Consider the following 57,671-nt stretch of genomic DNA (forward strand, 5'->3'; position numbering starts at 1 on the left):
TAGTAGGTATTCGTAAAGGACTAGATGAGTTTGAGCAGGGTGAAGGAATTCCTGCCGAGGAAGCCTTGGCAACCCTACAACACAAACTTGGCATTCCGCCTCGCCCATGAGCTACCAAGTTCTCATTCAACCCACCGCTTTTCAAGAAATCGAAATGTCCTATCGTTGGATGTGCGACAATCTGAGTGCTGAAGTAGCCAAAAACTGGTATTACGAACTTCAAGACGCTATCGCTTCGCTTCAAGAATTTCCTAATCGCTGTAGCATAGCACCAGAAGTAGCAGTGATTGGTCGTGAAATTCGGCAACTTTGGGTTGGAAAACGAAGAAAATATCGAGTTTTGTTTGTTGTTGAAGAAGATATTGTCGCAATTCTTCATGTTCACCACAGTCGCCAATCTTATTTAGGTGAAGAATCTGAGTAAATTTTGTCAGCGTTAACGTAGCTTACCGTCAGTATCGCACTGTTTCTTCTAGTTTAGCTTTGAGGTGCGATCGCATTACTTGCCACCAATGGCATTTTTATGAGCGTAGTTAAGATTTTTCTGATATTCTATGATTTTTTGCTGGGCTATTGGATAATTTTGGCTGGAAGATGGCACAGCTTTCATAAGTGCGATCGCAGCTTCCCATTCACTCGTAACTATCTTCCAATCATCTGGAGATTTTGCTGATTGGGTCAGGTTAGCCGCATTGATTGCTTTACTTACTGCCTCTCGGAATGTATCAGTTTGGAGTAACACAGTCGGCGATTCTGAAGCTACTGGTGAGGGTGTAACTAATACAGGCTTTGATGGTATTTGTGTTGAACTTTTAGAAGTTAGGGGGAGTCTTTCTGAAAATCTTGAAGAAAAGTATATTCCTAGAGGAATTGAAAATATTATAAAAACGATCAATAACTTTTTATTTAAACTACGATCCTTCCGTCGAGTCTCGATAATTCTATTTTGTTCATTATCCGATAAAATATTCGATTTTATTTTGTACAAACCCATTTTGTTGTGCAATACATCGACTTGTTTATCTGGATTTAAATTAATATTTGATTCACTTATATCTTTTTATTTATTGCCAGAATAAGCAGATATTATTCGATGTCTTACCAAATATTCAATTTGATAAATCAGTGCGCTAGCAGAAATATAGAATAGCCCAAATACTACTATTATATTATTATTAATATTTTGCATCTGTCTGTAGTATTCAATCGGTTCGACGTAGCTCAGATCAAATAATGATAGGACTATTGTAGAGAAAAAAGCTGCTATCAGTGTAGAAATTGTAATTACAAGCCAAGCGTACAATCCTTCCCACCAACTCATTATTCCTGGTAATAATCCTTGTGTTTTACCTATTTCGGGTGCTTGAATTTCTGACATAAACCGACTAATAAGCAAATGTAAGCAGTGATGAGTCAAAGAAATTATAGGAATTGGAGATAAGATTAACAGTATTGTAAATATAGCCAATAATTCTGGACTGCGTACAAAATATGCGATACGGTAGCCTAACTTACCAGGATTCTTGAGTACAAATATAATAGCGCTCAAAAATAGATTCAAAATCAATGCTTTTAACCAAGAACTAGGATAAGGAAACCATAAAGGCCAGTAAAACTTTTGTAGCTTTTGCTTAGTAACTTCCTTAATATTCGGCTGTGTCATGACCTTAACGTTCCTTTGTAATTACAGAGCTACCATTGCTAATACTTACTTTTTGAATAAAAACATCGGTACAAGATGATAAAATATCAGTACTGATTTGATTAGCAATAAACTCAAAATCTTGGTTTGTTAATCCCTGTGCTGTATCGCCACTTAAGTTAATACAAATAGTTAGAATTTGAGGATTGTTAGAAGAATGTTCATTATCTACTGGTTCTAAATCAGCTTCTATCATGCCCAAATCAAACTCTTTACTCCAAGCCGGAAACTCCTTACCTGTTTGTTGTCCATAAACTTTGACTCTTTCAACAGATGCAGCCCCTAAAGCTGTTAACCCTTTGCGGATAAATGCAACTAAAATTTGCTGATTTGGTACTTGGGCAGATTCTAGTATTACCTCTAAGCAAGCATCTTGGAAGGCAACATTTGCGTTGATCCCTTTGGGGTGTAGGTGGCGGTTCATCAGAGATGCGATCGCTTCTACATTTCCCTGTTTTGCAAGTTTTAGAATATTTGGCTGTGTCATAACCAGTAAAAGAGAAAATTTAGGAAAATAAACTTATATTCTCAGGATTCCCTCTTGACAGCCTTAAGTAACATTATGATGCAAAGTATCAGCTAACTTGGGCTAAAAGATTTACTATAAAGATAGTCATTTACAGACTTTTACAAAAAATATATTTCCCTTGTCTCAATATCAAAAAATCTTGTTTTTGTGCTTGCCAAATTAACAGGATTAATATTAATCAGTTAATTCCAATTTTCAATATGAAGTTTTATCAAAATCATGCTTGGCCTTCGACACTAGAAGAAGCCATAGTTATCCAAGAAAAGCTGCGCCATCAAGTAATTACTGAGGATCGACTGCAAGAACCTATCCAGTATGTTGCTGGCGTAGATATGGGTTTTGAAGCTGATGGAACAATTAGCCGTGCAGCTGTCGCAGTCCTGAGTTTTCCTGATTTGCAAGTAATCGAGACAAGCCTAGCACATCGTCCTACAACCTTTCCTTATGTTCCTGGGTTCCTCTCGTTTCGGGAAATTCCAGCTGTCCTCGATGCCCTGGAAAAGATTAAAACAATACCAGATATCATCCTGTGCGATGGTAATGGAATTGCTCATCCCCGCAGATTAGGTATAGCCAGCCATTTAGGGTTACTTATAGATATGCCGACAATTGGTGTAGCTAAGTCGAGGTTGATAGGTAAGCATGAGGAATTGGCAGAAACCAAAGGTAGCACGCAACCCTTGATACATGACGGTGAAACCATTGGGGTCGTTTTGCGATCGCGCACAGGAGTAAAACCTCTATACATCTCCAGTGGTCATCGAATCAGTTTACCGACAGCGATTGACTATGTATTACGCTGTACGCCCAAATATCGGCTACCAGAAACTACACGTATTGCCGATAGATTAGCGTCGGCAAAATAAAGCTTGTTGAATTTTTTTCTAAATACTTGCTTGCACCGACTCAATCGTGTTAGGAATCGCACAGAAAGAAGTTGAAATAGCTAACCAAATACTAGTTCCGAAGTTAGAACAATGAACGCACTAACTTTACAGTGGCATGATGCAGGTCAAGATAAAACTCAGAATATTTACGAACAACAGCCAAGTCAAAATCATGGAACTGTCCGCATTGGTCGTGACCCCCTCCGGTGCGATATTGTTCTGAGTCACCCTACTGTATCTGGACTGCACGTTGAAATATTTTTTCATCACCAGCAACAGCACTTTTATATCAGGAATTTGCGATCGCAAAATCCCCCCCTTATCGATGGACGGCAATTAGTCCAAGGTGAAATGCCTTTAACTCAAGGCACTAGCATCACTTTAGGACAAGTAAAACTCAATGTTAGTAACGTTTCTACGGGTAGCATTCCAGCCACAATTTTGCTACCACCCAATCCACCAGCACATATTGGACATCATCACCATCCACCAACACCCCCAGCACCACCAGGAGTTTATGGCTTAGAATGCCCCAAATGTCATAAAGTTTCCCCAGGAGAGAATTTGCAAATTGGCTGTCATTGGTGTGGGACATCTTTAGCTGCGGCTGTGAGTGTGTTGGTAACAAGGAGTTAGGGGGCAATCAATTCAAAATTCAAAATTCAAAATTCAAAATTAAAGAACTTCTGGCTCCTGCCTTCTCTTTCCCAATGCCCAATGACCAATGACAAATGACAAATGACAAATGACAAATGAACAAATCCAATTGAGTTGGGAAGAACCGGCGACAGGTGAACGGCGAGAACCAAGGTTGAATATGCCGATCGCTTTTGGTCGAGAATTCGCTCGCTTACCTGCTGAACTCAGGGGAGTACGGGTTTCTCGAATGCTACTTAACAGTAATGAAGTTTCTCGTTACCATGCCCTAATTGACTGGGAACAAGACCATTTAGTAGTGATTGACCAAGGTAGCGTTAACGGTGTGTATGTCAATGGTCAACCACAAACGCGCAGTGTTCTAGTTAATGGCGATACGTTACAAATTGGCCCGTATCTGATCGCGGTGACATTTGCTGCTAACGCCTCTGCACCAGATACCAGCCCTCCTTCAACGATTCACTTCAACGCAAATACTAATCGTCCAGACCCCAGCTTGCCTGTAGTACAGCCGCAAGCGCCCTTGGCAAATTTCCCACCATTGGCGTTTCAGGCGGAGAAAGTCTCTGTGCAAGCACTTCATGCGACGGGATTACCAGTAGATGAATCTGATTATCTAGCGATCGGGGCGGGATTGGGTAGCTTTTTATGGGCTGATTTGCTGCGAATTAGTGGTGTACGTGCTGACAAAATTGTGGCTTTGGGATTAGAGGCGGAACCTTATGCTCGTTACAAGCGCCTCTGTCTGAATTCGCAAATTCCCTTATATGAAAGACTGCGTTCTAATTCTGATTCTTGTCCTGATAATATTTGGGGCTGGCCTAGTTATGCCTTGCGTGAAGCTTGGGGAGACTTAGCTAAGGGAGAGATAAAGTCAGCATTCAAATATTTGTGGCAAGTGTTTGCTGAACCAACATTTGCAGAAACCTATACTCCTCGTGCGGGTAATGTCTTTGATTCTATAGATAGGGAGACGAAGCGCATTGGCTGGAATCAAATTTATCGCTATGGACGAGTTAGAGTAATTCGCAAAACTGATGATGGCAGATATTGCCTAGCCTATTCTCGCGGCCCAGGAAATTATGCTTTTTTAATTAGTCGTTATTTACATTTAGCTACTGGGTATCCAGCAATTCAGTTTCTCCCAGATTTGCAAGCTTATAGGGAAAAATATCAAGACTTTAAATCTGTTGTCAATGCCTATGAAGCCCACGATCATGTATATGAGCAACTAGAGCAACATGGTGGTACCGTATTGATTCGGGGGCGGGGAATTGTGGCTTCGCGGATTGTGCAGCGAATTTATGAAGCCAGAAAACGAAATCGGAATATTGCAGTTTTGCATTTAATGCGATCGCCTAAACCCCAAGGTAACAAATTTCAAAGAGCCACGCGCCTAGTCAAAAATCATTACGAATTTCAACCATTTAATTGGCCTAAAGCCTGTTGGGGCGGCGAACTCCGGGCAATGTTAGAAAAAGCCACCCCCGACGAACGCAAGCGTTTACTAGCAGACTGGGGTGGAACTACCACCGCCGACCGCCAAGACTGGCAGCAAATTACTGCCCAAGGGTTAAGCGAAGGCTGGTATCAAATTACCTTCGGAGAGGTATTGGATGTAGAACGAGATGCCCAAAACCGGACTATTACTCGTATCCGAGAGCAAAGCTTTGGCGAAATGAAATTGCTAGCTGATTTTATTGTTGATGCTACTGGATTAGATGCCAAAGTAGATGCTAATCCCCTACTGGCAGATTTGGTGAAACATTACAATCTCCCAGTGAATCACTTGGGGCGATTGACTGTAGCGAACAATTTTGAATTGGTAGAAATGCGTAGTGATAAAGGTCAAATGTATGCTGCTGGAGCGATTACTTTAGGTGGCCCTTATGCCGCAGTTGATAGTTTTTTGGGCTTGCAATACGCCGCATTGGTCGCCGTTGATGGACTCGCCGCCGCCCGTGCTACTGGAGTTCAAAGGTTGAATACTATAAGTTCTTTTAGGCAGTGGTTGAAGTGGGTGTTAAATCAGTCACCTTAGTATTAGGGGGCAGGGAGCAGGGAGCAGGAGAGATAGAGTATTTATCTGGCTGTTTTGAGTAGCAAATCGCAACTTCGGGGATAAAAGGTGCAACGTTGAGGATAAAAGGCGCAACGTTGAGGATAAAAAGCGCAACTTCGAGGATAAAAAGCGCAACTTCGAGGATAAAAGGCGCAACTTCGAGGATAAAAGGTGCAACTTCGAGGATAAAAGGTGCAACTTTGAAGATAAAAGGTGCAACGTTGAGGATAAAAGGTGCAACTTCGAGGATAAAAGGCGCAACTTCGAGGATAAAAGGCGCAACTTCGAGCTTTAAAGGCTCAACGTTGAGGATAAAAGGTGCAACTTCGAGCTTTAAAGGCTCAATAATTAGACAATTACGACGCTAGCAGCAGCAATATTTCTTATCATCACGCTTTCTTATACCAGTTCTCTAAAATTCAGTAACAGATTCAAACCCTAAAACCTAGACTCTGTAAGACTCTTGTAACTACGAATTACGAATTACGAATTACGAATTATGAATTAGTCCTGCGGCGCGATCGCAATCTATTTTTAGGAAGAAAAGTATATATTAATAAATAGTTTAGATTACCGATTATGAGCCTTAAAAATATATCCCCAAACTTCAACCGTCGTCAAATTATCAAAACAGCTCTCACTTTTGTGACTGGCTTAACGACGACATCAGCGTTATCTTTTTTGATAACCAAATCCACAAAGCCAGCACAAGCAATTGTTGTGCAACGACCAAATGAATTTGAACTTGAGGATAAAGATACTCACATCAAGTATTCAATTCTCAATGGAGTTTCACAGCTTGATTACAGAACTCAAAACATTTCTAAGCACTTTAGTGGCAATGAAATTCAGACATTAGCTACTGATATTGGCACACTAGTGACGGTAATTATTAGCAGACCAATAAACCCTGATTTGGGAGGAAATGTAGTTAAACTGAGCTTGCTCTTACCAATTATCAACCTAGCGATCGGAACTCGAGAAAGTCCTGTCAAAACTGAAGCCATTTTAACTACTCAAAAAACATCAGGATTTATTCGCACTCCCTTGTTTGGACAATTGCAGTCATATCAAACTATAGTACTCACCGGAACTGCTAGATACCGCTAGATACGATCTAATTTCCGAAATTAATTCTTTTGGAAAACCAATTATCAATGGCTCTATAGCAATCCTAAATGAGTTGTGAAAATCGAGAGACTCAGATCCCCGACTTCTTTGAGAAGTCGGGGATCTTATTGTTCACCACTGATTTACTCCTCCTGCCCCCTTAACACCAGCTAAAAACAGTCATTAGTATTTAGTTGGATAAAAAGCCAGTAACAACGCTAACAACGAGGAATATTCCCATCGCCAAACGATACCAGACAAATACCCAAGTGCTGTATTTTTCTAAATAATGAAGTAAACTATAAATCGCACCAAAAGCAGAAATACTAGCTGTAGTTAAACCGATAATTAAAGTTATCCAACCATTGAAATCAAGTCCAGCTTTGAAAAGTGTATGTAGTTCTAAAGCTCCTGCTAGAATAACGGCTGGCAACCCCAATAAAAATGAGAATCTAGCAGCAGTTTCTCGTTCCATCCCTAAAAACAATCCTGCGGTTAAGGTAGAACCAGAGCGAGAAACCCCAGGAATTAAAGCGAATGCTTGAGAAATTCCTACCCAAATACCGTCAGTTATTGATAATTGATTAAAAACGCGATCGCGTTTTCCAAATTTTTCTGCAACTCCTAGCAATAAAGACATAACAATTGATGATATTCCTACCACTATCAAGGCGCGGAAAGGAGAATTACAAGCATTGAGACTTTTTTTTAGTAAAAGGCCTGCAACAGCAATAGGAATTGTACCGATTAACAATCCAATGGCTAAACGAAAATATTGGTTGCTGTAATCTTGTTCAGAAATCGCCCTCACCGTTGCACCTGTTAATTTCTTTAAATCTTGCCAAAAATAACTAATGACAGCCGCAATACTTGCTAACTGCATCGCTGCACTAAAAGCACTGCCTGGATCTTGCCATCCTAGTAATCCCGGAATAATTCGTAAATGTGCTGTGCTACTAATGGGTAATAATTCAGTAATTCCTTGTACAATTCCTAAAAAAACTATTTTTAACCAACTTAATTCTAAAAAACCTAAATCGACATCACTAGAACAAGAAACAGTCGAGAAAAATAAAGAAAACATCATAGCTTTATCAATGTCTATTGTACTTTTGAAGATAGTAAGTAGTGAATATATAAATAATTACATCTATGTTAGTAATTGCTGTTTAAATAGATATTCAGCTACGATACATCTTTTTGAAATTAAACACGTTACATTGACATTAATATGACAAAACTATGACGGAGCTATGACTAATATGAAAAATTCGAGTTCCAAACACCAAACTTGAGGTTCAAAGGGTAAATCTTAGCGCTCTTGACTCTAAGCCGAGGAATGCTCTCTAAGAAACTGAGGATAAAGACCAGGAAGTAGCAAATGTCGATTACTGGTGAATTATTAACTTATTGTTGACGATAGAGCAGCACGGAGTTGCGGTCAAGCTTTAGGTATTAATACTATCGGAACCGGAGGCTTGCTGATATTAGCAAAAAGACGTGGACTAATCCCAAGCATATCTCTTGAAATTTAAGCTTTGCGTGACGCTGGTTTGCGGTTATTTTACTCAAACAACAAGCAGAGGAATAGCGATCGCTATCAATTGTAACCTCAAACAGCCTTTGCTCCCTTTTCTCTCTCTCTTCCTCCGCGCCCTCTGTGCCTCTGCGGTTCGACTCTCAAGCCTCTCATAGACATCGCCTACCTATTTTGACGAAACTTGAACTTCAGATACTCAAATGGCACTGCTTTTAAATATTTTTATACAAATAATATTTTTATCCCAAAGAGAGGAGATTTCCCAATGGAGACAAAGCTAGAATAAAAATAAACTTCGCAAACTCACAAACTGTTTATGCAATGGGCTAATTTTCTAGCCAAAGAAGCTGCTACCAATAGCTTATCTCTAGAGCAAACGGCAGCTTTTGCAAATTCTTTTCAGATAGAAAACTTAGGTAAAACGAAAGCTAAACTTGCCAGCGAATTAAACGTTGATATTGCTGCTTTTACAAAGTGGGTGAGTGAGGTGTATGACAAGTTTGCCCAGAATAATCCTGAGTTAGCGACTTTTAACAATCGAGACAAACTAGAAAAGTTACAAGCTTACCTGAGCGCAAAATATAATAGTGAATTGGATGTCCTCAAACCATTGGCGGCGATAAAATTATTAAAATCGCTAGTGGTTCGAGAACGACTGCAACAAGAACCTTGGTTTGCGAGAAGAATTTGTAAATTTTTGGGATATTTACCTTTAGCGTTAGAGTTAGTGGGAAAATATCTAGATAAAATGCCAGATTTATCTCTGGAAACACTGCTGAAGCGGCTACAGAAGAAACGAGTGGAACATGAACCAGTAGTCAATGCTAACTCATTGATGCCTGATGAATACGGCATATTTGAAGCTTTTGAATTGAGTTGGGAACAGTTGGATGAAAATGCCCAAAGCTTTGGCTGTTTGCTAAGTTTGTGTGCTTTAGCTGACATTCCTTTATCTGTTGAGACAATAGAAGATGACAAAAAACAAGAACTCAACCAGAAAGCCATAGCCGATTTACTGGAATTGCATCTTTTACAACAAAAAAGTAAAGGAATTTATCGTCTAAATCCACAGATTCGACAACTTTTCCAAGTGAAGTTGGATAAGTCAAGTGAGGCGGATGAAGCAAAAACTAAATTTGCTGCCATGATGTTAGAGGTAGCAAAGCTAATTCCGCAACAGCTTAACCCTGAAGATATTCTTAACCTCACTCCACATATCCCGCACATTACAGAAGTTGCAACCCACCTATCCGAATATGTGGGCGATGAAAATCTAATAACTCTGTTTAGCAAATTAGCCTGGTTTTATCAAAGTCAAGAACTTTATCAGCAAGCACAATTTTGGTTGCAACAGTGTGTAGAACTAACTCAAAATCGTCTTGGTTCAGAACATATCGATGTCGCCACTAGTCTAAATAATTTAGCACAACTTTACGAATCTACAGGACGCTACAACGAAGCCGAACCCTTGTTTGAGCAAGCTTTAAAACTGAGAAAACACCTGCTAGGAGAAGAACATACCGATGTCGCCACTAGCCTGAGCTATTTAGGATTAATCTACGAATATACAGGACGCTATAGCGAAGCTGAACCTTTGTATCAGCAAGCTTTAGAACTGTGGAAACGCCTAGTGGGAGAAGAACATCCCCATGTTGCCACAAGTCTGAACAATTTAGGAGCATTGTACTGTTATACAAGACGCTACAGCGAAGGTGAACCCTTACTCAAGCAAGCATTAAAACTGAGAAAACGTCTGTTGGGAGATAACCATCCCGATGTTGCCACCAGCCTAAATAATTTAGCACAACTTTACGAATCTACAGGAAGTTACAAGCAAGCCGAACCTTTGTATGAGCAAGCTTTAGAACTGAGTAAACGCCTTCTAGGAAATAACCATCCCGATGTCGCCATTAGCCTAAACAATCTAGCAGCACTCTACCGTTACACAAGACGCTACCGCAAAGCCAAACCCTTATTTGAGAAAGCTTTGAAAATTTGTGAACGGACTTTAGGCGTAAGTCATCCAACAACTATGACAGTTCGGGCAAATTATGCCAGCTTTTTAAGAGAAGCATATCACTAGCGATCGCTGCTGGTAATTCGTAATTCGTAATTCGTAATTCGTAATTCGTTAAAAAACATACCCCTCTCCATTAGCGAAGCTACGGTGTATACACAAGTCAAATTACCCCCCTTAATCCCCCCGATATATTGGGGGGAGACCGGAAATCTAGTTCCCTCCCCTTTATAAGGGGAGGGTTAGGGTGGGGTAAAACCTTGGTTAATCAGCTATTTCAGACTTGTCTATACACCGTAGATTAGCGAAGAGGGGTGATATTTTACTTACATCCTAAAGACTTGCGGGTATCCACACCAGTTTTAGAATTCACACCACTGGCCTTAACACAAAGCTTTTTCACTTGTATCCCATCTAAAATTGCATTCGTAAAATCAGTACCTGTGATATCCACGCCATCAAAAGTAGAACGCAGCATCATTGCATCAGTCAACACAGCATCACTTAAATCAGCATTCTTAAACCTTGTGAGATAGGCTATGCCTTCACTAAAATCAGCACCATGCAGATTTACTTCCTCCAAGACGCTACCGTTAAACACGCCACCACGTAAGTCAGCATTGCTAAAATTAGCATTCTCTAATTTGAGATTGGTAAACTCAGTACCAATTAAACTTTGACCAGAGTAATCCTTGCCCTTAAGTTCATCATTCCCCACAGAACGGGTAATACTAGAAGAACTTGCAGCTTGCGCCGATAGGGGAAACAAAAAAAGAACCATAGCTAAGACAAAGCTAGCTAACAGTTGCCAATATTTCATAATGTCTTCTTAATAAATCTCAACACTTGCACCATTAACTATTAAACCTTACAAAAGGGATGAGGAGACAAAGAGAGACAAGGGAGACAAGGGGACAAGGGGACAAACAAAACTCCTAACTCCTAACTCCTAACTCCTAACGCCCCAATTAAATACACAACACTGTAAAACTAGAAAGCATCTCGTAGGATGATAGATGTTGAGGTGCGATCGCAATAATTACCTGTGGCTAATCTGCAATACCTCGACATCTGGGTACAAAATGCCAATTTCACTTGAAGGGGAAATATCTTCCACAACATATACTGAAAGCCGTGCGGCATATTTGGGACGCAGCTGTGGGACGAGGAAGGTACGAATTTTACTAGCAAGGGCATTGTGTACGTCACTCCACAGGTAGCCTTCAAGATATGGGTCCATACCGGGGAACAGGGAAGGCATTTTACAAGCTCGCTTGACTGCACCTTTATTCTAGAACTTGGTGTTGGAAATTTCCCCGCTTTGCAAGGTATCGTTAATCTACTTCGCAATCTAGGGGGCTTAATTTTTGTCTAAGTCCCATTAACAGTTAGTTGTCCACTGTCCACTGTCCACCGTCCAATTTTGAAACCTATGATCAAATATCAGGCTGTTCTATGGGAATTTCGATCGCAAATTCTGCTCCTTTGCCAACCGATGAGTTACAGCTAATATTTCCTCGGTGTTTTTGGACGATAATCTGATAACTAATAGATAATCCTAACCCACTACCTTTACCCACAGATTTTGTGGTAAAAAATGGGTCAAATAAACGCGATCGCACCGACTCTTCAATCCCACGACCATTATCTGCGATCGCAATTTTGACTATATTCAAGTCTGTCACTTCTGTATGAATCCGAATTTGGGGTGTAGAAGATTGATTTCCCATTCCCTCTTCTATTGCATCAATAGCATTATTCAACAAATGCATAAATACTTGATTGAGTTCACTCGCATAACAAGTAACTAGGGGCAAGTTACCATAATCTTTGACTACAACAATTGCCGGACGATCGGCTGCTTCCCTGAGCCGATGTTGTAACATCACTAACGTATTTTCGATGTCTTCATGGATATTTACCCGCTTCATCTCTGCTTCGTCATGCCGAGAAAAATGTTGTAGCGCTAGTACAATTTCTCGAATGCGATCGGAGCCTCTATACATTGCACCTATTAGGTTTTGCAAATCCTTAATGATAAAATTCAGGTCTACATCTTTGGCTATTTGCTGAATTTTTGGTGTCGGTTTGGGATATTCTTGCTGATAGACCTCAATTATATTCACTAAGTCTTCCACATATTGACCAGCATATTGAAGATTTCCATAAATAAAACTGATCGGGTTATTAATCTCATGAGCCAGCCCAGCGACTAACTGTCCCAGCGCCACCATTTTTTCGTTCTGAATTTGTTTAACTTGAGAGGCTTTCAAGTCGTCAAGAGCCTGTTGGAGTAAAAAGTTTTTTTCTTGCAGTTTAACTTGGAGCAAACGTAAATTAATCTGATTTTCAATTCGCAATACCACTTCTGCCCCATGAAAAGGTTTTGCAATATAATCTACACCACCAACATCAAATGCTTTTACCTTATCTACAACATCATCCAAGGCGCTAATAAAAATTACTGGGACATCACTAGTTTTATCGTCAGCTTTCAGTTGTTGACAAACTTGGTAGCCATCCATATCTGGCATATTGATATCCAGCAAAATCACATCGGGCAAAACCATTTGACATGCAGTCAGCGCCATTTTACCGTTTAGGGCTTTGCGAACTTCAAAACCTTGTGCAGTCAACATCGCCGATAAAAGCCGCAAATTATCTGGGGTATCATCGACCACCAAAATATTTCTTTTCTGATGGTTAGTTTGATTAAAATGCATTATTGATCAAAAGTTATGCGTATAATTATTAAGGATAGTAAATGTTCTTTGAAATCACCCTGAAATTTGTTGACCGATTTCACCGAAATAGTTGTATTTATAGTTTAACTCTCACGTGGCTAGAGAGTTTTGCAAATTATCGAAGCTATTGACCAGTTATCACCTTTAGTAATCTGATAAACTGCTGTAAGCAGTATAGTAGATAGCACTTACCAATTATCTAACCGAGCATCAACAATGAAATTTTTTCCAGATGCTACTTGATAGCTACCATTGAGGTGCTGAGGTGAGCAAGTTAAGAGCCAGTTGTGGTTCTATGGGTTGAGAAAATAGATATCCTTGAGCAAAATTACAGTTTAAACTTCTCAATTGGGCTAACTGTTCTGGTGTTTCGACACCTTCAGCGATCGCACTCATCCCCATTGAGTTGGCAATGCCAATCATTGCTGGTACTAAACCCATATTCTCTTTGTTCTCTTGCATCCGTTTGACGAAAGATTTATCAATTTTGAGTGCATTTAAAGGAAAGCTGTGCAGGTAACTTAAAGAGGAATATCCTGTGCCAAAGTCATCCATAATCAACTTGATTTTTCGCTGCCTTAGTTGTTGCAGAATTATTTTTATGGCATCAGTATTTTCCATAATTACACTTTCGGTAATTTCTAATTCTAAATATGCCGGATTGATTTTATTTTCATAAATTATTCGGTCAATTTGTTCTACTAAATTCGGTTGTAAAAATAACCTTGCACTCAAATTGACACTCATAGTTAGGGGTTCTGGTGTTACTGGATAATGTTGCCAGATGCTTAATTGATGACAAGCTGACTGTAATACCCAAGTATTGATGGCATTAATCAAACCCGTTTCTTCCGCCACAGGAATAAATTCTATGGGAGGAACCAGACCACGAATCGGATGTTGCCAGCGCACCAGGGCTTCAAATCCAGAAATTCTACCTGTAGCTAGGGAAATAATTGGTTGATAGTAAACGAGGAATTCTCGCCTTTCAATAGCCCTCCGCAAGTCATTTTCTAACTCTAAAAGCTGAATAGCTTCCTGATGCATAACTGGATTAAAAACGTGATAATTGGCTCTTCCTTTAGCCTTCGCCCGATACATTGCCGTATCAGCATCCCGCAGCAAATACTCTGGGCGATCGTAATCTTTATTACCCCAACTAATGCCAATACTGGCATTCATGAATACTTCATATCTTGACAGTTGAAAAGTAAGTGATAATTGTTGTAAAATCCTTTCGGCAACTTGGATTGCTATATTGATATCTGTAATATTCTCTAAGAGAATTCCAAATTCGTCCCCGCCCAATCGTGCTAAAGTATCAATGGGTATCAGACACGCTTGCAAGCGGTGAGCAATGGCGATTAGCAATTCATCTCCTACCGGATGACCAAGAGAATCATTGACAACTTTGAAGCGATCGCAGTCCAAAAAAAGTACCGCAAACTGATAACTAGATTCTTGCTTCGCCCGATTCAGAGCATCTTCTAGTCGCCGAATAAACAAAACTCGGTTTGATAATCCAGTCAAAGAATCATGCAGTGCTATATTTAGCAGTTGACTTTGTAATTTCTGGCGAGAATCAATTTCTTCCTGGAGTTTTTCGAGAGTTTTTTCTAGCTCCCCAGTGCGCTGTTTTACCCGATGTTCCAGTTCAACATTTAGTTTCAATATTTCTAATCGCGCCGATCTCAATGCCAGTTGATTTTGGACGCGCACTAAAACTTCTTGAAACTCAAAAGGTTTAGTGATATAGTCTACACCACCTACCTTAAAAGCTTTAATTTTGTCAAAAACATCATCTAAAGCACTAATAAAAATCACCGGAATATCAGCTGTTAGCTCCCAAGATTTAAAGGTCTGGCAAATTTCATAGCCATCTACTTCTGGCATCATGATATCAAGTAGAATCAAATCAGGTAATAATGTTTGAGTTGCCGTCAGTGCCATTTGCCAGTTTAAAGCTTTACGAACGTTATACCCTTCCCTTGTCAATATGGAGGATAAAACCCGGAGGTTATCCGCCATGTCGTCAACGATCAAAATATCTTTTTTATTAGGGTCTAAATGCTCGTGATTCATTCTAATTTTCTTGTAGTCAATTCCATGATTTTCTCAAACTGGTAGTTATTTGCTAAATCTCTGAGAACTTGGAAAACTTGAGGACGATCTGAAGGAATTTGCTTGAGTAACTCTAAAATCAGTTCATCGCTACAGCTAGCTGCGGCATAGTGAAGCTGTTGAAGCCACTCAGGTGACATTTCTGATAAATAGCTCAGGAGTTCAGCAACACTGATAAAAATCTGTGTAGCTCGATCGGCAACTACTATATTTGTGGTTTCTACTTGATTGGTATATTTTAAACCCAGATGTTTGCTCAGTTTTTCCAATAATACTTCTTGTTTGAATGGCTTGCGAATAAAATCATCACAGCCAATGGACAGAATTTTCTGGCGTTCTTCCTCAAAGGCGCTAGCAGTTAGGGCAATAATGATTGTATTGGTATTGGAGCAATCTGGCGTTGCTCTAGAGAAGTCACAAGGCGGAGCCAAGGCTGTTGGTATCCGCGATCGCAAAGTGGACGCACTAGAAGGATCGTTTTCGATGACACCAGTTGCTTCGGGTATCGAAGACGCTTTGCATACAACTTTGAGAACCTCGCCGTCGCCTGAATCGGTTAACTCTTCTGCAAGGCACTGGTTCCCCAATGACACCAGCTGTTTCAATTTTGGGAACCTCCGCAACGTATTAGCTGCCCCATGCCCAATTTCTCTAGCTTTAATAATTTTTGTAGCTTCGTAACCATCCATGATCGGCATTCGCATATCCATAAAAATCAAGTGTGGTTGCCAAGATTCCCAATTAGCGATCGCTTCACTACCATCTATAGCTTCCTTAACTTCAAAGCCTAGAGATGTGAGAATTTTCACTAGGAGCATACGGCTTTCTTGAGAGTCGTCAACTACTAAGATACGGTATATTTTTTCGCTAGGTGCTAAAGCTATAATTTGTGATTTAATTTGGTTTATTGGGATTTCTATGGGGCAAGTTAGAGCAATCTGAACATCAAAGGCAAATGTACTACCGACACCCGGCATCGTGCTGACAGTAATATCTCCTCCCATGAGTTGCACGTATTTACGGCTAATCGCTAAACCCAGTCCCGTCCCTTGTTGGAATTTTCTGCCGATTTCGGTTTGTTCAAATGCCTCAAACAGCAAGTCAAGCTCTTGTGGGGCAATACCACAGCCAGTATCTTGTACCTCGAAGATTAGGGATTGGGGATTGATTATTAATTCTTCTCCCCCAGCCTCCCCAGCCTCCCCAGCCTCCCCAGCCTCCCCAGCTCCCTGCTCCCCAGCTCCCCTGCTCCCCAGCTCCCCAGCCCCAAGTCTCACCCGTAGCGTCACCCTCCCTTTATCAGTAAATTTGATCGCGTTTCCTAAGAGGTTGAGCAATACTTGACACAGTTTATTTTCGTCTGTTTCTATGTATTTAGGAATATCTTGTGGATATTCAAACAGTAATTCTAAATTTTTAGATGCAGCACGCAAGTGCAACATGTCTTCTAGGTTTTTTAACAAATGAATTAAGTCAAAGCTGCTGCAATTTAATGTGATTTTGCCAGCTTCGATTTTAGACATTTCTAGAATGTCGTTAATTAATTTAAGTAGATGTTCGCCAGCACGATTAATTATTGCCAAGTTTTGTTGATGTTCGCTAGATAGCGAATAATCTCGACTCATAACTTGGGTGAAACCAAGAATGGCATTGAGTGGGGTACGCAGTTCGTGGCTCATGTTAGCCAGAAATTCGCTTTTGGCGAGGTTGGCGGCGGCGCTACGCGCTGCTTCCCGAACGGCTGCCTGTTGTTCCTGTGCAGCGATTTTTTGCGATTGAATTAGTTCTTCTTGGGTGGTTTGCAGTTGCTCGATAACTTGCTGAAACTCTTCAGTACGTTTTTTTACTTTCGCCTCTAAGGTGCGATTGTATTCTGCTAATAAATTTTCTGTTTGTTTGCGTTGGGTAATATCAAAAAATGTGGCGATCGCAAAAGCTAGATTCCCTGATTCATCATAAATTGGCTTTCCTAAAACCTCAATGGGAATAATCTTGTCACAACGGTGAATTTCCACATCATCAACCCTGGTGCTTTCCCCAAGCAATGCTCTCACAACCGGTAAGCGATCGCTGGGGTAAAGTTGATCTGTCCCGGCAAGGTAAGCTTGATATACCTCTGACAATTCTTCGACTTTAACTTCTGTTATTGTCCCTTGACCAAGAATTTGCTGTCCAAGCTGATTTGTATAATAAGGTTCACCTCCAGCATCAACGATAAATACACCTACTGGCATAGCTTCTAAAAATTGAGTTAGCCGACTCTGACTATGAGATAGCGCCTCATTTAAAACTTGCATCTGGGCATTTTTTGCTTCTAAAGCACTAAAGGACGCTTGGAGTTGCTTTGCCATAGTTTCAAATGATTTGGCTAGTTCCCCCAGTTCATCGGAACGCTGAATGTCTGGTGTTTCCTCCCATTCACCTTGAGCAATTTTCTTCGCCGATCTGTTTAATTCTAAAATCGGCTTAATTACCCAACGAGCAGTCAAAATCCCAATTCTCGTAGCCACTAAAAAAGCAACTATGCACAGAAAAATCGTAATGCGAGTGTTGGCGTTAATTTGCTCCATAAATTCGCCTTCGGGAATCACCGCCACAATTAGCCAATCTAAACCCAGTTCGTCCTTCCAGCTTTTTACCTGGACAAAATAACGCATTCCATCAGCAGTAAAACTTAGCTGTTGCTTCCCCACAACAAACTTAAGACTGCCAAAGCGTTTGATTAAAGACTGTGTTGTGAGTTTAATTAAAGAATTTTGACTATCTAATGCTGATAAACGTTTTCCTTTACCATTAACAATCGTATATGGTGGCTCGCTAGTAGAAGAAGCCACTATTAATCCAGAACGTTCTAAAATAAAAGTCTTACCCGACTCTTTGATCTTTAACTTAGCCAAAAACTTGCCAATTTGTGACAAGAGCAAATCAACACTAATTACCCCAACGAATTGGCGATTTTTATCGTAAACAGGATAGCTGGAAGATATGGATAAAACTTCTGGTTTATCTTCCCATTGATAAATTTTACTCCAAACTCGTTTGCCTATTTTGACTGGATCTGCATACCAAGCTTCTACTCGAGGATCGTAATTTTTGACTTCCTGTAAACGGCGACGATTTCCTTGGTTGTCTGTAGGATAAATATAAAGTTTGCCTATACCATGCTTTTGGCTAACTTCATTAATTAAGAGCTGGCCATTATCTAGACGTTCAACACCGATAAATTCACCTTTGGGATTGGCAAAGCTGTTATAGCCAACATTGAAAACCTGCATTTGTTTCCAAAAGTAATTGCCGGTAGTTTGAAAGTCCGAAAGTTTGAGCAAGCCTAGCTCAATCGCATCTAAGTTAATTTGATTAATTTGCTTCGGAGTTGTTAAATGGCGATCGAGATGCTGTTCGATGCGATCGCAGATTTCATTTTCTAACTGAGTAGCAAGCTCTCCTACCGCTTTTTGGCCGTTTTGATACGAAAGATAGCCCACAAGTCCCACCGCCCCACAAATTTGCAAGATAAACGGCACAATCAGAACATAGCTCAGAGGCATCTTGGCATAAACTTTGCCAACTAAGCAATTAAATGATTTGACGGGCTGAAGTTTGGATAACATTGTAGTTTTATTCTTCCCCAGCATCTACTAGATGCATTTTGCCATGTTAGCTACATCTAATACAAGTATAATTACGGTATATATTGCTTTTTCATGAAAGTTTTATATTTTTAGTATAAAAGAGTACAGAAACTTTATACTTGTTTGATTCACTGAATTCCTCTAACGCCTAATTTGTAAACTTTGCGTAGGAGTAGCCCAGCATAGAAATTACTTACTGCGGGCTGTTACGCCATTGCAGCTGAATTTGCTCAGTTGTATCTGGCAATATATCAACAGATTTTCTCAAATGAACTGAAATTTAACCAATAAGCTCCAGTATGCCATTCTAAAAATCAGGTCGCCATTAGCACCCAATCCTAAATTTAATTTTTAATTGCTGATGCCTTAGACTTCTTGCAAAAATCCTTAAATCACCCCTCCCCAACCCTCCCCTTCACATCGGGGAGGGAGAAAGATTTCAAGTTTCCCCCCAATATATCCTACGGTGTATACACAAGTCCTTCTCACCCCCTCTAACTCCCCCTTGCAAAGGGGGAGAATCGGATATTTCCCCCCTTTGCAAGGGGGGATTAAGGGGGGTAAATTCAGGGTTTGGGCTTCATTACTAATATGTGTATACACCGTAGCCAATATATCGGGGGATTAAGGGGGGTCTATTCCACTTATGCAAGAGGTCTCTTGATTTTCTCGCCCTAAAATTTCTGGACTTCTACAAAAACTTATATTTAACTACAACAATTTTAAAATTGTCATGTAAGTACACAGCATAAACAAAAAAAATCCAAAAAAATTTACTTCTTAATTTTTTATTGTAACGAAATATTAACTTTGTTATAGAACTATGTCAACTTCATCACCAATGTGTAAAACTTTTCCGGCTGATGATGGGGGTAATTGAGTATTGATACTCAATCTATAAAAATGATTAAAAGGCGATGAAGCAACCCAATTTGGCAGAGTTGCTTGTCGCTGGGTTGTAAAGATTTTTTGGAAGTTTGGGTAAGCTTCCCCTAAGTAAGAATCGCGTGTTGGGACTATACAACGCTGACATGGGTTAACCCCTAAAAAGTCTACATTTCCCACTTGAAAGGATACGAAATCACCTTGTTCGCTAAATAGCCGATCTTCCCAAAATGCTGGGACACCAGCGATTTCGATGTTGGCACGCATCCGACGGCGCATTTCATCTACACTTAAACCAGGAAACCAAGAAGCTACTTCTGCTAATGTGGCCGTACTAATTACCGTTGGGCCAAGTGAGTCTGTATCGTCAGGAAAACCCATCAAAGAGTTTTGTCCCAATGTGACAGCAAACTCAAAATAATTACTCAAAGTTGCTTCTAATGCTTGCCGTTCCTCATCCAGATGAAAAACTTGTTGTAAGTCGCCATCTGGGATTTGCAACGAGATAGTTCTATTTAAGAGTGCAAATTGCGCCCTTAGTAAATGGATTTTAGCATGACGCTTGCCATTGACAAATCTACGTTTTTCGTCAAAAATGGCAAACTCGCGGTCATACTGTAATGCGCCACTGGCAAGAACTCTAGCATTTTCAACTTCCACACCATCCAGTGATTTAACTGGATACAGTAAAATCTTCGCTAGGTAGGGCTTCATAGCAATATTAGATTTGAGATTTGGCAAAAAGTCGCAGCGTCGGCTTCTGGCTCCACCAAGGCTAAATAGCTGAGAAATCACGGTTTTACCCCACCTTAACCCTCCCCTTGGAAAGGCTTCGGTGTACACACAAGTCTGAAATAGCTGATTAACCAAGGTTTTACCCCACCCTAACCCTCCCCTTGCAAAGGGGAGGGAACTAGATTTTCCCCCCTTTATAAGGGGGGATTAAGGGGGGTAATTCGACTTGTGTATACACCGTAGTCTTTTTAAGGGGGGCTAGGGGGGATCAAGAGGTGCTGAAAATTACAGCTAACGACTTTTCAAACAACCTCTAAGAGCAAACTGAACCTTTCAAGAGGGATTTTGGATTTTAGATTGGTGATTTAATAGTCCCCAATCTAAAATCTAAAATTCTTTTGTTAACGATCCATTTAAACAATATTGTTAATTTATGGATATACTGGCGATTTATCGATGCCGCCAATATGATTTAAAGGCCAGAAGCGAACTACAGCACGTCCAATAATATTTTGACGGGGGACAAGACCCCAGCAGCGGCCATCATAACTACTGTTACGATTATCACCCAGTACTAAATATGAATCGGCTGGTATAGTTTGGGGTTTTGCTAAAAAAGGTGGCTGTGGCCCTGATTGGCAAACATCAATAACTGTAGTCTGCCCAGAACTGAGGTAATTGGATTCTGGGAGAGATTTGTTGTTGATATAGACTTTGCCATCCTTAAGTTGTATTTTTTCTCCAGGCAAGCCAATTATACGTTTAATAAAAGCATCTTGATATTGTTCTTTTTGTAGCTCTTTTGTCGGTGAAAATACTACGATATCCCCCCGTTGCGGGTCAGCAAATTTATACTTCAACTTATCGACAATAATTTTGTCTGCCTCCCACTGGTTTGGCGTACCATGCAGAGTTGGTTCCATTGAGCCAGAAGGAATCCAGCGTGCTTCAGCAACAAAGGTACGAATTCCCAGAGCTAGAACAATGCTCAATACAATTGTTCTACCTAGCTCTGCGATCCAGGAATTATCGGGTTGTTGACTAGAGTTGTTATCAGACACTTGATTATGCATGAAATTACTTAACTTAACGAAAGATGTAGGTAATTAACTCGCCTAGTGAGACTTTATCTGTTAATCTTAACGGGAAAATTTTAATTTCCTATTTATGTTTGCATCTTGACTACCAATTTTAGATTGTGGATTTTAAAAATAAACTTTTTTTTAAGGCGCGGCAAAAATTGGTTACTCCGATCGCAAATAAGTTTAACCTAAAAGCATGGTTCTCTGTAATACATAGCTCCCAGTCTAAACTTGGTTATCTTTATGTCATCTGCAAAAATGTTACTGATTCGCCAAGCTCGCATAATCTTACCCGATGGTGAACTGATGGTTGGGGATGTTTTGACGCGCGATCGCCAAATAATCGAAGTTGCGCCAGAAATCTCGCAAACACCACTAGCCACTGAAGTTGACGCAGAAGGCTTAACTTTGTTGCCAGGAGTTATCGATCCGCAGGTACATTTCCGGGAACCTGGACTAGAACACAAGGAAGATTTATTCACCGCCAGTTGTGCCTGTGCCAAAGGGGGAGTCACTTCATTTTTAGAAATGCCCAATACGCGCCCCCTAACAACGACACAGCAAGCGTTAGACGACAAGTTAGAACGGGCTTCACACAAGTCCTTGGTTAATTATGGCTTTTTTATTGGGGCAACAGCAGAGAATCTACCAGATTTGCTTTTAGCAAAGCCAACACCGGGAATTAAGATTTTCATGGGGTCGATGCATGGTCAGTTATTGATTGATGGTGAAACAGCATTGGAGGCGATCTTTGCCAAAGGCGATCGCTTAATTGCCGTTCATGCCGAAGACCAAGCTAGAATCAATCAACGCCGCCAAGAATTTGCCAATATTCACGATCCAGCCGTTCACTCGCAAATTCAAGACGATCAAGCGGCGTTGCTGGCAACCCAACTAGCATTAAAACTTTCTCAAAGATATCAACGTCGGTTGCATATTCTCCACATGTCAACAGCCCTAGAAGCAGATTTGCTGCGTCAGGAGAAACCGAGTTGGGTTACAGCAGAGGTGACACCACAACATTTATTGTTAAATACTAGTGCTTATGAAACAATTGGCACATTAGCACAGATGAATCCACCTTTGCGATCGCCCCACGATAACGAAGTTCTCTGGCAAGCTTTGCGCGATGGCGTGATTGATTTCATCGCTACAGATCACGCGCCGCACACCTTAGAAGAAAAAGCTCAAGAATACCCCAATAGTCCTTCGGGAATGCCTGGGGTGGAAACTTCCCTCGCTTTGATGTTAACTGCGGCAATGGAAGGAAAGTGTACTATGGCTGAAGTTGTGAACTGGATGTCTAAAGCTGTAGCTGTGGCTTATGGTATTCCGAATAAGGGAGCGATCGCACCTGGTTACGATGCCGATTTAGTACTTGTAGATTTAAACACATACCGCCCAGTCCGGCGCGAGGAACTTTTAACCAAATGCCATTGGAGTCCCTTTGAAGGCTGGAATCTGACAGGCTGGGCTAAAACCACCATTGTCGGCGGTGAAATAGTTTATGACAAAGGCCAGGTAAATACGCAAGTGCGGGGTCAAGCTTTAACTTTCTTATAGCAAATATGTATTTAAGCTTACGTAGCAGACAGGTAATTATACATCAAAGCCATACTTGAACTGGCAAGATTTTCATCTATCCAAAGAGAATTGCTATGTCCTTCAAAATTTTGGCTTTAGATGGTGGCGGTGTTCGTGGAATTGTTGCAGCCCGAATACTTCAACAAGTAGAACAAGAAATTAGAAATCAGGGAAAAGGAGAGTTTTTACACGAATACTTTGACATGATTGCTGGTACTTCTACTGGTTCAATATTAGCAGGAGGGATTGCGATCGGAGAGGAGAGCGAACAACTCATTAAAATGTATAAAAATAGAGGTAAAGATATATTTCCTCTGGAGATAAAAGAGCGCTACAAAAACTTTCCGCCGATCATCAAATCAATTATTGAGGTATTTTCCCCATCTAAATATTCCCATGATGGAATTACTAGCGTTCTCAAAGATGCTTATAAATCCATAAGAATCAAGGATATTGAAAAACCCATTCTTTTGATTCTTGCTTACGATACGTTATATCGCAACACCACATTTTTTACAAATTGTCATCCCGATTTAGGAGACAGATGGTACGATGACTGTTATTTATGGGAAATATGTACCGCTTCTGCTTCAGCGCCTACTTTTTTCCCACCATATAAATTAGAACCTGTAGATAAACAAAAGTTTGGTGACTGGGAATTCCCACACATTGATGGAGGAGTTTCTGCTAATAATCCTTCTCTTGCAGCTTTGAGTTTAGTTATGAGGATTAGTCAATCTTCAGTATCTCCAGCAATCAAGCAAAAATATAAACTAGATAATCTGCGATTGGAAGATGTTTCTATCCTTTCTATTGGCACTGGTCAAACTGGTCAACCATATCAATATCAGCAGATAAGCAGATGGAGAGGCTTAGACTGGATAAAAAATCTGACTAACATCTTTATGGAACCTACATCTGAGATTGATAGTACGATTTGCCGACAAATCATGGGTGGATATGAGTCTAAACGTTACTTACGTCTTCAGTTTGACTTAAATGAGACATTTAAACCCAAACCAAAAGAGACTTATAAAGATCCTCGCATTGTATTACCTCCAGAAGATCGAAAAAACAAATTTACAGGCGAAAAAGTCAGTGAAGAAATAGATAATACTAATTCCGAGATTCTTCAGCAGTTGATAGATACTACCTCTGCATTCATCGATCGCGGTCTTACGTACTACACTAGAGATGACTCCGGCTCTCCGATAAAAAATGCGATCGCGTCTTTTGTTAGAGATAACTAGCAATCTGCGTTATTATTTACAAGCAGAAAAACTTTCGTAGTCAAGACTCGATTCCTAGATTTGTAATCTGAAGTGTTGACTACGAAACTTCCCCAAAAATTAATGAGATATACCACAGTGCATCCACGTAAGCATATTAACTTCAAGTTTTGATAAAGCATCTTGTATTTCTAGATAACATATCGTATTTCTACGATATGTTTTAGTTAATATTTTTTTGATATCGGTGCTAATTACAGATGTGAATCTAAGAATTTATTGCTAATTAAAATTATTAAAAATAATTTTGAGAATTTATAAAATACTTTATTTTTTTGTATAGATTGTGAACTTAACTTGGGAATACTAAGTGTAAGAAAAGTTAAAATTATACAGAAACTGATGATTGCTTAACTTTTTTTACTAGCATTCGCTGCTAAATAATCTAGATTGCTTCTTTGAACCACAGTAGGGAACTAATCGGGTTCAGTCGAAGCTGATTAAGTTCTCTCAAAACTCTCATTGAACCCAACAACAGTTTATTTACACTTGCTTGATTCGTGTACCAACCATCTAAATCAGTTTTTAACTGTTTATTACAGCAACAAAGCTAGTAGATGCCAATTCTAAATATATCCCGTTTCGTTAAGAATCCTCTAGGTTCACTACTATTCGGATAAGATAACCCCGCCTGGATTTGAGGAGTGAAGGAAAAAGCAGTCTCCCTTTTTCAAGAAAACCAGTGCGTTGCAAATTTTCCCAAATTTTTAGAGACAGGTGTCGGCTTTGCTGACTACCAGTTTTTGACTGAAGAAAAGCTGATTAAATATTTTTGTTTTGGTTGAGATAACAATGTTAGTAACTGATAGTGGTGAACGTGGTAGTGGTAGATAGAACGAGCGTAAAGTTCTCTCTCGATTATTTGCAGAAATTTTTTAGTATTGCGAGCAAAAAAGTGAAGTCCCTCGTATTTTAGTCGGGAGATAAGCTCAAATCGCGGCAATGACTTTACTAATGGCACAATTGAATGGTGTAAGTTCGACTTGACGAGTGCCTTCATGTCCATAAGTCAAACTCACATTCAAATAACTATCAGGCTTGTAAGGCAATCGTTCCGCCCATTCAACTGCTACAATTCCTGGTATCACTTCAACACCTTCCCAGTAACTTTCTAAATTTAGGGTTGCAACTTCTTGCGGTTCTAAGCGATATAAATCCAAGTGGTAAAGAGGAAAGCGCCCTTCCGTGTACTCATTAATCAGCGTGAAAGTTGGACTGACAATGGGTTCAGCAATTCCTAAACCTTTGCCAATGCCTTGAACTAAAGTAGTTTTACCAGCGCCTAAATCACCTTCTAGTAAAATTACACTACCAGGTGTCAGGGATTCGCCAAGAGTAATACCTAAGCGTAGTGTCGCTTCTGTATCTGCAAGAAAAATTTTCATAATTAATCATTAGTTTAAACAAAAGACAAATGACAAACTTTCATCTTCCTTAATTTTGAATTTTAAATTTTGAATTTTGAATTCCCCGAAGGGACTGAACTCTACCGTACCAGCGTAATAACACTTGTGCTAGTTTCTGCGGATTGTGACGTACAAAACCTGTTTCATCTTCATACAAAACATTAGCTGGAACAATCCGTCTCCCTAGCTGAGTTACAGCTTCTCTATCGAGGAAAACGGGATGGGAGTTTTGTTGGGCGTAGCGGATGAGTGATTGCTCTGAGGGTGATTTTTTGTGTATCAGTACAGCATCGAATAGCCGTCTTTGTCCACAAGCAGCATCAATTGCTCTGATATGATCGGCAACAGTGTAACCTTCAGTTTCTCCTGGTTGAGTCATTATATTGCAGATATAAATACGGGGGGCATCTGTTTGAGCGATCGCATCGGCAATTTCTGGTACTAATAAATTAGGAATCAGGCTGGTATAAAGACTACCTGGGCCAATAATGATGTAATCAGCTTCTTTGATTGCCTTAATAGCTGCTGGTACTGCCGGCGGATTAGCCGGAATGCAGCCAATTTTGACAATTTTACCGCCGGCTTTCGGAATACTAGACTCCCCCTCAATCCGACGACCATCGGCTAATTCTGCCCACAGGCGAACATCACTGAGAGTTGCTGGTAGTACTTGTCCCCGTACTGCTAGAACTTTAGAACTGGCTGCAACTGCTTGTTCTAAGTCTCCAGTAATATCACTCATTGCCGTTAAAAACAAATTGCCAAAACTGTGGCCAGTTAACCCATCTCCAGCCCGAAAACGGTATTGAAACAATTCTGTTAATAACTTTTCTTCATCTGCTAGTGCAGCCAAACAATTGCGAATATCCCCTGGTGGTAGCACTCCAAATTCTTGACGCAAACGCCCAGAAGAGCCACCATCATCAGCGACAGTGACGATCGCAGTAATATTAGCGCTGTAGGTTTTCAGTCCCCTTAACAACGTCGAAAGCCCCGTACCACCACCAATTACGACTATTTTCGGGCCTCGGTACAATCGACGATGGGCCAGCAAGACATCAATGAGTTCCTCTCCGCCTTCTGCTCTTAGTACCTTAGTAATTGAGCCTACGGTGCGAGTTTGTCCCCAAAGCACTAACAGTATGCCGCCAAGCAGCACCAAAGGCCCACTTATATAGTTGGGTAAGAGGTTGGCAATGACTCCCAGGAAACCTCTAATCAACTCGATCATCCAAAAAATTGGGGTCAGTTTAATCCAAATGGCTAACCCCAAACTCGCCAGCAGTACACCCCCAACACTGATCAACAACCAACGTTTTACCGATAGTCCAGGGGATAACCATTTGAACCACTGGTTAACCCGATAAGAAGTACGAGAGCGCGACTGCTTTTGCAGGGCGTTGAGGGCTTGTCTAAGAAAACCAATTGACATACCTGATTTGGAGCAGTGCTACAAACAATAATTAACAGAAAATCTACACAACTTGGTTTAAAACACCAGGCGTGAAACTATTATATTTGTCAATCCTATTAGACTAAGAGCAAGTCGTGAAGATTGCCAGTATTTTTAGTTGAACATTACCCTGGCTTGGTAAAAGTGAATTTCATGGAAAAACGAATTTTAGGATTAGATCCAGGACTGGCAATTTTAGGATTTGGGGCAATTAACTGCATACAAAATCCCAACAAACTACCAGAGACTACAGTAAATATGCTGGATTTTGGAGTGATTAAAACGTCAGCAGATGTAGAAATGGGACAGCGCCTATGTACCTTGTTTGATGATTTACATACCGTGATGGAGGAATTTCAACCAGATTTAGTGGCGATCGAGAAACTATTCTTCTATCGTATGTCAAGTACAATCTTGGTTGCACAGGCGCGGGGTATAGTTATTTTAGTGTTGGGTCAGCGTCGTCTTCCTTATGTAGAGTTTACGCCGGCTCAAATTAAACAAGCTTTAACAGGCTATGGCAATGCTGATAAGTCAGAAGTGCAAGAGGCGGTAGCGCGGGAGTTGGATTTAGATGAAATTCCTAAACCTGATGATGCTGCGGATGCTTTGGCGGTGGCTTTGACGGCTTCTTATCAGCTGTAGGTGTGGTAAAAAGAGAATAAAGTTCTTAAAAGTTTTTTCTGGTCATAATATTACAGAGAAAAATTTAATATGTATTCCCAATAAATAGTATTTTTCTCAGTATATTTTCTGTGAATTTTTGTATGCTAAATCATAAATTAATAGTAAAAATCGTGACATCCTATTTGAGCTTGGAGTATAGTTTCAAACAACATCAGTTTAAAAATGATGTTTATACTTAGAAGTAAGTAAATGAAAGCAGGTGCATAATGAAACTACAAGATTTTTTGGCAAAAGAGGAGAAATGGGGATTAGAGGCGATCGCAGAAGATGCAGACTTAGCTCGTCAGATTCAGATATTGTTAATCGGCTTAGGTTTGCTAGAACCTCCATCTGATGGCAAATTTGGTCCTGTTTCTGTGATATCTTTCAAAAAATTTCAAGAATTAACAAAGACTGAAGAGAGTGGCTTTTTAGGAGCAGTCACAGCTAAAAAACTGATTCAAACCAAAATAGACGATCTTCCTAAGCCCCCTTTAAAACTTGGTAATGATATCGCTAGTAAGATTGTGAAATATATGGTATCCAAAGATTATCAGGTATTTGACAATCCCAAAGAATACAACATTGTTTATGTGGAGGGTATCAATGGAGACTGGACTCTCAACAGTGATACACCCAATCAATTCAACGATCGGCGGATTGTCATTGAAGTAGTAAATGGTGTTCCCAAAATCGTCGATCACTGGGAAGCGACTACAGAACCAGGGAGGTATTACACTTATAATCCGATGAATCCTAAAGGAGCAGCGAGGATTCAGTTTGGGCAATATAAAGCTTGGGCTGTTGGCACTCACGGCACAGCAGAGCCTCACGAAGCATTAGTGCAAGTTGGAGATATAACTGTTTGTAGAGATTTCAACCAAGATTTTAAACGAACTGGCGATAAGCTTGATACAGGTGATAATTTTTATGTGAATCAACATTACGGCTTTGATTTTCCTCAGAATGATATTCGCCTTGCTAGCGCGGGTTGTTTAGTAGGACGTACTCGTGAGGGACATAGAGAGTTTATGGCAATTATTAAACAAGACCGTCGTTATGTCGCTAATCGCAAATATACTTTTTACGCTACCGTGATTCCTGGGGATGATTTGTTGTGAACGTTTCCAGGATGAAGTAATGGTTAATTTATAGCATTTTGTTGTTGTAATGCAACCTTTTATAAGTAACCTAGTGGTCTGTCAAATTCATTTTGACGATTAGAGAGACGCGATAAATCGCCGTCTCTACAGGAAATTTATCCATCAATTATTTATTGACAGACTACTAGCTTTCTTTGTCTAACCTTGTTCTTGTGGTTGCCCTATCTGTGCCGTCAGCTTCTCTTTATCTTGTCTGCGTTTTTTGGCGTAAAGTTGAATCGTGACTGCCATCAAAATAATCATGGCGAAAATAGCCCAAGCCGCGATATCTGTAGGTAAATTATTCTTAAACACAGCCAGTAAGACGATCGCTACTAACATAACTGTAGGTGCTTCATTTAAAGCACGCAATTGCTGACCACTCCAGCGACATTCATCTACTGCTAATTTCTTCATCAGTCGAGCGCAGTAATGATGATAGCCAATTAAAATAGCCACAAACAGCAGTTTGATATGTAACCAGCCTTCTTTTAAAATATCCGGTTCAGTGCTTACTAAACCGATGGCCATTGCGATCGTCACGTACATTCCTGGGTTCGTGATAATATAGTAAAGGCGCTTTTCCATGATTTGATACTGATTTTTCAGTATCGTTTTTGCTGGCTCCGGTTCAAGGTTTGCTTCAACGTGATAGATAAAAAGACGTACTAGGTAGAATAAACCAGCAAACCAAACTACAAACCCGACAATATGAAAGGCTTTAAACCATGAATAAGCCATGAATCATAATCTCCTTTACTTGTGGTTGCGATGCATTTTTAATGGTAATAAAAAGTAGTCAGGAGCCAGAATTCAGAATTCAGAATAATCTACCAGTTAAAGGATGGAGTTTTGAAATAACATTTTAATTGTGCCACTCAATCTTCCATTTAGTGGACTACATTGATGATTTTACATCCTCCACTAATTGATTCTGATTCCTGAATTCTGAATTCTGACATTCATTTTTATAATATCGATTTTTGCCAAAGCTATATTATTAATGAGCATCTTTACGACGCACAAAGGGTAAAAGGTCTTGTAAAATCGCCTCGTGGTAGTGTTCTTGAGGATAATGTCCAACGTTATTAAGTTTTATTAATTCGGTATTCGGTACAGAATTGGTAAAGTTTTCGGCAATATCTACAGGTAGCCAAGGGTCAATCATACCCCATTGAATCAGAATTGGCTGTTGCCATTCTTTAAAGCCAGATTGTATTTCTGTCATGGCTGAATCAAGCTGTAAATTGCGAATACTTGCTAAGAGACTTCGACCAGATGAAGAAGCAGTTAAAAATGGTTTTCGATAAATATCTAAATCCTTATCTCCTATGCGATAACGGCTTCCACCTTCTAGTGTCCGATCGACTAATAAGGGGTCTTGGGTGATGACTTCACCTGCTAAAGGCAAACCCATTTGTTTAATTTTCCAGGGTAATTTAGCGGCAGTTGAAATTGGTGTATTTAAAATAGCTAAATTAGCAATTTGTTCTGGATGACGCAAAGCATATTGTAGTCCTACAGAACCTAAAAAACCTTGGACAACTAAAGAAAAATGTTCAAGTTCTAGAGCTTTAATAAATCCTTCTAAAGCTGTGATAAAAGCATCAGGAGTGTAAGCAAAATCTCGTTTTTCTGGTTTAGCAGAAAAGCCGTAACCAATCCAATCTGGAGCGATCGCTCTTGTCCCCTGATTCGCCAAAGCAGGTATAATATTACGCCAGCTGTAACTTTGTGAAACTAAGCCGTGTAACAACAACACAGGCGCTAAGTCACTTCTGCCGATTGGTAAAGATTCCCGATAAAACCATTCCAGTGAATCTACATTAATTTTATGTTCTGTTATTGACACGCTATTTTCCTATATTGGTCATTTGTCATTTGTCATTGGTCATTTGTCATTAGTTATTAATTCTTCTCCCCCTACCTCCCTACCTCCCCTGCTTCCCCTGCTTCCCCTGCTCCCTCATCCCCCTGCTCCCTGAGAAATAATCATCTCACGAATCGCATAAGCTGTAGCGGGTGCTAGTAAAACGCCGTTGCGATAGTGTCCGGTAGCTAGGAGGATATTACTAAACCCTGGTAGCTTACCAATAACTGGGGCTGCTCTTCCTTCAGGACGGGGACGTAACCCTGACCAAGTGCGGAGAATATTTGCTGTGGCTAACTCTGGACAAAATGCGATCGCTTGTTCTCTAATAGATTCCAACAGTTCTTGATTTGGCGGTATCTCATCGCCATTGCTGGGAAATTCCACTGTTGCGCCTACCCAATAATCTCCACCGCCCACAGGAACAATATGGACATCGTTACCCGTTATCGCTGGCTGGAAGTCGGGATTACCCAATGGATGCCCCACACGCATTTGCAATGCTTGCCCAAGTACGGGGCGGATATCAATGATCTGATTTAATTTTGCTGTCAGTGGGGTTGAACCTAACCCTGCTGCAATTACAAACCAATCAGCAACTATTTTTCCTTCTGTAGTCTCCAGTTGATTGCAAAATTCAGATGTTGAGGTTGAAGCATCCAAAACAGTCACACCAAATTTGAAAGTTACACCATTTTTCTGGGCAGCCTCAACTAAAGCTAAGGTGAGGGCAGTTGGATCGATCTGCCGATCTTGGGGAGAATAGATAGCGCCAGTAATTTTTTTGCAATCGACTTGAGGACAAATATTCTGGAGTTTAACCGTATCCCAAATTTCTAAATTCCAGCTTTGAGAGTAGCGAATTTTTACTAGTTTTTCCCATGCTGACATCCCCTCTAGGGAGGAATCAGACAAAAGCATGAGAATTCCCTGACGATTAAAAGGAATTTTGCGACCTGTTAAAGCTTCTAATTCAGGAATCAAGGTTTCATAGCGTTGGATGCTAGTTTGTCGCATCTGCCAAGCCTTACCCTTGATTTTTTGGCTGATTACGCCCATCAAAACCCCAAGTGCAGCACCCGTGGAAGCTTGTGCTGGTGGTTGGCGATCGCAAACTGTAATTTTCAGCCCTTTTACTTGACTCAGTTCGTAAGCGATCGCAGCCCCAACCACACCACAACCGATAATAACTACATTCATGACTTGTACTTAAAGTGAGGAGTAAGAAGTTAGGAGTGAGAAGTTAAAAATTCCTAACTCTTGTAGAGACGCGATTAATCGCGTCTGTACTCCTAACTCCTAACTCCTAACTATTAACTCTTAACTCCTAACTCTCTCCTGTTTTCGGAAGCAGTTGGAGAAATTTGTCAATCTCTGCGAAAGCAGCTTGGGATTGATTCAAGGCAACTAGAGGATTGCCAGCACTAGTAGCTTTATCGAGTTTAACCAGGTCTTTAAAAAAATCTCGCGTTATTTGACGTGCTTTTGGTTGGTCTTTGGGTAGAAGGTTGGGAGTGACATAAGTCAGGTTCAGCTTTGCTTCTGTTATCGGGCCATGTATAAAGTTACGCACATTGATCCAATCACCTTGTTTAATTAGGGTTTTCAATTCTTCTGAGCGATCGCGCACAGCCTGAATTTCAGGAACATAAGCCTGAATTTTTTCAAGTTGTACTGCTGTGTAAGTCGGAGGTGCCACCGCGACACCAGGGCCACCACAACTAATGAGGAATGTGGCCAATAATACTAGAAAAAAGGAAAAAATCGAGCGTTGACGCACCATACATTAAACTTAATTGCTTTTGGTTTACCGATTAACAGTGTCATTTTAGATCGCTAGCGCAGTTAATCGTTCACTCTAGACAATTTAATCTGGGAAGTCGCTCTCTGGGTGAATTTTAACCAGTTATCTGAATAACAACCGCGCTTTTTTAGCTGCAATCGGGTTTCTGACAAGCTTCACTAGATGACCCGGCTCGCCCAAAGTTTTATCAATATCATTTTTGAGGCGTTTAGCCCATTCTGACTTCTGAATTTTTCTTCAACCGTAAATACCACAAAAATAAAATAAAAAAGAGAGCTACTTAGGCAGCTCTCCAGATCATCAGGGTGCATCTACTTACCACAGCATATCATTTTAGGTATGAGGGTTGTCACCAGCTTTTGTATGAAGATTTTGTGAAGCAAGACCGGGAAAATACTTAGTTTGGGAATTGGGCATTAGAAGAGACAAGGGAGACAAGGAAGAGGGGGGAGACAAGAGAAAGACTTTCCCTCTTGTCCCCCTTGTCCCCTTGTCCCCTTGTCTCCCATGCTTCCTCACCCAGCAAAGTTAGCTTGACAAGCTCACTAAGCGTTCAGTTTTTTCTCGACCAATTCGTTAGTCAACTTAGGATCGGCACGTTTGCCTGTTTTTTTGAGAACTTGTCCGACGAAGAAGCCTTTGAGGTTAGTGTTACCGTTGCGATACTTTTCTAGTTCTTTGGCGTTGGCGGCTATGACTTCATCAACAATTGGTTCTAGTACACTAGGATCGGTGATTAACTCTTGTCCGGCAAAGGCTTTTTCAGGAGAAATACCACTGAGCAAATCTGGCAACTTTTCTTTAGCTTGAGCATTGCTAATTTTGCCCGTTTCAATGCGAGTGATAATATCTGCTAAATTGGTGGGAGTGAGGGCGATTTCAGTAATAGTGAGTTTTTGCTTATTAAGATGGGCTGCAATATCTTGAGTAATCCAGTTGGCAGCAGCTTTGGCATTTGCTCCAGAGGCGATCGCAGTTTCAAAATATTCGGCTATTGAACGATCTTCTGTCAAAACTCGCGCATCGTAAGGAGAAAGCCCCAACTCACTTTCGTAATGATGGCGTTTTTGGGCTGGTAATTCTGGTAATTCGCTACGCCATTGCTCTAATTGTGCATTTGACACCTCAATTGGTGCTAAATCTGGTTCGGGGAAGTAGCGGTAATCGCTAGAACCTTCTTTTATCCGCATACTACTTGTGCATTGAGCGCCTTCTTGCCACAGGCGAGTTTCTTGGATAATGCGATCGCCCGCTTCGATGGCGGCGATTTGGCGCTCAATTTCGTAGTCAATCGCTCGTTGAATGGCGCTGAAGGAGTTCATGTTTTTAATTTCTACTTTGGTGCCAAATTCCTTTCGTCCCACTGGACGCACAGAAATGTTGACATCGCAACGCAGAGATCCTTGTTCCATGTTGCCGTCACTCACGCCGAGATACCGGACAATCCGGCGTAATTCTTCGGCATATTCAGCAGCTTCTAGCCCAGAACGCAAATCTGGTTCCGAGACAATTTCTACTAACGGGATACCTGCGCGATTGTAGTCTACCAGAGAATAGGAAGAACCGGAGAGGCGATCGCTACCTGCGTGTACCAATTTTCCCGCATCTTCCTCCATGTGCAGACGTGTAATACCAATGCGTTTGCGAATCGGATTACCCTCAGCGTCTACCAACTCAATTTCTAACCAACCATGTTCTGCGATCGGTAGATCGTATTGGGAAATTTGGTAATTTTTGGGTAAATCTGGATAAAAATATTGTTTACGGTCAAATTTGCTATATTTAGCGATTTGACAATTTAGTGCCAAACCAGCCTTGACAGCGTATTCTAATACTTTTTCATTGAGTACAGGTAAGACCCCAGGTAAACCCATACAAACCGGGTCAATGTTAGTATTGGGGTCAGCACCGAATGCCGTAGAGCTATTAGAGAAAATCTTGGTATTGGTACTCAGCTGACAATGAGTTTCTAGACCAATAATCGCTTCATACTCAGTTTTTACAGTCGTAGCAGTGGTCATAATATCAATAATTTGGGCATAATCCTTGTAGTGGTACTATTGTAACGGCGTATGGAGTTGCCCTGAAGACGGTTATTTGGGTGAGCAATGCTTACCGTGTTGAGCTTGAAAAAGAAGGTGCGAACCTAAAGTGAAGAAAATTTTAATCATTGGTTCTGGAGGTGCTGGTAAATCTACCCTAGCCCGCGAACTAGGAACCATCTTAAGTTTAGAAGTGATTCACTTGGATGCTTGGTACTGGAATCCCGGTTGGGTTGAGACTCCAAAAACTAAATGGCAAAGTATTATCCAAGACCTAACCCTACGAGAATCTTGGATTATGGATGGTAACTATAGCGGTACTCTGGACATTCGTTTGTCGGTTGCAGACACTGTAATTTTTTTAGATTTTCCCCGAATTTTATGTTTGTCACGAGTAATTAAACGCCGCTTTATATATGCTGGAAAATCTAGACCTGAGATGGGATCAGATTGCCCTGAAAGATTGAATTGGGAATTTATTAAATATATCTGGTCATACCCAATTATTCGCCGTCCTGGAATTCTAGAAAAACTTAGTCAAGTAACACCAAGTCAGCAACTTATTATTTTCCGCAAACCAACACAAGTTGGAGAATTTTTACAAAAAATTTCCCTCTATTAAGATTTACTCAATTGATTTTTATTAAAAGGATCTAAAAAAAATGATAAAGCAGACATTGTTATTTATCTATTAATAAACTACCAGCAATTAAGGTTAAATTACTAGAAGAAAGTGTTAAATTAGCAAATTAGGTTAGGAATAACTAAAATTATGATTGATGTCAAAACAGCAGTAAACGCGGCATATCAATACATAAAATCCATACAAGACATAATGGGTTCTTCATTAGAAGATTTGAGACTTGAAGAAGTAGAACTTTCTGAGGATAAAAGCTTTTGGTTGATTACTTTAGGGTTTGATATTCCTCAAAAACCTCCTAAAAGCCGATTGGAAGTCTTAATCCCTCCCTCTGTTGCTTCTACCCCTGTGTTGTATGAACGAGAATATAAACTTTTTAAAGTAAATTCTCAAACTGGCGAAGTAGAGGCAATGAAAATTAGAGAAGTATGAAAGATTTGATTGCTTCCCTTATTCGTCGTTATTCCCAAAAAGGAGTTTTAGTTGATAAAAACATCCTGCTTCTTTTGTTAGTTGGGAGTGTCAATCAAGAACGAATAACTAAATTTAATCGAACCCAGCAATTTATACCAGAAGATTATGAGCTTCTGCTAGCATTTATTGAAAAATTTAAAAAGCTTGTAACAACTCCGAATATTTTGACAGAAGTTAATAGCCTTGCAAATCAACTTGGTTAACCCGAACGTTCTCAGTGCTTTGAAATATTCGCTCAATTTACTAAAAATGTTGCTCTTTTGGATGAATACTACATAAAGAGTTTAGATGCTGTTAATACTGAAAAATTTGTCAAATTTGGACTTACTGATAGTGGAATCCTAACTTTATCTAAAGGTAAATATCTTGTACTAACTGATGACCTCAAATTAGCAAATTATCTTCAGAGTGTAGAAGTTGACGTGATTAACTTTAACAATATTCGTGTATTTAACTGGAAGTAAAAATATGAAATTATTTTGGAAGCGTTAATTTCTATAATTTCTGCACACAAATTAAAAAATGCCTGGGAGTGTTGCCGTGTTTCCACCCCAGTCATTTTTTATTCTTAACTTGCTCCTCACACACAAATAAACCATATCACTACTTCTATTAAAGAGCAAGTATATTGAGTGACACTTTCAAAACTGCATAGGCAATCCAATTTCTGACAAATTAAAAAGCGCCTGGGAGTGTTGCCGTGTTTCCACCCCAGGCGCTTTTTATTTTTAACTTGCTCCTCACACACGACTCAACACTATCACTACTTCTATCAAAGGTCAAGTATATTGAGTAAGACTTTCAAAACTGTACAAGCAATCTAATTTCTGACAAATTAAAAAGCGCTTGGGAGTGTTGCCGTGTTTCCACCCCAGGCGCTTTTTATTTTTAACTTGCTCCTCACACACAAATAAAAGATATCACTGCTTCTATCAAAAGGCAAGTATATTGAGTGACACTTTTAAAAGTGTACACCTTACGGTCTATGATTTAGTGTAAAAAGTGACGTACACCAGTTAAGATCATCAGCAAACCCAGTTCGTTAGCAGCTTTAATTGAATCTTTATCGCGCAAACTTCCCCCTGGTTGGACAATGGCTGTAATTCCTGCAGCTGCGGCTGTTTTGACTGAATCATCAAAGGGGAAGAATCCATCGCTGGCGAGAGTTGCACCAATGGATTTTTCTCCAGCTTGTTCTAGAGCTATTTTAACTGAGCCGACGCGGTTCATTTGACCAGCACCTACTCCTAGTGTAGTGCGATCGCTTGTCACAACAATGGCATTAGATTTAACGTGTTTGCAAACTTTCCACGCAAACAGCAATTCGGCTAATTCGGCGGGTGTGGGTTGACGTTCGGTGACAACTTGCCATTCACTGCTATCAGCAACGATGTCATCGCTAGCTTGGACAAGGAAACCACCTGCGATCGCTTTCACGGTATCCTTAGTCCCACTGCTTAAATCTGGTAGAGTTAAAACCCGCACATTGGATTTTTTACCAAGGATTTCTTGAGCTTCGGCATCACAACTTGGTGCAACCACACATTCTAAAAATGTTTTAGTTAACTCGCTAGCTGTAGCGGCATCAATCGGACGGTTGAGGGCGACAATGCCACCGAAGGCAGAAGTAGAATCAGCATTGAAAGCTTTTTGATAAGCTTCTGAAATTGTGCTTCCCAGTGCTGTACCACAGGGATTTGTATGTTTGATAATCGTTGCTGCGGGGGTATCAGTGAATTCCGCAATAATTCGGCGTGCGGCTTCTAAATCAACTAGGTTATTGTAACTAAGTTCTTTGCCTTGCAATTTCGTAGCGGCTGCCCATCCCGTTGGGGTAGTACCAATTTGATACCAGGCGGCGGGTTGATGAGGATTTTCGCCGTAACGCAGAGATTGTAATTGTGTGCCGCTAAGGGTATATTGCTGTGTTTGTGCGAGGTAAGATGCGATCGCGCGATCGTAAGTAGCAGTGTGCGAAAATCCTTGTAATGCTGCCTTTTGGCGGAACTCTAGGGATGCTACGCCGTTATTTTGGCGCAATTCCTGCAAATACTCGCCATACTGTGCTGGATCGCATAATACAGCGAGATGAGCGAAGTTTTTCGATGATGCCCGTAACATAGCAGGGCCACCGATATCAATTTGTTCAACTGCTTCTAATAATGTTACCCCTGATTTAGCGATCGTTTCCTCGAAAGGATATAGATTCACCACCACTAAATCAATCGGGCGAATTTGGTTATTTTCTAAATCTGTAATATCTTGGGGAACATCTCGCCGCGCCAAAATTCCACCATGAATCCGGGGATGTAGGGTTTTGACTCGGCCACCTAAAATTTCTGGTGAACCTGTGTAATCTGCAACTTTGGTGACAGGGAGTCCCGCATCTTTGAGGGCTTGGGCTGTTCCCCCACTGCTGATTAAATCAAAGTCGAATTCTTCAACCAAGCTACGGGCTAGGTTAATTATACCAGTTTTATTAGATACACTCAGCAGGGCTAGACGCGCCATTGATCAATTCCTTAAAAGTAGGCTAGAAGCGAAGGATCTCAAGTTTTGCATAAGCCTTGGTTTACTTCAAGACCATGAGGAATAATATTGATTTGTGTAATTTATATGCTTAGATCCCCCAGAGCCAGCACTGTCCAAAATGCTGGAAATAAGGACTAGGTGTCTTAGTCTCTAATATTAGCGATCGCCTAAACTAAAAGCAAGCATCTTTTATCCACATAACACCTATGGTTCAGTCTTCTAATCAACGCCTAACTCTAGAAGAATTTCTCGCACTTCCCGAAGGAGATATTACATACGAGTTTGTTAATGGTGAAGCTGTACCCAAATATAAAGATCATGAAATGTCACCAAAATTTTTTCATGGCTCGACTACTGGTGCTTTATTTATACTATTATCTATATGGACACAAGCAAAGGGTCGAGTTGTGATTGAATGGGCAATTAAACTAACACGAAATCAACAAGATTGGATGCCTGTAGCCGATCTGACCTATATTTCTTATAACCGTCTTCCTGTTGATTGGCTATTAGATGAAGCTTGTCCTGTCGCACCTGAATTAGTTATTGAAATCATTTCACCTGGTCAAACTTTTGGTGAAATTGCAGAAAAAGCGACTGATTATCTGAAAGCTGGTGTTTCTCGTGTTTGGGTAGTTGATACAAAAGCTAGAACTGTAACTGTATTTGTGCCATCTTCCTTACCCATTACTTATCGTTCTCATCAACTAATTACTGATGATTTGCTACCAGAATTGGAAATTACCCCTCATGCAATCTTTCAACGAGCTGGATTAAATCCCTAAAATTTTATTAGGAATCAGAAGTCTGTGATAGTGTATTATCTAAACAACAACAAAATATAGGGAATAACAATTTATCAATATCCGAGAGAAAAAGTGATAGTTTCTCTATTTTTTATTGCTTAGATATCCTATTTTATGAGTCAAGATGATGTAACTGTTTTGGCTGATGTGCGATCGCATCCCTATAGTCTTACTTACCTCATTTTAACCGCTCAAGGGTGACATGAAAATATGTCCAAACTTCAACATTAGGCAAATTTTTGTGCGCTTCAACAGCACTAATTGCAACTTGATAACTTAATTTACTCAAAAAATTGATTCAGGTAGGAAAAAGTTATGGCAAATATCATTGGAACCAACGGTAATGATACCTTAAATGGTAATACCTCATTCATCATTGACAGCGACGATACGATTAATGGTAAAGCAGGTAACGATACGATCACACCTAATTATGGCAACGACACTCTGACTGGTGGCGGTGGCAAGGATAAATTTGTCTGTTTTGATTCTGGCTACACCGATACTATCACTGATTTCGGTGGCGTAGGTAAAGGCGTAACTCCCTCAGCAGCAGTCATTGCCGAAGTGGATATCATTAAATTCCAAGATGCTGGGTTGACTGCTCAAAATCTGCTCCTGACTCAGAACGGCAGCAATCTGGAAATCACCTTTGAAGATAGTGTGTTAAGTACAAAAGTCATCCTTCAAAACTTCAAATTAGAAAACCTGGATAATCTGCCAGCAACTTCTTCACGACCTGCTATTGGCAATATCCTGTTTTATGGACAAACCAGCATCGCCGACAGTTTTGATGTGTTTGATGCCAACTCCACTCAAACAAACCTGTTCAACAAGAACACAGTGACATTTCTCAATGACCTCGACAACAACATTACAGGTTTAGACAACTCAAATGATGTGGTGAATGGTCAGGGAGGTAATGACAAAATCGATGGCAAGAGTGGTAATGACCTGCTGCGCGGTGGTACAGGCAATGATACTCTCATTGGTGGTGAAGGGGATGATTCCCTCAACGGTGGTACTGGTAACGACCTGTTGTGGGGTGGTGCGGGCAATGACACCCTATTTGGTGGTACAGAAAATGATACCCTTCTTGGTGGTACTGGTGACGATCGCTTGGATGTTGGTTCTTTGATTCTTGATTCTTTAGCAGGAGCAGGCGATCATCTGCTCTCTGGGGACGATGGCAACGATACTCTCTCTGCCTCAGGCTCCGACAACCGCTACCAAGACACCTATTACTCCTCTGGTAATAACACCCTTAACGGTGGTGCTGGTGACGATCACTTGATTGTTAACTTTTCAAAAGGCAATAACTTGCTGAATGGTGGTGAGGGCAACGATACGTTCTCCAAGAACTACAGTGGCAATGATACGATAGATGGAGGAAAAGGTGACGATTTGTTGTCGTATGAAACCAATGGTTACTATAGTACTAAAGGAATCACTGGAGGAATCACTTCAACTTTCAATGATACTACTAACGTTGGCTCAATTACCCTAGACACGAATCAGGTTAGCTACAAAAATATCGAACGATTAAACATCATAGGTACATACTACAATGACTTGATTGTGGGGAGCAACGGCAACGATACCATAGATGGGGGCTATAGTGGTAATGATACGGCAGATGGAGGTAAAGGTGACGATTTATTGAGGGTTGATGACGACTACAATGCTAACGGTGGAATCACTTCGACTTTTAATCCTACTACTAACCAAGGATCAATTACGGCTGGCACGAGACTGGTTAGCTACAAGAATATCGAACGATTAGATATCACAGGTACATCCTACGATGACAACATTTTGGGGAACAATGGCAACGATACGCTCGACGCGGGCTATAGTGGCAATGATAGGATAAATGGGGGAATAGGTGACGATTTGTTGAGGGTTTATGAGTACAATGCTACCGGGGGAATCACTTCGACTTTCAATCCTACTACTAACCAAGGATCAATTACGGCTGGCACGAGACTGGTTAGCTACAAGAATATCGAACGATTAGATATTATAGGTACATCCTACGATGACAATATTGTGGGAAACAATGGCAATGATACGCTTTCCGGGGGAAGTGCTGGGAATGATACGATAGATGGGGGCGCAGGTGACGATTTGTTGTCCTATAGCTCCAATGCCGGGGACTCAATAACTTCGACTTTCGATGCTACCACTAATACTGGGTTAATTACGGTGGGCGGGGATGGGGTTAGCTACAAGAATATCGAACGATTATATATCGGAGGTTTATTCGGCAATGACAACATTGTAGGGAGCAATGGCAACGATACGATAATAGGAAACGCTGTATATTCTCCGGTGACTTCCATTTATGAGAGTAGGTTTATTAATGGCAATGAAACAATAGATGGGGGTGCAGGTGACGATTTGTTGATCGTCAATGACAGCGATGGTGACTATGTAATCACTTCAACTTTCAATGCCACCACTAACCAAGGATCGATTACATCTGGCACGAATCAGATTAGCTACAAGAATATCGAACGATTAGATATCACAGGTACATCCTACAATGACATCCTAACAGGTGGCAACGGTAATGATACCCTCAATGGTGGTGGTGGTACTGATACCTTTGCTTTTAATAGTTTCAATGAAGGCATTGATAGACTTGATGACTTCAACACTACTAATGAACTGATTCGGGTGTCGATTGCTGGTTTTGGTGGCGGGTTATCACCAGGTTCACTTTCAGCTAATCAGTTTACGATTGGAGCATCTGCAACTACTAGCACTCAGCGATTTATTTACAACGATGTTACAGGTGCATTGTTCTTTGACCAAGACGGCAGTGCGAGTTTCTTTACTCAGATACAATTTGCACAATTATCTCCTGGGTCGTCACTAACCAAAAATAATTTTGTGGTTGTCTAACCGTGATTAGCACTCTATCACTCTAAGTAGAGAAAATAGGAAATGGTCGGATTGCGAGGTGTCTAAAATAGCAACTTGCATCCGATTGATCAATGCAATTATACGCGCTTCGGGACAGGCTTCGCTTAGTGCAATGACATATCGTAAGTGATTAGACGAGCATGATCTGATTCGCTGTTCACTCAAAACTGCCGATTTCTGTCTTCCATAAATTACCTTGATGACGATCGCATTTTTTGATCGAGCAGCAAATGCCATTAAATACTGAAGTCTGCTTGAAGAGATAGGATTTATTAGAAGAGCATAATTTTAGGAGTAAACCTCTGTCTTTACAAGCTATCACTGTTCCCACAGCCACTTCTCAACCCCCCACAGGCTTAATTGTGACTTTGCATGGTTGGGGTGCTAACGCTGAAGATGTAGCATCTTTATTACCCTTGCTCAATTTACCTAATTACCAGTTTGTATTGCCTAATGCACCTTATCCTTATCCCTATTCCCCTATAGGGAGGGCATGGTATGACCTGCGGGTGGAAAATATGTATGAAGGATTGCCAGAAAGTCGGCAACTGCTAACAGATTTCTTGGAATCTTTAGAAAGTACCACTGGCGTACCTTTGTCACGTACCATCTTAAGTGGATTTTCTCAAGGAGGAGCAATGACTTTAGATGTCGGCTCAAAATTGCCCCTAGCAGGTTTAGTTGTGATGAGCGGGTATTTACATCCTGACGCAATCACAGCAGCTAAAAGCGGGATTCCACCAACTTTAATCACTCACGGTAGATATGATGAAGTTGTGCCCCTAAAAGCTGCTTTGAAGGCACAGGAAACTCTCAAGTCTCTAGGAGTGGCGGTAGAATACCACGAATTTGATATGGGGCATGAAATAGATCCACAAACCTTAGAGGTGCTACGAAATTTCGTTGTAAATACAATTGCTTAGTCAGCATTACGAATTTTTTATAAATTCTGGTAAAAATTCTGACAATTTTCACGAAATTAATGACATCTAATGAGTAATATATATTGGGTGGTTGCGTTCAGCGCAACTTAACCCATGCTGAAGGCGAGTGCTGCATAAGGGAGGGGCAAGTATTATGACAACTCTAAGCATTTCCCAAAAAGAAATTGCTGCCATGAGTGCAGTAGAAGTAGAAGAACTAGCTACACGTCTGGAACTGGATAATTATAGCAATGCTTTTGAGGGTTTAAATGATTGGCATTTATTGCGAGCGATCGCATTTCAGCGCCCAGAGTTAGTTGAACCCTACATCTACCTCTTAGACTTGGAACCCTATGATGAAGCGTAGTTGAGAGTTAGGAGTTAAGAGTTAAGAATTAGGATTTATAACTATTTAGTACTAATTTTTGTAACTACTCACTCCTAACTTTTACCATGACTAATCCAAAATTGAACAGGGTTCTCATTGGTGTAGGTGGCGGTATCGCCGCCTACAAAATCTGTGAACTAGTTTCGACGCTGTTTAAAACTGGGGTGGAAGTCCGAGTCATTCTCACCGGTTCGGCGCAAAAATTTATCACACCTCTGACTTTAGCCACTCTATCTCGTCATCCCGCCTACACAGATGATGATTTTTGGCAAGCAAATCACTCCCGTCCGTTACATATTGAGTTGGGTGAATGGGCAGATGTGATGGTAATTGCCCCTTTGACAGCAAATACATTAGCAAAGTTAGCCTACGGAATGGCGGATAATTTACTCACAAATACCGTGCTGGCTTCTACTTGTCCCGTGCTGTTAGCGCCCGCAATGAATACAGATATGTGGGAACAGCAATCGGTGCAGCGAAATTGGCAACAGCTATTGACAGATAGCCGATATCATGGAATGAGTACAGCATCAGGTTTATTAGCGTGCGATCGCATCGGTGCTGGTAGATTAGCAGAACCTCCAGAAATATTCGCTCACATTCTATCGTTATTACACACTCAAGGCAAACGAGATTTAGTCGGTAAACGAGTGTTAATTAGCGCTGGGGGAACACGAGAGTATCTTGACCCAGTGAGGTTTATTGGTAATCCTTCCACAGGTAAGATGGGATTAGCTTTAGCGCAAGCCGCACTTCACCGAGGCGCAAAGGTTACTCTGGTACATGGCCCAGCCCATTGGGATGTACCATTGGGAGTAGAAGCGATTCCTGTTGTGAGTGCCGAGCAAATGCAGCACGTCATGGTGGAATGTTCACCCAAGGCTGATATCATAGTCATGTCGGCGGCTGTGGCCGATGTCAAGCCACGAGATTATAGTATAGAAAAATTACCCAAGCGATCGCTCCCCCAAGCTTTACCCCTAGAACCAGTACCGGATATAGTCGCCCAGTTAGCAAAACTCAAACAGCCGCATCAAATATTAATTGGTTTTGCTGCACAAACTGGGGATATTGTCAAGCCAGCCTTAGAAAAGTTACATAATAAAAAATTGGATGTGATTGTTGCCAATCCCATCGATCAACCTGATAGTGGTTTTGGGAGCGATCGCAATCAAGCGATATTTTTAGATAGTCAGGAAAATCAGGCAGAAATTGCCCCTTGTTCTAAATTAGAAATGGCGCATCAATTATTTGATCATCTTTCCAGATTCCCAAACCGATGAGACAACTAACAATCGAATCCCCATCCACCTGGCGTTTGATCCCAATGATTCAGACATCGGGAGCAGTGCAAATGGCGATCGATGCTTGGTTGTTCAACCAATGTGAAAAGGGACAGCACCCGCCTACCCTACGTTTTTATACCTGGTGTCCATACACTCTCTCCTTGGGACATTTACAAAAACAATGGCCTACCCAATGGCATAATCTGATTTATCAGGGACAGGCGCTCGATTTAGTTCGTCGCCCAACGGGAGGTAGAGCGGTTCTCCACCAAGGGGACTTAACCTACGCCCTGATTACCTCAGCTAGTACTGGAAAAAGTTGGGGTATTTATGAAAAAATCTGTAACTTTTTGATTCAAGGCTGGCAAACCTTGGGTATTGAGTTAAATTATGGTTCTGCTGGACGGGGTTACATTCATAATCCCAGTTGCTTCAACACAGCAACAGCAGCTGACTTGGTTACAGCCGATGGAAGTAAATTTATTGGTAGCGCTCAACGTAAGGGGAGAGATACCATTCTTCAACATGGCTCGATGATTTTGTCTACAGACAAAGATTTATTTCAGGAAATCTTTGAACAATCGGCTCCGTGGAATACCTCACTTTGCAACACACACCAAGAGGATGGCTGGATTCTCAAGATTGTGGATACATTGACAGAGACAGCAAAACAGTACTTTGGCATAGAACTAGTTACCCAACCATTCACCGATTTAGAATGGCAAGATATCCTCAAATTGCGATCGCTTTATGAAGTGCGTTAGCGTCGCTCATCGTAGGTATCGTCTATTGTGAAACTTGAGGTTATTTAGTCAAAAACGAATATATATCAATACGGTTCAGTTAAGGCTAAAACTCTGTTATCCAAGTCATTTTTTTAACGAACCGCAGAGGCGCAGAGGACGCAGAGAGAAGAAAGAGAAGGAAAAAATTGCTTAACTGAACTGTATTGATATACATACCAGTCCTAAATCATTTGTGAATAATAATATCCCCGACTTCGTAAAAGTTGTCGGGGATCTGAGTCTCTCGATTTTCACAACTCATTTAGGATTGCTATAGGTCAGGTTTAGTTAAGGCTAGCAATAGTTTGTCTACTGCGCCAAGCTGAAATCTGCTGTAAGTAGAACTATTACAAGTTCGACTTGCACGAATACTTGGGTTGGGATAGCCTACGCTAAACCGGATAATTTGGGCAGATGACAGGCGACGTTATAAATTAATAGTGTATCTGCAATACCGGACTTGTTCTGGCTCAGTTTCAATAGCAAAGGTTTGGAGATGTTTACTTTATCAGAAACTTCTATCCTGGCGGCAATCCTACTGGTAGCTTTAGGCATTTTAGGCTGGGGCTTTTATCGCGCCAGACCTTTTGGTAAGCTGGGAATCTTAGCCTGGTTACAGTCGGTGGTGTTGATGACTCCCTGGCTCCTGTTTTTTGGATTGTTTGCCGCAGGGATTTACATCAATATAGCGGGTATATTGTTATTAGTTGTGACTTCCGCCGTCTTGTACATCTTTTTGGGCAGACAGTTACGCACAGAGGGGCAAGATGCCATCCTCAAGCAACGCGCAACCGAAAGAATCGCTGCTGCTTCGTTAATTGAAGCAAATTCTCCACAATTAGCAGTCGCGGAACTGAAAGCGGAGATCCCACCAATACCAGAAGATGACTTGAATGCAATTAAAGGTATTTTTGGTATCGATACATTTTTTGCCACAGAAACCATCGCCTACCAAGATGGAGCCATTTTTAAAGGCAATTTGCGGGGAGAACCAGAAGAGGTTCACAACCGTCTAACTGCAAGTTTACAACAACGCCTTAGCGATCGCTATCGTCTGTTTTTAGTGGAAAACATAGACGGTAAACCTGTGGTAATTGTCCTACCAAGCCGCAACGATCCCAAGCCGATGTTGCGATCGCAAAAAGCTTTTGCAGGTATTCTGTTAATAGCAACTATTGCCACAAATCTAGAAGCTGCGAGTTTATTGCTGAATTTTGATTTCTTTGGCAATCCAGGACGATTCACAGAAGCTTTGCCCATCGGTGCTGGGATATTTTCGATTTTAGTAGCTCATGAAATTGGTCATTGGTTACTTGCCCAGCGTCATCAAATTCGCCTTAGCTGGCCGTTCTTTCTACCCGCAGTCCAAATTGGCTCTTTTGGTGCAATTACCCGTTTTGAGTCTCTATTGCCCAACCGTAAGGTATTATTTGATATCGCTTTGGCAGGGCCAGCCGCAGGTGGTATTGTCTCTTTGTTAATGCTGGTGACAGGCTTGCTGCTTTCTAGTCCAGGTAGTTTATTTCAATTGCCCAATCAATTTTTCCAAGGGTCGATTTTAGTGGGAAGTTTGGCGCGAGTTGTCCTTGGTTCGGCGTTGCAATCGCCCCTGGTAAGTGTTCATCCTTTAGTAGTGATTGGTTGGCTGGGCTTAGTAATTACCGCTTTGAACTTAATGCCGGCAGGACAACTAGATGGTGGGCGAATTGTTCAAGCGATTTATGGACGCAAAACCGCAGGACGAGCAACGATCGCAACTCTAATTTTACTAGCAGTAGTGTCTCTTGGTAATATGATTGCCATGTACTGGGCGATCGTCATTTTCTTCTTGCAACGCGATCAAGAACGCCCCAGTTTGAATGAGGTTACTGAACCCGATGATGCTAGAGCCGCTTTGGGGCTTTTGGCTTTATTCTTGATGATTACTACACTACTACCCCTAACTCCGGGCTTGGCTGGGCGTTTGGGAATAGGATAGTGTTTATGGAGCTTACACCCAAACAAGCAATATCCGCAATTCGGGTGTGCGCCCAACTTACCAGAGTTTATAAACGAATAGACCTTGTAAGATTAGATGAGCGTACCAGAAATATTTATATCTTGGCGAATAATTCAATCGAAGCTGAGGTAACACCAACTGGAGAAATTCTTTGGTTATGACAAAACCTAACTTTCAACAAATGCCTTTAGAGCAGCTAAGAGTTTATATTTTGGAGCATCGCAACGACGATGAAGCATTCCATATCTATATTGACAGAAGACGTGCCCAATCTCCAAATCAGATGCCAATGACTATTGAGGAAGCGGAGGCGGAATTACAGAGACGCTTTGGACAGCAAGCGAGTTAAAATAATTCGTAATTCGTAATTCGTAATGACGCGACGCTCGAAGACTCGCTACCGCTCCGCTATCGATGACTCGCTACCGCTTCGCTATCGCGGACTCGCTAACGTAATTCGTAACTTGCTGCTTGTTAGGGAACTTCAAGAATTAATTGGATATTTTTTTATTTGGAAGTCCCTTAGTTGATCTTCACTTAAACCTAAAGAATTTGTGAAAAACCCACGACAGATTCTTAAGTGATTGTCGGTGAACTTTCACTGCAATTAAGCGATTTGTTCACCGACAGTTTATTATGAAAATTAACCGAACGGTTTCCAACCTGCGAGCAAATTTGGGTAACTTGTTGGTGTGGGGAAAATTTTCTGGAAGCCAGTTTGACGTTCTTGAGGCTTTTCTTTGCTTATATTCCAGAGGGATTCATAGAAAAAGAAAGAGACTCCAGCAAAATTGCGATCGCGGATTTTTTGTACTTGTGTCTGAAGCTGCTGCATGGATACAGTTTTGTTTTTCAACCCAGCCAAAATACCCACACTCACAGGAATATGCCTCTTGGCTGCTTTCACTTCTGGATACTCTAATTCCCTAACAAAAACATTCAAATCATCCCGATATATCTGCAAAACTAAGTCTTCAACAATTCCCAGCCGTTCCCACTTTTGCCAGTCTGCTAAAAAGAAGTCATAAGAAAAACGTTGAGGATTAGGAGCAATGGAAACCAGACAATCTTTTTTAGTAGCTTTAATAGTTTTGAAAACCCGTTTCATAAACTCGGTGATTTTGTTAGCTCTCCAACTTACCCATTCTGGATCTTTAAAGTTTTTGGAGGGAGCTTTACCACGGTGTTCTTTTTTGTAAAGTGCCACTGTATAGGCATCATATCCTAATTCTGATGGTAAGCCAAAATGGTCATCAAATTGAATCCCATCAATATTATAATTTCTGACAATTTCAACGATTAAATCTTGGATAAACTGTTGTACTTCTGGACGAAAAGGATTTAGCCAAACGCGATTATCATTCCCATCTTTGACAATCCGCGTCCCATCGCGGCGGTTAGTGAGCCATTGGGGACGATTTTTAGCTAATAGAGAATCTGCTGGTGCCATGAAGCCAAATTCAAACCAGGGAATCACCGTTAACCGTTTTTGATGTCCCACATCCACAATCTCTTTGAGGATATCTCGCCCTTGCAATCCGGGTGTGGGATCGAGCGATCGCCCGATAACTTTTTGGGCGACTTTGCTAGGATACAATGTATACCCCCAATTCCAAACCGCCGGATATATGGTGTTAAAATGGAGTTCGTCAAGGCGTTGCAAAGATCCCTTGAGGCGATCGCGCTCAAATAAGACATCACTATCAATATTTGTTAACCACACTCCCCTTAACTCAGATGCGATAGTTGAGGGTAGATTTATTTGAGCGTTCAATGGGAACGACAACATCACCGTAGCGATCGCACTTAAGGTAAGCATAACGACAAACAAAAAATACTTTCTACTTTGGCGAATATTCCACCAAAAAGGAAACTCAACACACCACTTTACAAACCTTTTCATCATTATTTAAAATGTCTGTCTTACTGAAGGAAACATCGGTATAATAACTAATATTAATGCTTAACCTTTGTTTCCTGCTCTAAAAACAGATTGCCAATATCAAATAAAAGTTGCATAGTCCCTCGATAGCCAACCTTGGTGAACTGACCATGATCTAAGCGGTCAAAAATGGGAATCCCTTGACGATAGAGAGGAATTTTTAAGCGTTGAGCGATCGCCACACCATGAGAGTTGGTAATTAGCAAATCAGATCCAACCGCCAATTGCTCAAAGTCTTCCAAATCGCCGATAGTGACACTAGGAATCGGAAGTTTTTCTAACAGAGGAAAGCGTGTTGTTGTCACTGCTGAGTGAATCTCAACTCCTAGCGATCGCAAAAAAGCAACTGTTGACCAAAGTAAATCTGGTTCCAACGCCAAAGAAACTCGCTTGCAACCAAAGTAAAAGTGATTTTCCAACATCACATGTTGTAACTGACGGCGTTGACGGCGGTATTTCTCTGGTACGCTAACACCACTGATATCCGCCAAAGCTTGCAGGAATTTATCTACTGCTGCTAATCCGGTTAGTTCACCAAATATCTCATAAGGTATATTGAATCTCTGCTCCAAAATTTGTGCTGCACCGCGCATACTATCACCTAGCGCCAAAGTGAATACAGAACTACCAATTGAGCGCAACTGTGCTGCATTTGTACCATTAGCTGTAATCGCACTAGAAGAATCTTCTATAGAGCCATCTAGTACGCCAGAAAGGTCTGGTACGACAATAGGTACAAGTCCAAAAGAGGTGACAATCTCTTTGATTTCCTGGACATCCCCTGGTGTGAAGGCAGAACTCGCCAAAATAGTGATTTGTGTGCGGTAAGCGTCTTGCTTGGAGCTTTTTTGAGGAATTTTCCTGACTATACTCTCAACTGCACCAGCAAAGCCATCCTGTAATGTACCTTTGAAATCTGGTGTAGAGACAAGCACAATTGGTAAATAATCTAGTTCTGGGTGACGGTGGCGAATCTCCTTAACAAAGCGCCCCATATCATCACCTCTGGTTTCCACCAGTCCAGTGCTACAAAGACCGATAATTTCTGGTTTGGATCTCTGCACCAAAGTCAAGATTGCTTGTTCAACTCTTTCCTCACCACCCAAAATGGTTGCAACTTCGGTCATCGCCGTACTGGAAAGGGGAATCGCCTGACGGAAATGTTGTACTAATACCGCCTTAGTCAAAGCAGTACAGCCTTGAGAACCGTGTAATAAAGGCATGATTCCCTTCAACCCCAAAAAGGCTAAAACTGCACCTACAGTTTGGCTTTGCTTCAAAGGATTAACTGCAACAGATGTACTCGTAACGCTAATAATCGCCATTAGATTTCCTCCTGTAAAGGGGATGAGGAAGTAATTTCTCCCTCATCTCCCCCTGCTCCCCCATCCTCTGACCACGGGGCTGGCTGGTATACTTGCTCCCATACAGGATTGTAAAAAGCGGCATACAATTCTCGTGCTACTTCTAAAATTCCTACATACCCTGCATAAGGATGGTTGCGTTCTTGATTAATATCTAGGAATGGAATTCTAGCTGTAAGAGAAGTGTCTTGATAGCGTTTATCAGCAATTAACATATCAGCTTGATTTTCGTTAATTATCTGTAAAATTTCTTCAGGACTATTTTGCTCTAGAATTATGCCATCTTGACCTAGCAAAGTTTTGACTCTAATTTTATCCTCCTCAGTATTATTCTTAGTAAGAATAGCAATAACTTCCATGCCCAATTTCTTAGCAGCAAAGATAATCAACCAACTCTTGAAACTTCCAATAGAAAGGATAATACGCTTACCTTGCAATCGGGTAATATACAGAGCGAGTTTTTCATCTATTGCAGCAGTTTCTTCTACAATTAACGTTTCTGTCTGTTCCTGCAAATCAGAACCACCTAATTTTGCAGCAATATTCCTTAAACACTGATTGATTGATTCTATGCCATAAATAGACTCTTCAATATAGGGAATGCCATATTTTTTCTCCATCCCTTTTGCCATGTTAATTAGTGCTTTGGAAGAGAGCAACACGTTAAGTTTGGCGCGATGGGCATAGCAAACTTCTTTGTAGATAGCATCGCCTGTAATTTTTGCCAAAACTCTGATACCTAATTTCTCCAATAACGGTAGAACATTCCATATTGCACCTGCGATATTATGTTCACCAATTAAGTTGATGTCATCAGGTGTACTATTCTCTGGTTCAGCTGTTCCAATAACGTGTTCTAGCAACGCTTCACCAGCAACACGATTGCCCAAATTTTGATTCCCAATAAAGCCAGGGCAATGTACAGGGATAGTGGGTATTCCTGTTTTCTCGGTGGCATTTTTGCAAACTCCCTCGATGTCATCCCCAATCAGGGCGGTGATGCAAGTGGAGTAGACAAATACTGCCGCCGGTTTGTAGCGTCTTGCTAATTCTAAAATACCTTTGTACAGCTTTTTCGCTCCACCGAAAATGATATCGTTCTCATCGATATCGCTGGTAAAACGTATTTTGTACAGCATCGAACTAGAAGAAAGACTGCTGTAACTTCCCCAAATACTGGCAGCACAGCCACTTGGCCCGTGGACTACATGAGCAGCATCGGTGATTGGTACTAGGGTAATCATTGCACTATCAAAAGCGCAACTCCCTTGAGTAGTTCCAGGTTGGGGTAATTGTGTAGAGGACTTTTTTTTATGCAATTTCTGTTGCTGAGGAGCATCTTTGGAATTTGACTCACTGAATGAATCGTTGATTTTTTCTGGGGTAGGATTCATTTGTTTGGTGACAATAGGTAGAAGTTATTAGGTGTTAACTGAATTCCAAAAAAATGAAGATGATTTTAATTTATTAACTATGTATCTAAAGTATGGAATAAAAGGAGATGAGAAAGATAGTTTTTCATCCCCTAAAACATAAACATCAACTAGGTTAGAGAAGGAGAAAACACAAACACGAACTAGACTATTAAAGTATTAATTTTGCTGTGTACACCTTGGTAGATTGGTGTTAATACGGTGAATATCAAACACACAGAGTTAAGATTAGCTATTCCATTACCTCCATTTTAAAAGATTGGTGAGAAAGTGGGCGAGAATAGCCCACCTAATATTTAGTGTGTATTTAGCACCGGAGTCTAAACAAGAACCTTACTTCTTCTCGCTACCAGAAACTATTTCTACATTTCCTTTTTTCACTGCTTCTAGTGCTTCGCCTTGAACGTCTTCTAGCTTCTTAGCCGCGTCTGCTTGGCTAATCATTTTTGCAGCATTTTCTTCACTTTCAAGGATGCCGAACTCAATCAACAAATCTTCTAGCTCATCCATCTCAATGGGTGTAGGAACGGTAAGATTTGTATTGTTGATAATCTTGTCTGCTAATGTGCGGTACTCATTAGCTTGTTTGCTGTCAGGCGCATACTCGTTCACTGTCATCCGGCGCAGTTCGGCGTGTTGCACGATATTGTCACGCGGGACGAAGTGAATCATGTGGGTATTCAATCTGGCTGCCAGGGTGCTAATCAGTTCATCTTCCCGGTCAGTTTGACGGCTGTTACAAATCAGCCCACCCAAACGTACACCACCAGTATGAGCATATTTGAGAACGCCACGAGCGATGTTGTTAGCTGCAAACATCGCCATCATTTCACCGGAGGTAACGATGTAGATTTCTTGGGCTTTACCTTCACGAATTGGCATAGCAAAACCACCGCACACAACGTCGCCCAATACGTCGTAGGATACGAAATCTACGTCTTGATATGCGCCATTTTCTTCGAGGAAGTTGATGGCGGTGATGATACCCCGACCGGCACAACCTACACCAGGTTCTGGTCCACCTGATTCTACACATCTGATATCCCGAAAGCCAGTGATTACCACTTCTTCGAGTTCGATATCTTCCACAGCGCCCCGTTCAGCAGCTAAGTGCAATACGGTGGTTTGGGCTTTACAGTGCAGAATCAATCGGGTAGAGTCAGCTTTGGGATCACAACCCACAATCAAGATGCGTTGACCCTTTTCGGCCATAGAAGCGAGGGTATTTTGGGAGGTAGTAGATTTACCGATACCGCCTTTACCGTAGAAAGCAATTTGTCTAATTTTGCCGTCGGACATGATGATTGATCCTGTAATTGTTTGTTTGGTGAGTCTGTCGGTTGATGAGGCGATCGCACTGTAAAATTACAGCAGTGGCCAGATGTAGAACGTCGTTGGAGGCGCTCGTTCTACAGCAAAAAGAGTCCGAACAAAGAACATATTCAAGTTTTGGTCAGTTTTCGTTGACCATTAGTCATTACTCAAGGAATATTGCAAGTATTACCATCCGCTCACTTACAGCGAATTGCAATCAAACGTGCCACAACTAAAAGCAATACTGGGCTTTGTTTTAGGATTTATTTTTGTGGCGGGTTTGATCGAAAACTGCTGTAAATGATTTCTCTAGCGCTAGCAATACCAATTGGAAAAAAGAAAGCGACAAATAGACCATTTGTAGAGACGCGATGAATCGCGTCTTTACTTTACCCAAGGATGTGTTGCAGTCATGAATTGAATTGGTATAATACCAATTGGAAAAAAGAAAGCTACAGATTCCAAGCCGGAAACTCAAATTGAAATCCGAATTACGAATTGAGCATCATCAGTTGTTGTAATCCCTGAAGGTTGCTCACACCTAAAGAGTGGTTGCAGCAGCAATTTAAACTTACGCCAAGTTTCCCTTTAACCACACAACCAACCATTGCAATCCACTCTAAACAGTCGCTACAACTTCCCCAATTTTGCTGATATCGTAACCGCCGAGAATTTCAAATTGTGAGTGAACCATTCGATGTCCCAAAGTACTGAGCAACTGCTGTACTGGTGCTTCTTCCAGATATTCTTTGAGAATCACCAAATCATATCGTGACTGATGTAAAGGGATAAATCCCAGCCCAAAGGCGGTAGCGACAGATGCCGTACTCATCCCAGCATCGGCAATTCCTCCGACCACAGCTTGAGCAACATCTTGGTGAGTTTTGAGTATATTGTCAAAGCCCTGAACAGCATCGAACGGTATCTGCTCCTTTTGGAGTGTTTGTTCCAAAAGCATCCGACTACCAGAACCGATTTCGCGGTTAACAATAGTCGCTCCCCCAGCAACTAAGTCAGTAACTGTTCTAATTCCCATTGGGTTCCCTGACTTTAACAAAAGTCCCTCCTCCCAGACACCAAGGGTAATCAGAACTGCTTCCCTCCCAGCCAGAACATCTCGAACAAAGGGAGTATTATACTCACCAGTCTCAGGATCGTACAGATGCATCCCCGCGATGTGCGCCTCACCTCTGCATAGACTGTGCAATGCAGCCATGCTATTGGCGAAGTTATATTGAACTCGCAGTTGAGGATGCCAGCGTTCGGTGGCTCTTGCCCATAGTGAAATTACAGGGGCACAACCAGCAATCACAACGGTGTTGTGAAGTGTGTCGAGATTATCGTCTAGTAGCCTGACTCGAACTTTATTTGTACCTGTAAGGCTTGTGCTTTCACCATCAGCCGGAATCATATCTTGGCGAAAAGCATCCTTACCAATCAAGGGATAAGCTATCCATTGTCCTCCGACACGAGCCATGCTAACTCGCAGTTGCTGACCATTAGGAACGGGTTTGGCAAGAACTGCTTCAATTTCAGGTAAATCCCGCTCTAACCAGAATAGATCCTCTACTTGACAGCCAAGCGCTTTGGCCAAGCGAAGTGTTATGGCTACTGAGGGAGCATATTGTCCCGACTCTACACCACTAATTGTCTGACGAGTCACATTAGCGATGTTAGCCAAATCTTGTTGGCTCATGCCTAAGCGAGTTCTAATTGACTTCAAGTTATTACGGAGGTCACTATCCTGCTTCATTGGCTTTATCTCTTAGTTTCAAAAAGCCGTAGCGGATTTAACTTGCATCTGCCAAGGCGAAAGTGTAGTCTTTGAGTTTATATCATTTCTCTTTGAAGACTTTTTGTACTTTCGCTGTCTCGATTCCCCATATAAAAAGACTATCACAGAAATTGCCAATTTGCTTGCGAAGCGCAAATTATTTTTGCGGATGGTTACTTTTTACTTGCTCCTTTGGCTCAAAAGCCCCAAATAGCAATAAACAGAGCATTTATCTAGCAATCAAACTTTACCAATTAAGTTGGTAAATAGTATTATTTAATACAGTTTTAGAGATTAGTTTCAGCTTTGATGCTTGATAGGCGAGTAATACAAACGTAGAAAACATATCAACCAATTTCGATTTTTTGGGTAAATTTTGCCCTGACGAAAAATTACCTATTTGACTAAAGTGAATATGCACATAGCATCAGCAAAGAATTGCTGGTTTAAATTTTTGCACAATCAATTAGGTACTTACCAAAGTATGTAACAGATGGCAACAAAGTAATGGAGAGAGTAATGATTACTGAAGAAGACTTAGCCCAACAATTTAATGTAATTATTGAACACACTCATCCACGGGTATGGAAACTGTTAAGTCAGTGTTATGTGAAGATAATCAATCCTCATCCTCACTTAACAAGAGTGAATAGAAAAATATGCATCCGTCATGCAAAATACATTGGTATTTATTGCCCTGACAGACTAATTAGTGGTGTAGTAGAACAAAAAAACCTACTCAAAGAAGTAGCAGAATATTTGGGGCTAGTTGAAGTTGTTTGCATTAATGCCAATAACTTGATGCGCGATCCTCTCTCAAATCTCAAGCAAGCTTATCCACAGTTGTGGTTAGACTTGTTATGGATTGTCACTCAAGAGCAATAACCTAGTACCGCTTCGCGTAATTCGTAATTCGTAATGACGCGACGCTCGAAGACTCGCTACCGCTTCGCTATCGATGACTCGCTAACGCTATGCTAACGTAATTCGTAATGACGAGACGCTAAAAGCGAACGAATACTCGCTACCGCTACGCTAACGTAATTCGTAATTAGCATTACGTAAGGGTTTTAGACATTTTGAATGGGTGGCTTATTTCCGCCGTGCTGTACTAGTGGTCTGTCAAATCCATTTTGACGGTTGGAGAGACGCGATAAATCGCCGTCTCTACAGAAAATTTATTCGTCAATTATTTCTTGAGAGACTACTAGTAAACCTGATTTTTTTGCAATATTCAATCTGCAAAAAAACAAAAATACCAATCTTCACCGTAGCTTCGTTACTTTTGAAGCTTGCTAAAAACTTATGAACCAACCATGCTTACATCCAGATGATTTGCCTTCACCTCAAACAATCAAGCTGAGTGAAATACTATTTAGACAGCTTGAAGAAGCAACTAAAAAAAGCTTTTTCTTAGCGTGCGATCGCATGACGCGGATTTTGTTATCGAGTTGTCATTGGTATTTCCAAATCAATAGTGGCGTTTTGACGTTGATCTTGATTTGTAATAGTATGGAAAGTCATCGCAATATCATGAAAACTGTTCCCCAATTTGCCGATCGCTTAAAACAGTTTGCCAATAGAGCTAAAATTACTGTGAGTTCTCCAATTGACAAGGGTATACCGTGGGTACTCAGTATAGATAATGTCTTACCTGAAGGGGACTTGCCGAGTACCTGATAGATAAACTAGAAAAATAGCGATCGCCCTTCCTCCTGAATATTGGCGATCGCGCCAAAACAAAGTCCTCCTGCCCCCTGCCCCCTGCTTTGGGAGATGTTGGGGAAATATTTGGGGTAAAACTAGGGTAATGTAAAAGGGTCAAGATGTTTACAAAGCAGCTGTGTTAAACAAAAATTATGTCGTCCGATCAAATTAGATTTTATCCCACGACGATAATGGTCTTCTAAATAGGCATTAACTTCTATAATTGCCATTTGATACACGGGTGTAAATCCGTTAGACAGATTTTGCCCTCCTTAATACCCTATATTGTCAAGTTAGGCGCTTATATCTTGCAGTATATAGATAACTTTTAGATAACTTTTACCCTCACGACTGGAGAGCAAAATCTTGGGCATAGAATTACGCAGTTTCGTATTTCTCGACAACCTGCAACCTCAA

General features: G+C 41.0%; 51 protein-coding genes and 1 pseudogene (1 of these 52 running past the window's edge). 28 read left to right on the forward strand and 24 right to left on the reverse strand.

The features are described from left to right. Window positions 1-106 precede the first annotated feature (106 nt). Complete coding sequence (locus HWQ37_RS02125) at window positions 107-424, forward strand: type II toxin-antitoxin system RelE/ParE family toxin (protein WP_292743160.1); 318 nt, start codon at window positions 107-109, stop codon at window positions 422-424. Window positions 425-499: 75 nt separating this feature from the next. Here HWQ37_RS02125 and HWQ37_RS02130 read toward each other — a convergent pair whose 3' ends face one another. The 3 genes from HWQ37_RS02130 to HWQ37_RS02140 form a co-directional block, all read right to left on the reverse strand. Next, a complete protein-coding gene (locus HWQ37_RS02130; RefSeq protein WP_292743162.1) occupies window positions 500-742 on the reverse strand; it encodes a hypothetical protein in 243 nt (80 codons plus the stop codon). A 318-nt stretch (window positions 743-1,060) separates the two neighbouring features. Continuing rightward, window positions 1,061-1,663: a hypothetical protein gene (locus tag HWQ37_RS02135; protein WP_292743164.1), complete on the reverse strand. Its 603-nt coding sequence runs from the start codon at window positions 1,661-1,663 to the stop codon at window positions 1,061-1,063. 4 nt (window positions 1,664-1,667) lie between these two features. Beyond that, a complete protein-coding gene (locus HWQ37_RS02140) occupies window positions 1,668-2,189 on the reverse strand; it encodes a hypothetical protein (protein WP_292743166.1) in 522 nt (173 codons plus the stop codon). A gap of 242 nt (window positions 2,190-2,431) precedes the next feature. On the opposite strand from HWQ37_RS02140, the gene nfi reads away from it, so the two are divergent. The 5 genes from nfi to HWQ37_RS02165 all read left to right on the forward strand — a co-directional run bounded on the left by nfi (window position 2,432) and on the right by HWQ37_RS02165 (window position 6,947). Beyond that, window positions 2,432-3,097, forward strand: a complete 666-nt coding sequence (gene nfi, locus HWQ37_RS02145; protein WP_292743168.1) for a deoxyribonuclease V — start codon at window positions 2,432-2,434, stop codon at window positions 3,095-3,097. 111 nt (window positions 3,098-3,208) lie between these two features. Further along, the gene (locus HWQ37_RS02150) at window positions 3,209-3,754 is read left to right on the forward strand and encodes an FHA domain-containing protein (RefSeq protein WP_292743170.1); all 546 of its coding nucleotides are present in this window, start codon (window positions 3,209-3,211) and stop codon (window positions 3,752-3,754) included. A gap of 109 nt (window positions 3,755-3,863) precedes the next feature. Further along, window positions 3,864-5,816, forward strand: a complete 1,953-nt coding sequence (locus HWQ37_RS02155; protein WP_292743172.1) for an FHA domain-containing protein — start codon at window positions 3,864-3,866, stop codon at window positions 5,814-5,816. Between the two features lie 95 nt (window positions 5,817-5,911). Beyond that, the gene (locus tag HWQ37_RS02160; protein WP_292743174.1) at window positions 5,912-6,205 is read left to right on the forward strand and encodes a hypothetical protein; all 294 of its coding nucleotides are present in this window, start codon (window positions 5,912-5,914) and stop codon (window positions 6,203-6,205) included. A gap of 211 nt (window positions 6,206-6,416) precedes the next feature. Then, entirely contained in the window at window positions 6,417-6,947 is a 531-nt protein-coding gene (locus HWQ37_RS02165) for a hypothetical protein (RefSeq protein ID WP_292743176.1), read from the forward strand. A gap of 190 nt (window positions 6,948-7,137) precedes the next feature. On the opposite strand, the gene HWQ37_RS02170 is transcribed toward HWQ37_RS02165, so the two are convergent. Continuing rightward, window positions 7,138-8,034: an undecaprenyl-diphosphate phosphatase gene (locus HWQ37_RS02170; protein ID WP_292743178.1), complete on the reverse strand. Its 897-nt coding sequence runs from the start codon at window positions 8,032-8,034 to the stop codon at window positions 7,138-7,140. Window positions 8,035-8,356: 322 nt separating this feature from the next. On the opposite strand from HWQ37_RS02170, the gene HWQ37_RS34800 reads away from it, so the two are divergent. Then, window positions 8,357-8,482, forward strand: a complete 126-nt coding sequence (locus tag HWQ37_RS34800) for a PIN domain-containing protein (RefSeq protein ID WP_465249658.1) — start codon at window positions 8,357-8,359, stop codon at window positions 8,480-8,482. 321 nt (window positions 8,483-8,803) lie between these two features. Beyond that, window positions 8,804-10,570 carry a tetratricopeptide repeat protein gene (locus HWQ37_RS02175; protein WP_292743180.1) on the forward strand — a complete coding sequence of 589 codons (1,767 nt, stop codon included), beginning with the start codon at window positions 8,804-8,806 and terminating at the stop codon, window positions 10,568-10,570. 256 nt (window positions 10,571-10,826) lie between these two features. On the opposite strand, the gene HWQ37_RS02180 is transcribed toward HWQ37_RS02175, so the two are convergent. From HWQ37_RS02180 to lepB, 7 genes are all read right to left on the reverse strand, one after another. After that, window positions 10,827-11,324 carry a pentapeptide repeat-containing protein gene (locus HWQ37_RS02180; protein ID WP_292743182.1) on the reverse strand — a complete coding sequence of 166 codons (498 nt, stop codon included), beginning with the start codon at window positions 11,322-11,324 and terminating at the stop codon, window positions 10,827-10,829. A gap of 219 nt (window positions 11,325-11,543) precedes the next feature. Further along, window positions 11,544-11,765: a DUF4058 family protein gene (locus HWQ37_RS02185; protein WP_292743184.1), complete on the reverse strand. Its 222-nt coding sequence runs from the start codon at window positions 11,763-11,765 to the stop codon at window positions 11,544-11,546. Between the two features lie 175 nt (window positions 11,766-11,940). After that, on the reverse strand, window positions 11,941-13,227 hold the full coding sequence (locus tag HWQ37_RS02190; RefSeq protein ID WP_292743186.1) for a hybrid sensor histidine kinase/response regulator: 1,287 nt from the start codon (window positions 13,225-13,227) through the stop codon (window positions 11,941-11,943). A 267-nt stretch (window positions 13,228-13,494) separates the two neighbouring features. Continuing rightward, window positions 13,495-15,330, reverse strand: coding sequence for a GGDEF/EAL domain-containing response regulator (locus HWQ37_RS02195; RefSeq protein ID WP_292743188.1), 1,836 nt, complete (start codon window positions 15,328-15,330; stop codon window positions 13,495-13,497). Next, a complete protein-coding gene (locus HWQ37_RS02200) occupies window positions 15,327-18,980 on the reverse strand; it encodes an ATP-binding protein (RefSeq protein WP_292743190.1) in 3,654 nt (1,217 codons plus the stop codon). The genes HWQ37_RS02195 and HWQ37_RS02200 overlap by 4 nt, the downstream gene beginning before the upstream one ends. Window positions 18,981-19,814: 834 nt before the next feature. Beyond that, complete coding sequence (locus tag HWQ37_RS02205; RefSeq protein ID WP_292743258.1) at window positions 19,815-20,600, reverse strand: MOSC domain-containing protein; 786 nt, start codon at window positions 20,598-20,600, stop codon at window positions 19,815-19,817. 452 nt (window positions 20,601-21,052) lie between these two features. Continuing rightward, window positions 21,053-21,694, reverse strand: coding sequence for a signal peptidase I (gene lepB / locus HWQ37_RS02210; RefSeq protein ID WP_292743192.1), 642 nt, complete (start codon window positions 21,692-21,694; stop codon window positions 21,053-21,055). A gap of 252 nt (window positions 21,695-21,946) precedes the next feature. On the opposite strand from lepB, the gene HWQ37_RS02215 reads away from it, so the two are divergent. Together HWQ37_RS02215 and HWQ37_RS02220 are read left to right on the forward strand one after the other, a co-directional pair. After that, complete coding sequence (locus tag HWQ37_RS02215; protein ID WP_292743194.1) at window positions 21,947-23,266, forward strand: dihydroorotase; 1,320 nt, start codon at window positions 21,947-21,949, stop codon at window positions 23,264-23,266. Between the two features lie 95 nt (window positions 23,267-23,361). Next, a complete protein-coding gene (locus HWQ37_RS02220) occupies window positions 23,362-24,537 on the forward strand; it encodes a patatin-like phospholipase family protein (RefSeq protein ID WP_292743196.1) in 1,176 nt (391 codons plus the stop codon). A 968-nt stretch (window positions 24,538-25,505) separates the two neighbouring features. On the opposite strand, the gene tsaE is transcribed toward HWQ37_RS02220, so the two are convergent. Together tsaE and HWQ37_RS02230 are read right to left on the reverse strand one after the other, a co-directional pair. Continuing rightward, window positions 25,506-25,961 carry a tRNA (adenosine(37)-N6)-threonylcarbamoyltransferase complex ATPase subunit type 1 TsaE gene (gene tsaE / locus HWQ37_RS02225; protein WP_292743198.1) on the reverse strand — a complete coding sequence of 152 codons (456 nt, stop codon included), beginning with the start codon at window positions 25,959-25,961 and terminating at the stop codon, window positions 25,506-25,508. A gap of 49 nt (window positions 25,962-26,010) precedes the next feature. Further along, on the reverse strand, window positions 26,011-27,414 hold the full coding sequence (locus tag HWQ37_RS02230) for a gluconeogenesis factor YvcK family protein (RefSeq protein ID WP_292743200.1): 1,404 nt from the start codon (window positions 27,412-27,414) through the stop codon (window positions 26,011-26,013). Between the two features lie 174 nt (window positions 27,415-27,588). On the opposite strand from HWQ37_RS02230, the gene ruvC reads away from it, so the two are divergent. Both ruvC and HWQ37_RS02240 read left to right on the forward strand, forming a co-directional pair. Next, complete coding sequence (gene ruvC, locus HWQ37_RS02235) at window positions 27,589-28,080, forward strand: crossover junction endodeoxyribonuclease RuvC (protein ID WP_292743202.1); 492 nt, start codon at window positions 27,589-27,591, stop codon at window positions 28,078-28,080. 248 nt (window positions 28,081-28,328) lie between these two features. Beyond that, window positions 28,329-29,222, forward strand: coding sequence for a peptidoglycan-binding protein (locus HWQ37_RS02240; protein ID WP_292743204.1), 894 nt, complete (start codon window positions 28,329-28,331; stop codon window positions 29,220-29,222). A 180-nt stretch (window positions 29,223-29,402) separates the two neighbouring features. Here HWQ37_RS02240 and hemJ read toward each other — a convergent pair whose 3' ends face one another. From hemJ to gatB, 5 genes are all read right to left on the reverse strand, one after another. Beyond that, entirely contained in the window at window positions 29,403-29,984 is a 582-nt protein-coding gene (gene hemJ / locus HWQ37_RS02245; RefSeq protein WP_292743206.1) for a protoporphyrinogen oxidase HemJ, read from the reverse strand. Between the two features lie 259 nt (window positions 29,985-30,243). Beyond that, on the reverse strand, window positions 30,244-31,095 hold the full coding sequence (locus tag HWQ37_RS02250; RefSeq protein ID WP_292743208.1) for an alpha/beta fold hydrolase: 852 nt from the start codon (window positions 31,093-31,095) through the stop codon (window positions 30,244-30,246). 114 nt (window positions 31,096-31,209) lie between these two features. Continuing rightward, a complete protein-coding gene (locus HWQ37_RS02255; RefSeq protein ID WP_292743209.1) occupies window positions 31,210-32,313 on the reverse strand; it encodes an NAD(P)/FAD-dependent oxidoreductase in 1,104 nt (367 codons plus the stop codon). Between the two features lie 127 nt (window positions 32,314-32,440). After that, complete coding sequence (gene psbQ / locus HWQ37_RS02260; RefSeq protein WP_292743211.1) at window positions 32,441-32,896, reverse strand: photosystem II protein PsbQ; 456 nt, start codon at window positions 32,894-32,896, stop codon at window positions 32,441-32,443. A 566-nt stretch (window positions 32,897-33,462) separates the two neighbouring features. Beyond that, window positions 33,463-34,938 (reverse strand): Asp-tRNA(Asn)/Glu-tRNA(Gln) amidotransferase subunit GatB, encoded by a 1,476-nt coding sequence (gatB, locus tag HWQ37_RS02265; RefSeq protein WP_292743213.1) that lies wholly within the window; start codon window positions 34,936-34,938, stop codon window positions 33,463-33,465. Window positions 34,939-35,068: 130 nt separating this feature from the next. Here gatB and HWQ37_RS02270 point away from each other — a divergent pair, with 130 nt between their 5' ends. From HWQ37_RS02270 to HWQ37_RS02285, 4 genes are all read left to right on the forward strand, one after another. After that, window positions 35,069-35,581 (forward strand): DNA topology modulation protein, encoded by a 513-nt coding sequence (locus HWQ37_RS02270; RefSeq protein WP_292743215.1) that lies wholly within the window; start codon window positions 35,069-35,071, stop codon window positions 35,579-35,581. A gap of 150 nt (window positions 35,582-35,731) precedes the next feature. Beyond that, window positions 35,732-36,031 carry a hypothetical protein gene (locus HWQ37_RS02275; RefSeq protein WP_292743217.1) on the forward strand — a complete coding sequence of 100 codons (300 nt, stop codon included), beginning with the start codon at window positions 35,732-35,734 and terminating at the stop codon, window positions 36,029-36,031. Further along, complete coding sequence (locus HWQ37_RS02280; protein ID WP_292743219.1) at window positions 36,028-36,276, forward strand: PIN domain-containing protein; 249 nt, start codon at window positions 36,028-36,030, stop codon at window positions 36,274-36,276. The genes HWQ37_RS02275 and HWQ37_RS02280 overlap by 4 nt, the downstream gene beginning before the upstream one ends. A gap of 57 nt (window positions 36,277-36,333) precedes the next feature. Further along, window positions 36,334-36,537 carry a PIN domain-containing protein gene (locus HWQ37_RS02285; RefSeq protein WP_292743221.1) on the forward strand — a complete coding sequence of 68 codons (204 nt, stop codon included), beginning with the start codon at window positions 36,334-36,336 and terminating at the stop codon, window positions 36,535-36,537. A gap of 526 nt (window positions 36,538-37,063) precedes the next feature. Here HWQ37_RS02285 and purH read toward each other — a convergent pair. After that, complete coding sequence (gene purH / locus HWQ37_RS02290) at window positions 37,064-38,584, reverse strand: bifunctional phosphoribosylaminoimidazolecarboxamide formyltransferase/IMP cyclohydrolase (RefSeq protein ID WP_292743223.1); 1,521 nt, start codon at window positions 38,582-38,584, stop codon at window positions 37,064-37,066. A gap of 227 nt (window positions 38,585-38,811) precedes the next feature. Here purH and HWQ37_RS02295 point away from each other — a divergent pair, with 227 nt between their 5' ends. The 9 genes and pseudogenes from HWQ37_RS02295 to HWQ37_RS02335 all read left to right on the forward strand — a co-directional run bounded on the left by HWQ37_RS02295 (window position 38,812) and on the right by HWQ37_RS02335 (window position 48,069). Continuing rightward, window positions 38,812-39,390, forward strand: a complete 579-nt coding sequence (locus HWQ37_RS02295) for a Uma2 family endonuclease (protein WP_292743225.1) — start codon at window positions 38,812-38,814, stop codon at window positions 39,388-39,390. A gap of 336 nt (window positions 39,391-39,726) precedes the next feature. Beyond that, window positions 39,727-42,318 (forward strand): annotated as a pseudogene (locus HWQ37_RS02300) (beta strand repeat-containing protein); the annotation flags it as partial. A gap of 338 nt (window positions 42,319-42,656) precedes the next feature. Next, window positions 42,657-43,262 carry an alpha/beta hydrolase gene (locus HWQ37_RS02305; protein ID WP_465249659.1) on the forward strand — a complete coding sequence of 202 codons (606 nt, stop codon included), beginning with the start codon at window positions 42,657-42,659 and terminating at the stop codon, window positions 43,260-43,262. 154 nt (window positions 43,263-43,416) lie between these two features. After that, a complete protein-coding gene (isiD, locus tag HWQ37_RS02310; protein WP_094351471.1) occupies window positions 43,417-43,629 on the forward strand; it encodes a protein IsiD in 213 nt (70 codons plus the stop codon). Between the two features lie 86 nt (window positions 43,630-43,715). Further along, entirely contained in the window at window positions 43,716-44,933 is a 1,218-nt protein-coding gene (gene coaBC, locus HWQ37_RS02315) for a bifunctional phosphopantothenoylcysteine decarboxylase/phosphopantothenate--cysteine ligase CoaBC (protein WP_292743229.1), read from the forward strand. Further along, window positions 44,930-45,700, forward strand: a complete 771-nt coding sequence (locus HWQ37_RS02320) for a lipoate--protein ligase family protein (RefSeq protein WP_292743231.1) — start codon at window positions 44,930-44,932, stop codon at window positions 45,698-45,700. The genes coaBC and HWQ37_RS02320 overlap by 4 nt, the downstream gene beginning before the upstream one ends. Before the next feature lie 517 nt (window positions 45,701-46,217). After that, window positions 46,218-47,699 (forward strand): site-2 protease family protein, encoded by a 1,482-nt coding sequence (locus HWQ37_RS02325; RefSeq protein WP_292743233.1) that lies wholly within the window; start codon window positions 46,218-46,220, stop codon window positions 47,697-47,699. Between the two features lie 5 nt (window positions 47,700-47,704). Beyond that, window positions 47,705-47,881 carry a DUF6888 family protein gene (locus HWQ37_RS02330; protein WP_292743235.1) on the forward strand — a complete coding sequence of 59 codons (177 nt, stop codon included), beginning with the start codon at window positions 47,705-47,707 and terminating at the stop codon, window positions 47,879-47,881. Then, window positions 47,878-48,069, forward strand: a complete 192-nt coding sequence (locus tag HWQ37_RS02335; RefSeq protein WP_292743237.1) for a DUF6887 family protein — start codon at window positions 47,878-47,880, stop codon at window positions 48,067-48,069. Before HWQ37_RS02330 ends, HWQ37_RS02335 begins: the two co-directional genes overlap by 4 nt. Window positions 48,070-48,363: 294 nt before the next feature. On the opposite strand, the gene HWQ37_RS02340 is transcribed toward HWQ37_RS02335, so the two are convergent. The 5 genes from HWQ37_RS02340 to HWQ37_RS02360 all read right to left on the reverse strand — a co-directional run bounded on the left by HWQ37_RS02340 (window position 48,364) and on the right by HWQ37_RS02360 (window position 55,526). After that, window positions 48,364-49,623, reverse strand: coding sequence for a glycoside hydrolase family 10-like protein (locus tag HWQ37_RS02340; RefSeq protein WP_292743262.1), 1,260 nt, complete (start codon window positions 49,621-49,623; stop codon window positions 48,364-48,366). Window positions 49,624-49,676: 53 nt separating this feature from the next. Continuing rightward, window positions 49,677-50,987: a nitrogenase iron-molybdenum cofactor biosynthesis protein NifN gene (nifN, locus tag HWQ37_RS02345; protein ID WP_292743239.1), complete on the reverse strand. Its 1,311-nt coding sequence runs from the start codon at window positions 50,985-50,987 to the stop codon at window positions 49,677-49,679. Continuing rightward, entirely contained in the window at window positions 50,987-52,420 is a 1,434-nt protein-coding gene (gene nifE / locus HWQ37_RS02350) for a nitrogenase iron-molybdenum cofactor biosynthesis protein NifE (RefSeq protein WP_292743241.1), read from the reverse strand. The genes nifN and nifE overlap by 1 nt, the downstream gene beginning before the upstream one ends. 372 nt (window positions 52,421-52,792) lie before the next feature. After that, complete coding sequence (gene nifH, locus HWQ37_RS02355; protein ID WP_292743242.1) at window positions 52,793-53,758, reverse strand: nitrogenase iron protein; 966 nt, start codon at window positions 53,756-53,758, stop codon at window positions 52,793-52,795. Between the two features lie 634 nt (window positions 53,759-54,392). Then, a complete protein-coding gene (locus HWQ37_RS02360; RefSeq protein WP_292743244.1) occupies window positions 54,393-55,526 on the reverse strand; it encodes a substrate-binding domain-containing protein in 1,134 nt (377 codons plus the stop codon). A gap of 540 nt (window positions 55,527-56,066) precedes the next feature. On the opposite strand from HWQ37_RS02360, the gene HWQ37_RS02365 reads away from it, so the two are divergent. The 3 genes from HWQ37_RS02365 to HWQ37_RS02375 form a co-directional block, all read left to right on the forward strand. Next, window positions 56,067-56,432: a hypothetical protein gene (locus HWQ37_RS02365; RefSeq protein WP_292743246.1), complete on the forward strand. Its 366-nt coding sequence runs from the start codon at window positions 56,067-56,069 to the stop codon at window positions 56,430-56,432. A gap of 420 nt (window positions 56,433-56,852) precedes the next feature. After that, window positions 56,853-57,227, forward strand: coding sequence for a hypothetical protein (locus HWQ37_RS02370; protein WP_292743247.1), 375 nt, complete (start codon window positions 56,853-56,855; stop codon window positions 57,225-57,227). A 393-nt stretch (window positions 57,228-57,620) separates the two neighbouring features. After that, window positions 57,621-57,671: the 5' end (the start) of a hypothetical protein gene (locus HWQ37_RS02375; protein WP_292743249.1), read on the forward strand. The gene runs 591 nt beyond the window's last position; the window shows 51 of its 642 coding nt (coding positions 1-51); its start codon is at window positions 57,621-57,623; the stop codon falls past the right edge of the window.

The sequence above is a fragment of the Nostoc sp. NMS4 genome (assembly GCF_017115095.1).
Taxonomy (GTDB): Bacteria; Cyanobacteriota; Cyanobacteriia; order Cyanobacteriales; family Nostocaceae; genus Nostoc.

Bases quoted from the DNA above. Each gene is read 5' to 3' on its own strand.
- HWQ37_RS02330 (WP_292743235.1), top strand. From the start codon at position 47,705: ATGGAGCTTACACCCAAACAAGCAATATCCGCAATTCGGGTGTGCGCC.
- nifN (WP_292743239.1), bottom strand. From the start codon at position 50,987: ATGGCGATTATTAGCGTTACGAGTACATCTGTTGCAGTTAATCCTTTG.
- psbQ (WP_292743211.1), bottom strand. From the start codon at position 32,896: ATGGTGCGTCAACGCTCGATTTTTTCCTTTTTTCTAGTATTATTGGCC.
- HWQ37_RS02275 (WP_292743217.1), top strand. From the start codon at position 35,732: ATGATTGATGTCAAAACAGCAGTAAACGCGGCATATCAATACATAAAA.
- HWQ37_RS02170 (WP_292743178.1), bottom strand. From the start codon at position 8,034: ATGATGTTTTCTTTATTTTTCTCGACTGTTTCTTGTTCTAGTGATGTC.
- HWQ37_RS02195 (WP_292743188.1), bottom strand. From the start codon at position 15,330: ATGAATCACGAGCATTTAGACCCTAATAAAAAAGATATTTTGATCGTT.
- lepB (WP_292743192.1), bottom strand. From the start codon at position 21,694: ATGCATAATCAAGTGTCTGATAACAACTCTAGTCAACAACCCGATAAT.
- HWQ37_RS02325 (WP_292743233.1), top strand. From the start codon at position 46,218: ATGTTTACTTTATCAGAAACTTCTATCCTGGCGGCAATCCTACTGGTA.
- HWQ37_RS02185 (WP_292743184.1), bottom strand. From the start codon at position 11,765: ATGCCTTCCCTGTTCCCCGGTATGGACCCATATCTTGAAGGCTACCTG.
- HWQ37_RS02340 (WP_292743262.1), bottom strand. From the start codon at position 49,623: ATGAAAAGGTTTGTAAAGTGGTGTGTTGAGTTTCCTTTTTGGTGGAAT.
- HWQ37_RS02295 (WP_292743225.1), top strand. From the start codon at position 38,812: ATGGTTCAGTCTTCTAATCAACGCCTAACTCTAGAAGAATTTCTCGCA.
- hemJ (WP_292743206.1), bottom strand. From the start codon at position 29,984: ATGGCTTATTCATGGTTTAAAGCCTTTCATATTGTCGGGTTTGTAGTT.
- gatB (WP_292743213.1), bottom strand. From the start codon at position 34,938: ATGACCACTGCTACGACTGTAAAAACTGAGTATGAAGCGATTATTGGT.
- HWQ37_RS02320 (WP_292743231.1), top strand. From the start codon at position 44,930: ATGAGACAACTAACAATCGAATCCCCATCCACCTGGCGTTTGATCCCA.
- HWQ37_RS02220 (WP_292743196.1), top strand. From the start codon at position 23,362: ATGTCCTTCAAAATTTTGGCTTTAGATGGTGGCGGTGTTCGTGGAATT.
- HWQ37_RS02360 (WP_292743244.1), bottom strand. From the start codon at position 55,526: ATGAAGCAGGATAGTGACCTCCGTAATAACTTGAAGTCAATTAGAACT.
- HWQ37_RS02240 (WP_292743204.1), top strand. From the start codon at position 28,329: ATGAAACTACAAGATTTTTTGGCAAAAGAGGAGAAATGGGGATTAGAG.
- HWQ37_RS02150 (WP_292743170.1), top strand. From the start codon at position 3,209: ATGAACGCACTAACTTTACAGTGGCATGATGCAGGTCAAGATAAAACT.
- HWQ37_RS02255 (WP_292743209.1), bottom strand. From the start codon at position 32,313: ATGAATGTAGTTATTATCGGTTGTGGTGTGGTTGGGGCTGCGATCGCT.
- HWQ37_RS02205 (WP_292743258.1), bottom strand. From the start codon at position 20,600: ATGAAGCCCTACCTAGCGAAGATTTTACTGTATCCAGTTAAATCACTG.
- purH (WP_292743223.1), bottom strand. From the start codon at position 38,584: ATGGCGCGTCTAGCCCTGCTGAGTGTATCTAATAAAACTGGTATAATT.
- ruvC (WP_292743202.1), top strand. From the start codon at position 27,589: ATGGAAAAACGAATTTTAGGATTAGATCCAGGACTGGCAATTTTAGGA.
- isiD (WP_094351471.1), top strand. From the start codon at position 43,417: ATGACAACTCTAAGCATTTCCCAAAAAGAAATTGCTGCCATGAGTGCA.
- nfi (WP_292743168.1), top strand. From the start codon at position 2,432: ATGAAGTTTTATCAAAATCATGCTTGGCCTTCGACACTAGAAGAAGCC.
- HWQ37_RS02335 (WP_292743237.1), top strand. From the start codon at position 47,878: ATGACAAAACCTAACTTTCAACAAATGCCTTTAGAGCAGCTAAGAGTT.
- HWQ37_RS02215 (WP_292743194.1), top strand. From the start codon at position 21,947: ATGTCATCTGCAAAAATGTTACTGATTCGCCAAGCTCGCATAATCTTA.
- tsaE (WP_292743198.1), bottom strand. From the start codon at position 25,961: ATGAAAATTTTTCTTGCAGATACAGAAGCGACACTACGCTTAGGTATT.
- HWQ37_RS02135 (WP_292743164.1), bottom strand. From the start codon at position 1,663: ATGACACAGCCGAATATTAAGGAAGTTACTAAGCAAAAGCTACAAAAG.
- HWQ37_RS02370 (WP_292743247.1), top strand. From the start codon at position 56,853: ATGAACCAACCATGCTTACATCCAGATGATTTGCCTTCACCTCAAACA.
- coaBC (WP_292743229.1), top strand. From the start codon at position 43,716: ATGACTAATCCAAAATTGAACAGGGTTCTCATTGGTGTAGGTGGCGGT.
- HWQ37_RS02180 (WP_292743182.1), bottom strand. From the start codon at position 11,324: ATGAAATATTGGCAACTGTTAGCTAGCTTTGTCTTAGCTATGGTTCTT.
- HWQ37_RS02190 (WP_292743186.1), bottom strand. From the start codon at position 13,227: ATGCATTTTAATCAAACTAACCATCAGAAAAGAAATATTTTGGTGGTC.
- HWQ37_RS02125 (WP_292743160.1), top strand. From the start codon at position 107: ATGAGCTACCAAGTTCTCATTCAACCCACCGCTTTTCAAGAAATCGAA.
- HWQ37_RS02200 (WP_292743190.1), bottom strand. From the start codon at position 18,980: ATGTTATCCAAACTTCAGCCCGTCAAATCATTTAATTGCTTAGTTGGC.
- HWQ37_RS02155 (WP_292743172.1), top strand. From the start codon at position 3,864: ATGACAAATGAACAAATCCAATTGAGTTGGGAAGAACCGGCGACAGGT.
- HWQ37_RS02365 (WP_292743246.1), top strand. From the start codon at position 56,067: ATGATTACTGAAGAAGACTTAGCCCAACAATTTAATGTAATTATTGAA.
- nifH (WP_292743242.1), bottom strand. From the start codon at position 53,758: ATGTCCGACGGCAAAATTAGACAAATTGCTTTCTACGGTAAAGGCGGT.
- HWQ37_RS02280 (WP_292743219.1), top strand. From the start codon at position 36,028: ATGAAAGATTTGATTGCTTCCCTTATTCGTCGTTATTCCCAAAAAGGA.
- HWQ37_RS02175 (WP_292743180.1), top strand. From the start codon at position 8,804: ATGCAATGGGCTAATTTTCTAGCCAAAGAAGCTGCTACCAATAGCTTA.
- HWQ37_RS02140 (WP_292743166.1), bottom strand. From the start codon at position 2,189: ATGACACAGCCAAATATTCTAAAACTTGCAAAACAGGGAAATGTAGAA.
- HWQ37_RS02230 (WP_292743200.1), bottom strand. From the start codon at position 27,414: ATGTCAATTGGTTTTCTTAGACAAGCCCTCAACGCCCTGCAAAAGCAG.
- nifE (WP_292743241.1), bottom strand. From the start codon at position 52,420: ATGAATCCTACCCCAGAAAAAATCAACGATTCATTCAGTGAGTCAAAT.
- HWQ37_RS02165 (WP_292743176.1), top strand. From the start codon at position 6,417: ATGAGCCTTAAAAATATATCCCCAAACTTCAACCGTCGTCAAATTATC.